Consider the following 51,765-nt stretch of genomic DNA (forward strand, 5'->3'; position numbering starts at 1 on the left):
ATCGTAAACCGAGGGTCAGGTGTTCGAGTCACCTATCCGGCATCGAATCTAGTCTCGTTTAACCACGTTTAGACGTGGTTTTTTATTAGTAAAATAGTCTCAGAAATCAAACGTCGATTTCTGAGACTATTTTTTTAGATATAAGCAATTTTATGAATTGCGAAAGCGTATTCTAAGACATCTGAACAGCTGCCACTTATAATGAAATTATAGATGTTTTAGATTGATGAACGAGTAACATCAATAAAATTTAGTGGAGGAACTAACTATGACTGAAGTTGTTGTTTTAGGTGCTGGTTACGCTGGTCTTCGTGCAATACGCGAGTTGCACGGAATGCCTAATGTACATTTAACGTTGATTAATCGTGATCCATATCATTATGAAGCGACCGCGTTGCATACCGTGGCGATTGGTACTAATGAACCAGATCACATTACCTTTGATATCAAACAAGCATTGCCTGAGGATGTCACGTTCACGGTAGCCACGGTAACTAAAATTGATGTGGAAGCCAAAACAATTACACTGGCAGATCAAAGTCAGCCACTTACTTACGACTATTTAATCACCGCACTTGGCTTTGAGTCAGAGGACTTTGGCATTAAAGGGGCAGATGAATATGCATTGCCCTTAGAAAATGTTAAGACGGCCGAAGCCATTCGTCGACACTTAGAAGATCGATTGGCTGGGTACCAGGAAACTCAAGATGAGAATGACTTGCATATTATCGTGTGCGGTGCCGGGTTCACTAGCGTTGAGTTACTGGGCGAATTGGTTCACAGAATTCCTTCACTGATTGAAGAATATCATTTGCCTGCTGAATTGATCCAAATCACTTGTTTAGAAGCGGCGCCAAAGGTATTACCAATGTTTGATCAAAAGTTAGTGGATTATGCGGTTCAATACTTGGCCGACCATGGTGCGGTTATCCACACGTCCACACCGATTGATGAAGTGACACCGACGGGCGTAAAGAGCGGTGATACAACATTCAATGCCAACACGATTATTTGGACGACGGGCGTGCGCGGCAGCCATGTAATTGCAGATTCAGGCTTTCAGCAAAAAAGAAATCGCGTGGCAGTTGATCCGACATTGACACTAAAGGATCATCCTGAGGTCTTTATTATCGGTGATGTTAGCGCTGTGCCTGATCCAGCAAGTGGGCGTTTCTATCCAACGACCGGGCAAATTTCTATCGCTCAGGCAACTCATGTAGCTAAAAATTTGCGTGCTCAGTTGGATGGTAACGCAATGACACCATTTACTTATAAATCACTCGGAACAGTATGTTCACTAGGACCGAGCGTCGGAATCGCCGAATTAGGTGATCGTGGCAGTATGAAATTGCGCGGCCGCAAAGTCTCACTATTGAAGAAGATGGTCAATGATCGTACCATCATGGAAGAATCGGGAGTTGGCAACATGCTCCGTCATTTGAGTTAACCATGCCTAAAACACCCTGATTTTCGAACTGATGACGGAATCAGGGTGTTTTTTTGTCTACAAAACGATATCTTTCGCTGTTACTTTATATAAACGTTGGTGAGTTAGATTAATATGCGGATGTTTTTTAAAATATTGTTCAATTAATTTTGGCATGCTAATCGGAATCTCTTTAATAATTTTGTTGGCGGAAAACATTGGAAAACCATCGCCACCCAGTGCTCGGTAGTGATTTAAAACGATGTGTAGGCGATCATCGGGATTAACTGGTTGATGATGATAATGGAGGGCGACGACCCGTTTGCCGATTGGTTTGCTGACATCAAAAATATAATCAATCCCTGTAAAAAGATCATATTGGTTCGGCCGACTCGCTGCGACCGGATTTAATTGACCGTTGTTCCACTGCCAATAGCCGGCACATCTTTCCAAAGCAGCATATAAATCGGCACCAGTGACTTCGAGCACTGCCAGTGAATTTGAAAACGGATAATTAGTCAAGACTTGGCGCATCGTCACCTGTTCCTCAAATCCTTGACCAGTCGCTGATAGAATAGCGGCACCGGAGATGTCTACTGCGGCGGCGTCTGATTGAACTTGATTAAAAAAATCAATGAGCGGATGACCGTGAACTTGTGCATCTGTAAGGTCAGATAGTTTAGCACCACCTGGAAAACAGCCAATTTCTTGATTTAACCACGAACGGGTTTCTAATTCAGCCGTTTGAATCGTTGGGGGAACTGGAATTAAGGAGGGCAACCGCGTATCTGTATGAATTAGACTCGCTTTTGTCTGTGTGATATGGTGCTGATCAACGGTTAAATCTAGCCGACCAATACTAGCTCCATGGCAACCAACCTGGGTGACTGGAATATTGTTCACTATGGTGGCGAGTGGTTGATGGTGGCTGGTGATCATCGCATTGACGCCAGGGAGCGCAGTTAGGGCGGTGGCTTCGTCTGATTCGTCAGATGACAGAGGCTTGTCATTAAAACCGCCATGGTAAGCGATGACAACCACATCCGCTTGATTTTGTAATTGCGGCAGATAGTTTTTGGCGGTCTGTACTGCTGAAACGAAGGATAGTCCGGTTAGATGACGGCGTGGTTCCCATTTTGTAACCGCAGTCGTGGTCAATCCAAGGATCGCGACGGTGACGTCATGCTTTCTAAAAATGTGATAAGGCGTGCCAAAATAGGGTTTGCCATCTTGATCTAAAATATTGGCACAAAGTACTGGGAATTGGCGTTTGGACATGACTAATTCCAGATAATCGCGACCGTAGTTAAATTCGTGATTGCCTAGTATTGCTGCATTATATTTCATTCGGTTCATAATTCGACTCAAATCAGGCGCAACAAATGGATCAAAGCGATGTAAATATTCGGTTAATGGTGATCCTTGAATAAAGTCACCGTTATCGATAGTTAAAATCATGTCATTGTAACCGGCCATGGTTTTGATTTCTTCAAGATAGGCCGCAACCCGCGTTAATCCGCCGGGACCAACTTGATTTTGTTCATGATAGTTAATTGGCGCAATATAACCATGAATATCACTGGTTGATAAAATTGTTAAGTTCATAAGCACCTCATGGGTAAGCATTCAAATTGGTAATGTTCTATATGTAAACGGTGCCCTGACACAAACACCATTTTGTAAGAAATTAAAACTAGCAAACGTCATCGAAAGACTGGTTAATCGTGATCTTAGAACAGTCGCGTGTCCGATTCAGATCGAGAACAAAAGTTGATTCGGCTTAGCATTCTTCTGATTGGCATTGGCCGGACTAACTTTTGTTCGGACGCACCTCCTTTCCAATCCACAGTTCGCGATGGCATCCCCCCTTTCAGTTGTTAATCGAGATGACGAGGGCCTTTAGCAGTTGTTAGTATACACGATCAAATATATAGTTCAAGGCGTTAAGCGTTCGTAATTGTGCCGTGTTCAAGCTGATATTAAAGAATTTATGTTCCGATTCACGATTAATTCACGTATTTCTTATTTTGTTTTAAAGTGTTCCTTGCTATAACAACATTTGTGCCATAAATATGTAAAAAAAACCTCAAATTAATTTTTTTAAACACTACTGGTTAATTATTGAGTTATTACAAATTTGATACGTGAATGTGTAAATTAAATTTTCCGGACAAGTCGTGAATCGGCTTGCAAGTCAGCAACGCTTAAAATTATAATTGAACCACGTTAAAGGAATATTGATGGGGCCTGGGAGGATTTTTATGAAGAAGTTCATTATGCTTGGAATGAGCGCGTTAATGGTATTAGGATTAGCTGGCTGCAGGTCTGGCGCTGAGCAATCGAAAACATCGACTTCAAGTCAGTCGCAAACGAGTCAATCATCTAAAAAGATGAACGCCACGTCGAGTTTCAGTTCCAGTTCACAATCAGCTACTTCAGCCAGCGGATCGACGAGCAGTACTGTGGCGAGTTCTACATCTGATTCCTCAAGTACAACAACGAGCGCCAAAACGCCAGCTGCAGCAACCTCAACGGCTAAAGTGGCGGTTAGCGACCAAACTACGGCGCTAAATGCGCTAATAGCTCAGTATGGAACGAACCAAGGGGATACCGTTTATCAATTTTTAGGTGCGTCAACAATTGATGGTCAAATGGCATATAATTTTGATGGCTTTTCTCAGGCTGCAATGCAACAAGGCCAACGTGGGCAAACTGGAGCCTTTTTTGTATTTGCTGACGGGCATATCGTGAATACGTTTGAAAATCCTAATGCGATTCAATGAATGTGCATAATAGCCAAAAACGCCCAGTCCGAAGTTTAGATAAAAACTTCGGACTGGGCGTTTTACGTACCGGTCATTGATTAAAGTCATCATGATCACGAATTAACAGTGCGGCAGCAATTGCACCGCCGATGGTAAAGACCATCGATAAGAGGAGGACATGTTTCATCCCAAGGTCGAATGCATTAATGACCGCGCCATGTACCGCTTTAAATGCTGGTAATCGTCGCAGCTGACTAGCTCGACTACTGGCTAGCACGGCTGGACCCGAAAATGGACCAGCCGACAGGAGACCGTGTTGGATGCCGGACAATGCAGTTTGGGGGAGCTTAATGCTAGGCAGCGAAGCGGTCAGAGATTGTTGATACGCATTGGTGAGTTGGATACCTAACGTCACGACCCCAAAGCTAATGCCAAACTGGCGAAAGACATTGGCAATTCCGCTGGCCATGCCGACATGCTCTGGTTTCACGCCACCAATGGCAGCCGATGACAGTGGTGGGTTCACAGTGGCATTACCTAAACCAAGAAAGACGAAACCGAGTGCAAAGTCGACATAGGTGACGGTCGGATTAATCGATCGATAGATAAGCCATAGTCCGAGACTGATTGAAACTAACCCACTGAAGGCTAGCCAGCGATTGGAGAAGCGATTAGTGAGCATTCCGACAATTGGACCTAAGAAAAGGCTAAAGACACTGATCGTTAGTTGCCGAATGCCAGTTTGCATTGCAGAATAACCAATATAGTTTTGCATCAACACGGTTAGGTAAGTATAAAAGGCGTACAAACCAGCACCTAGGCCAAAGGATGCCACAGCTGAACCGACGAATGAAGGGGACGCAAACATATGCATATCAATCATTGGATCACTAAGATGACGTTCGATCAGTACAAAACTAACTAATAAGATGAATCCACCGACTAATAGTCCGACAATATGCAGGTTACTCCATGCCCAACTAGGATGATTTTCCTTTTGTAGAAGACCTAAAATAATAGCAAAAATAGCTAATGTACTTAGGATCAGGCCAATTAAATCAATATGCCCATGCCGGTTACCATAAGAGTCATTGATGAACCATCTTCCTAAGACTAACGCGATGATACCAATTGGGATGTTAATGAGAAAAATTGCTCGCCAAGAAAATAACTGAACTAATATACCGCCAACTAACGGACCAATGGCAGTTGCGAGCCCAATCACTGAGCTCCAGATCCCCAGCGCGATCCCACGTTCTTGACCAGTAAAGGTCGCTGCCACGATCGCCATTGAAAGGCTCATCATCGCCGCACCACCCACACCTTGCACGCCGCGAGCCAAGTTGAGCTGCAGGCCACTTTGCGAAAGAGCTGATGCTAACGATCCCAGGGTAAAGATGACCATCCCTAGTTGGAAAAATCGCTTGCGTCCGAACAGATCACCAAGTTTGGCGAAGACGAGTAAGAATACGGCATACATCATTGTATAAGCATTGATAATCCATTGCAGATTATCGAATGATTCATTAAAGTCTTTTTGGACGGTAGGCAATGCCACATTAACGACGGTGACGTCCAGTAAGGCCATAAAAATGCCCAAACAAATGGCGGCTAGTGCAAGCCAGTGTTTAATTTCTGCACTAAAGTGAGTTTGTGTCTTCATTAATAGTTTGTCCTTTTATTTTGGTGGTAGCTAGTAAAGAGCTAAAAATGGATACTGGTCCCGTCTGGTATCGGTTAAAGTGATATTAGGCGGAGTCGCTAAATCATCACGCTTGGTTTCTTGAAAACCAAGCCGTTCATAAAAAGCGCGGGCAGAGAAATTAGTTGTGACGACTTTCAATTGCATTAAGCCGGTTGCGGATTGACGCATCGTTTCAATTAACCGATAACCGACATGTTGATGGCGATAGGCAGGATCAACAAATAATAAATGAATAAAGTTAGCTAGACGGTAAAATGATAGAAAACCGACAACTTTTTGATCAATAACGGCGACCAGAATGTATTCGTGTCGACTATCTCGTTCGAAATCGGTTAATTGGGGTTGATTGACCCATGGAAAGTCACGATAACGATCGATAAAATAAATGCGTTCCAAAGTTGGATAGTCAGTTTTTTTTGCCGTACGCACGATTATTTCGGACATGTGTAGTTCCTTTTCCTTCAGTAGTGAGTAAGCTAAAATAACCTCAGAGGATAACCATAATGAATTTACGACCACTATACAACATTTTAGAAACGAATATGGGACCACAAAATTGGATGACGATTGGCGCATTGTGGGCCCAATCACCTCTGCAAGTGATGTGGACGGCAATTTTAATTCAAAATGCTAGTTCAACGAATGCAGATGCAGCTGCTCGAGATTTGCTCGCGGCAACCAATAATGATCCGGCTCAAATTCGTGCCTATTCGGTTGAAGACTTAGCTGAAGTGATTAAACGAGCCGGATTATACCGGACCAAGGCGAGTTATCTTATCGAAGCCGCCAAGTGGGTCGGTCGACATCACGATGATTTAGCTGAAATTGAACAAATGGATCGGGCAACTTTGCAGGCTGAATTGTTAGCTGTTAAAGGAATCGGCAATGAGACGGCAGATGATATTATGTTATACGGCTTTCATAAGCCACTTTTTATCGCTGATACTTATGCTCGTCGCCAGTTTGGTTGGATGGGTGTGAAGGTTCCGGCGACTTACCGTGCCTTTCAAACGCTAGTCGAAATGAATGCGAGCTTGAACTGGGATGAATTTCAAGAGCTGCATGCCCTCATTGATGGCTTCGGTAAGCAGGTCAAAAACCAACAGCAATGGGTGACTAGCTTTATGGCTGACTTTACTTTGCCATGGACTGATGAAAGTGAGGGGTAATTGATGACCAAAGTGCTAACTGATGTAGCGGTGACGCGATCGCAGGCAAGACCGGTCAGACTAACCGCTGATCAATGGTTCAATCAACATTTGTTAATCGTGGGTCAGACGGGCAGTGGTAAATCGACCACCACGGTAACGCTGATCAATGCTTTAATGGAAAACGATCAAACCGCCATCGTGATTGATCCAACCGGCGAATATGCCCATTTGCCTCACGCGGTCGTGGGAAAGCTTGGGACCAATGCCTTTCTTGATTATCGGATGCTCACTGCATCGCAATTAGCTTCGTTGGCTGGAATTAAGGATCCAGCAGTGATTGTCTTGATTGATCAAGCCATAACGAGCTTACGGGTTGCTAATAATGTGTTGCATCAGAAAACCCCGTACCAAAAATTAGGTCGTCCCTGGTCAATTTATGAGCGGCAGGTCGCACAGCTGCATGATTTTCCACGACCCTATCATATTGAATTATTACCAACTCAATTATTAGAAGAATGTGTGATACCAGCAGTCGGCAAACAGGCTGATTTCGCTTTGATCGGTCAACAATATGACGGTAAACGGCAACGTGAACTGGGGCCAGCATTAATCGCTATCAGAAGATTATTAGCAACACGCGCCTTCCAACAGGTTTTTCGCTTGCCAATGAATGCTGAGGAAATGCGGCAGCGATCTGCTCATACGCAATTGGACGTAGTGTACTTAATGCGTTTGTTTGCTTCCGTTAAAGCGTCTGATCGTTGCTTGGTTGTGGATGTGTCAGCGTTAAGTCAAGATTTAGCTGCTGGGGCATTAGTTGTTTCAATTTTGGCCGCTCAGTTGTTAGCGATTAAGCAGCATCCATCTGCGCAACAACCAGTTGTTCTGGTGGTTGATGAGGCTCACCGTTACTTAACTGCAGCCGCAACTAAAATAGGCGCGTTTAGTGAAGATGGTCTTTCACGAATTGCTCGAGAAGGCCGCAAAGTGGGGCTATACTTGCTGCTGACAACGCAAAGTCCTCTTGATTTGCCAGTTCAATTACTGGGGGAGTTTGGTAACTTAATCGTTCACCGGTTAACGACTACATCTGAATTGCAAACGTTAGCGATGGTGCCCTCATTGCTGATTTCAACAATTGCTCATCAAGAGATCGGAGAGGCCACATTGGTGGGTCATGCTTTTGCGGAGCCAGTGCCCGTTTATTTCAAAAAAACAGTTATTCGTCATGAAACCGCCAGTCCACGGTTTGACTGAAGCAACAGAGCAACATTAATGGTGGGTGGGGCAGGCCTAGCTGAATGTTGCTTAATGAGATGCTGAAATTATTCAAAAATAAACTGGTTATGGTAGAGTTCCGCATAAAAGTCATGTTCGTCTTTAAAAGGCGCAATATGTGATCGAAAAAGCGCCATCGAAGCGCCTCACTTTCTTAAAATAGATTGATCCATTACTGCCGACGATGTAGATAGATGGCGATAATAATGACTAAAAATAGCAGTATGATCATTGCGCTGCGTGGATCTTGACTAAAGCCGCGATGCAACAACCGGAAAGTTCCTAGACCATGAAAGCCACCAATCGCAAAGATAGACATGCATTTTCCTCCACTTGTTGAATGTGATTTTTCCCATTATACGCATAACTTAACGGCTTAGACAGTTAAAAAGCCATTGAACAGTGTGTATTTATGATCAATAACTACTTAAACTGCGCAATTAGTAGCGAAAAGTGCTCGCGGGATAAGGAAAAGATGAGTAAGATGAACGTAGCTTATGATTGAGAGGACCTCACCATGGATTGGGTGCATTTAATTCTACAAATTATTATTTACGTGAACGCGGTGCTGGCGTTTATTACCGTCTTTCGCGAACCACGAGATATCGCTGCCACTTGGGCCTGGTTGCTAGTGTTGGTCTTTTTGCCGGTTGTTGGCTTTGTGGCGTACGCTTTTGTCGGGCGTCGGCTGCCGAAGAATCGGTTATTTCAAATTAGAGAGCAAGAACAACTTCAGCTGGATGAACGACTTGCGTTGCAACGTGATGAGTTATCATCTGAACGAAATGAAGCGGACAGTGTTACGGCGACGGCGTTAGGAACCGTTAACTTATTTATCGAGTCGGACCAAGCCTTTTTAACCCGGAACAATCGAATCCACATTATCAGTGACGGCAAGGATTTATTTCATGATCTTTTTGAAGACATCGAACGGGCCAAAAAAAGTATCCATATTGAATTTTATACGATTTACGACGATGAAATCGGCAATGAGTTGCTACAATTATTGATTCGTAAGGCGCAATCAGGGGTAGCCGTGCGTGTGCTTTACGATTCTTGGGGCTCCATGGGGGTTCGACCAAAATTTTATGACCCGTTGCGTGCCGTCGGTGGTGAAGCTTATCCATTCTTACAGACACATAGCGCTTGGGCTGATTTTCGTCTGAATTTTCGTGATCACCGTAAAATTGTGATCGTTGATGGCACGATTGGCTACACTGGTGGCTTTAATATTGGCGATCAATATCTTGGGCGCAAAGCTAAATTTGGTTACTGGCGTGACACTCATTTGCGCATTGTTGGCGCCGGTGTTTACGGTCTTCAATCACGATTTATTCGTGACTGGAACGCCACCAGTCGGCTAAATCCGTTGGCAGTTACCGAAGACTTTTTCAAAGTGACAAAGGTCAAAGGCGAGACTAATATGCAGATTGTCTCCTCTGGGCCAGATTCGGATAAACAGCAGATTAAAATGGGTTACTTACGCCTGATTAATTCCGCTCAGAAACGGCTATGGATTCAATCCCCCTACTTAATTCCTGATGATTCTGTGTTGGATGCCTTACGAGTCGCGGCTGGTAGTGGGGTGGACGTGCGCATTATGATTCCAGATAAGCCGGATCACCCGTTTGTTTATCGGGCGACGGAGTATTATGCTAAGCAGTTGGCCAACGAGGGCGTCAAAATCTTTAAGTACCAAAATGGCTTTCTCCATTCAAAAACCATGGTCGTCGATGACGGCGTTGCTTCAGTGGGATCAGCCAACTTGGACTTTCGCAGCTTTAAACTAAACTTTGAAGTCAATGCATTTTTATACGACCCGCTGATTACCACTGAGTTAGCGAGACTTTTCGAAGCAGATATGCATGATAGCCGACTGGTCACGTATGCCGATTTTAATCGGCAAAGTCACTGGATCCGGTTCAAACAAACATTTTCGCGATTATTATCACCAATTTTATAAATCAGGACTAAATAAAACCACAGTCCACCACACTGCTTGGTGGTGGACTGTGGTTTTATTTGTCGTGAGATTAAATTATGCGAGTCGAATGGAACCTGATTTGGCAGAAGCTGTGACGTAAATGTGCGGATCGTCACCGACTGCGCCATCCTTAAAGGACGTTTTATCATGATCATAGATTGCATTTGCTGGACCCTTAATACTGCCACCGTCTGCATCGAGATCAAAATTGTATTCGACACCAGGAGCAAAGGCGAGCTTGATTGAACCAGAATTGGCGGTCGTATCGAGGTTCCCGGTTAATTGGGCAAAGGCGAGGTTAATCGATCCAGACTGGGCTTTAAAAGTACCGCTACCAATTAAACGCATGCCCCGAATGGCACCAGAGTGGGCATTGATTTCAAACTGATCGGCTTTAACACCATCGAAGCGAACACTCCCACTTTGAGCATTAGCACGAAAAAGTCCGGTTATCGCTAAATGATTCGCTTTTAGTGAGCCGGAATGAAGATCAGCATCTAGATCCTTCATTTGCCCACCATTAATGTTCAACGATCCGCTGCGCACGATTAAACGGACTTGGTTTAAGGCCGCTAGCTCATCGAAGCGAACGCTGCCAGAATGGGCTTTTAAGAGCAGATCACCGGCAAACGATGCTGGAATCAGCAGTTGGGTCCGAATTCGTAGCGGTAACAAATGAGGATGGCGTCCCGAACGAATCGTCAAGGTGCCATCGGTCACTTGGCTACTGCCAAAATAACTTTGATTGCCACGACTCATGTATTCACGAAAGATAATTTCATTACTATCCGAATTTTTGACGACTCGTACAGCTGCGTCAGCGTAGTCGAAATCAATGCGCTCGACTTGACTTGCGCTGAAACGTTGCTCATTCACTAAGTTTAAGCGTTCCACGTAGATTTCCGTATCGGCGGGATTGGTTTGTCCAAACACAGTATCAAAATCGGCGAAGGGGTCATCCGTTTCATGATTGGGTTGAGCTTTTTGATGGTTATCTGTCCAAATGCCTTGATCATCCATCACGAGGTTGCCTAAACGAATGCCATCTTTATTCAAGCTGATCTTGCCATTTTTAATGTTCACGCCGTCTTCATCAATGCGCATGGTTTTACCACCATCCACTACGATCTTGCCATCTGTGATGTCAATATGATGACCACGAAAATGATGAGTCCCAGTAAATTGATGGGTGGTTGAGGTTGTGTCATCATATTTTTTATGTTCATCTTGGTCAGTCGAGTTCTCGCGATTTGTCATAATTTCGTCAACGAGGTCATCCAAGTTGCCCAAGCTGTCAAAAGCATGATTAACTGCATCGGTGATGGTTTCACCTTGGCCTTCATTTTCATGAGCAGCCTCACTTAAATCAGCTTGCAATTCTTCTTTTAATTCTGTCATTTCATCAATCGTCGGGTAGTCAGCGAAGTAGTCTGCTAAACGACGAGCGACCATGTGATCAATTGTGTCCATCTTCAGTGATCCTCCCGGTAATTAAGTCATCAATAATTTTTTTGGCAAAGGTCCAATCAGCAACGTTTTTAGCTAGGGTAGTTTGGCCTTGGGTTGTGAGTTGATAGTACTTGCGTCGCCCACCTTGAGTTTCATTCCCCCAGTAACTAGTGATATCACCGTTCTTTTCTAAGCGTCGAAAAGCGGTATACAAAGTTGCTTCGTTAAGTTCGTAGGCATTATTACTTAAAGCGCGCACGGCCTTCGCGATTTCATAACCGTAACTATCGCCTTGACTAAGGATATTCAAAATAATGGTTGAGGTATGGCCCCGGATAATATCCTTTGAAATTTCGGGCTTCATCAGGCACCTCCTTTTAAGGTTGTTCTTTGAAACGAGTACAATGTACCACGATGTACTGTGCGTGTCAAAGTAATGTGGTTAAAAAAACACTTTGTCGTTCAACAAAGTGTTGTCAAAGCGTATGATACTCAGATCTTAGCCGGGTAGACCGCGAGACTGACGATCCATATTCTCCACCACAACGTCAAAAACATCTCCTAGTGACGCGCAATATTCCAAGATTTCCCAAGGCTGATTGGTGTGAAAATGGATTTTAATCAGATTACTATCGCCCACGGCAATTAGACTGTCCCCGGCAAAAGTTGCTTTAATGTGTGCATCAATTTCATTCTCATCTAAATCATGTCCGTCGATTAGACATTGCGTATCGTATTTAAATTCAATCATGATTATGACTTCCTTTGGCGTGGTTTTTAAACTAGCTCTACCATAACGAAAAGTGGGTTAATTGGGTAGTGAAGTGTCTTTAGAAGTGAATGAATGTCGATCAATGCTTATCTTCGTCGACTGTTTTGAACATATCCTTCTGCTAGCAAATCCAAGGACCAGTGAAAAAAATCGGCGAGAATAAATAAACGATTCGGTGGAATGTCGGCACCCTTTTCATATCGTTGCAGGGCGCTCTTAGAGAATACTGTGGTGTAGCGTTCGTTTAGAATATCTGTTAATTGAGCGATAGATAAGCCCTGAGCATTGCGAGCGTTTCGCAGTAATTGACTAATCATGGCAACTCCTTTTTGTCTTTAGTTTAAGGCAAAAAGGACATTTTTTTGTAGTTTTCGTCAAATTGTTATTGCATTTGATTCGATTTCGGGTTATGATTCGAATGTGGGTCAATTCATCAAGCAAACCGAGGTGATCAGATGCCGCCAGTTAATGACCTTCGTATTTATTTATACGCTCACAGAATTAAAAGAGCCGAAGTGGCTAAAACATTAGGAGTATCAGTTGGAACAGCGGCCAATAAAATTCATGGCAGAACGCCAATTACAGTAGAAGAGGCACAAGAATTACACGACAAATTCAATGTACCAATTTCTTTATTTTTGCATGAATGACCCGATTTCGAGTCAAAAATATTTTTGGAGGTTTAGGTAATGGATAAACATCGAACACAAGCTCAATTAATCGAAGGACGTCGTTTTAAGTTATATAAGTCAGGCAAGGTTTGGATGGTTGCCGGTGCCACATTTTTGACACTTGGGGCACCTGGTTTAGTGGCCGTCCACGCTGATACCACTAATCAAACGACTCAACAAACAGCTCAACAAAGTCAATCAGCGTTAGAGCAAGCTCAAGCTAAACAGTCAGCCGCCAGTGATGGCGTTCAATCTGCGAGTTCTCTAGCTAGTCAAGCTTCAAGTTCTGCTGAAGCAACTAGCGAAGCTGCAAACTCAGCGAGTGAAGGCTTATCGCAAGCTAATTCAGTGACAAGTGAAGCGAATAATCAGCTAAATTCAGCGCAGAGTCAACAATCACAAGCCAGTCAACTAGCAAGTGAAGCAACGTCAGCCGGCATTGCTAGTCAAACAAGTGTTGTCAATTCAGCTACCAATCAAGTAGCCAGTGATAGTAACGCTATCACAAGCGCTCAATCAAATGAAACTTCTCAAGCTTCCTCACTAGCGGCAACTAGTGAAGTTGCTTCCCAAGCTCAAACAAAAGTTGATTCAGATAACGCCGATGTAGCCGCTAAACAAGCCGCTTTAGATGACGCTCAAGCAGGCACTGAAACAGCTACCGCTCAAAAGAATCTTGATTCAGCCAACGCTTCATTGACGACTGCCAATAATAATTTAACGAGTGCGACTAATGCATTGACTAGTGGTGTTGCTCAAACAAATACCGATCAAACAGCACTAAATTCAGCTAACGCCGCCTTGACTGATCACAATAGTCAAATTACCGGCGCTCAAACTGGCGTCAATAACGCGCAAACTCTCGTGAATACTGATCAAACTGCCGTCAATAATACACAAAGTCAGCTGACTTCAGTGGAAAATCAATTGAGTGACACGGATCAAAATCATCTCATCTTTCCTAGCGATTTTGCTCAAACGTTAAAGTCATGGGAAAGTGGCCAGATGAGTGATAGTGACTTTGATGCCTATATGGCTAAAGCATTTGCTGCAAGTAGTTTCAATTATGGACAGCCTAATCAATATCAACCAACTCAAGCTGACTTAAATGATTCAGTTTCTTCTACCACAGGGCTAACTCAATCACAATTACAAGACTTAGCTCAATTTGCTGCTAAACTAGTCAATGAATTGCGTGATGCTTTAGGCGAACCACATGTAAATGTTAGTTTAGTCTCTCAACAAATTGCGCAATCCGTTGCAAGCGCTTACAACGCTGATAATTGGAATTGGGCGAATGGACACGACATGAATGCTTTACATAATGTCGCAACTCAATATGGAATTACTAGTGATGGTTATCCATCTTTGACTGAAGCTGCTGGTGGTGGTTATCAGAATGCTACAAGTCAATTCTTCAACACTGAATATTCAAATGGAACATTGACTATGGCTTCAATGAAAGCTATGACAGCTATGAGTATCGAAGAAATGATTTTCAATGATTTCTCTAGCAATTGGGGTCACATGGAAACTTTAGCAAATTCTGGTTATGATCAGATGGGTATTGCTATCGATGATCAAAATTGGTCTCACTTGAACTTCTTTTCCTCTTCCAACAATACCAATAATCTCAATCTAACGCCTCTTCCCGCACTGTCTGATTCAACAGCTCTCGCTAATCAAAAACAGCAGTTGCAATCTCAACTAACGCAACAGCAAGCCACTCTCAAAAATGATCAACAAGTTCTCCAAAACGCTCAAGCTAAGCTAGCAAGTTTGCAGAATGACACGTCTTTCGCCAGTGCAGTCAGTCTAGCTCAACAGAAATTTTCCAGTGATCAAAGTCAAAATCTAGCTTTAAGCGTCAAGCAAAGTCAAGCTAAGCAATCAGTTCAAAACGCTCAAGCGAATGTCACAGCTTCTCAAGCAGCTTTAGCGCAAGCTCAAAAAGATGACAGTAATCAATCAGCAAACATTCAACAGAAAACCGCTGATTTGAATGCCGCCAAGAGTCAGTTAGCCGCAGACAGTCAAGCGTTGAATCAAGCCAATGCCAACTATCAAGCAGCTTTAGCCGCTGATAATCAAGCAAAAGCCGCCATTCAAGCCGCTCAAGTGACACTAAAGAGTGATCAAGCTAATCTCGCTGATCAACAGCAAAAATTAGCTGACATGAAGAATGCTCAAGCCAATTTAGCAGCCGCCAATCAAGCCGTTCAAGCCGCTCAATCAAAAGTTGATTCAGCAAATGCAGCTCTCACAAACGTTCAATCAAACTATGATTCAGCTAAGTCAGCTGACGATGCCGCTCAACAAGCCTATCAAACAGCGTTGACTAAACTAGCCGCCGCTAACAAAGCCCTTGATGAAGCTAATCAAGCAGTCGCTGATTTAGAGAATCAAACAAGCGACAATGATGGAAATAGTGGAACAACTGGAACGACTACAGGCGATAATGGAAGTTCAACTAGTGGAAATGATTCGACTGGAACTACTGGTGATGATGGAACGACGGGAGAAGGCAATTCGACTTCGACTAACGGTAATTCAACTGGGGAAACTAGTAATTCAAGTGAAACCGGCACAACTGGAAACTCAAGTGAAACTAGTGGAAATACGTCGAATAATGAAACTAGTAATGGTAAAACGAGTGAAAATGACGGCAAGTCTTCTGAAAGTAATGGCATGAGTTCAAATTCAATCAAGCCAACGCCAACCAGTGTTCAGAAGCGAACTGAGACGACGAGTTCAGCGATTCAGTTGGGGAACCGGACAGTTGTGATGCCAGAGAATGCGACAAAATCAGCTATGACGACGACATTACCGAAAACGGGTGAACAAGAAGTTCGGGCAACTGGCTTACTTGGTTTATTAATCGGGGCAATTTTGAGTTTCGGTGCATTCGGTTATCAACGGAAGCATTAAACGAAAAGTTGGCGTCATTTGCCTATAATTTGAGGTTGAGATGAGTAAAACATTACGGAATATTCTAATCGGAATTATTATTGTGCTCGCTGTCATTTGTTTATTTGTGATTGGACGATTAAGTGCCGGCGGTGAACATAGTAACGCTAGTTCGCATAGTCAACAGACAACGAAAACTAGCGAATCCAGTGATAAAAAGGTCGCAAATAAAGGCAATTTTTCGATTGCTGAATTAAAGAACAATCCGAAAGAGTCCGCTGTGGCCATTGTTTATTATGGGGTGAAGTACGTATCCAATAATCAGACCTGGCATAATATTTTTACTGACGGGGGCAATGGGTTCACGATTTCAGTTAAGACCGTGGATCAGAATACGGCAAAATATTATGTTGAAACGCGCACTGACACCAATAAAGATCCGAATGCGGTTTATTACAGCCTAGTCGGGAATGACCATAATGAAGTTGCTTTTTACGATAGCCAAGATAACGAGCTACTGAAAGTCTCACTAAAAGCGATTCAGACTTATGCCAATCAGAACTTTTCCGAGGCTGATATGGCGGGTCGCACGAAAAAAGTGGACATTATTCAGGCTTCAGGCAGTAACACGACTTCAACACCGGGGACTGATTTAGTTGCTGATGCGCAAAATGATCCCACTAAGTATGCCGAAGAGATTATGACTTATGCCGAACAAGTAAACATTGCAACGGAGTTTAATCAGCCATTGTGGTGGGATAAGTTAGATCAACTTAAGAGTCATTTCGGTGGTTATTATCATATTTATCAATCCAGTGATACTGGGGAATTCAGTTTGGATACGCAAGCAGGTGGTGGACTCGGATTTGATGCCCCTCAAAACGGCAACGTAAAATTCTTTGTTTCTGGTGGTCCCAGTGCGTCTGGTAATGGATCGCAAGAAGTGAGTGTTGATATTGCGCAGATTGAAGCTCAATTAGATAGTGGGAACACGTCTTTGGTCAGTGTTAAATTATCGCAGAATTAAGCTAGTTAACATAATCTCCATTAACAAAAGTAAGCCCGTCATCATTGAGATGGCGGGCTTTTATTTCGAAAACTTTGTGAAATTGAATTGGTCTAGTTGAACAAGCTTGATTTAGAGCGGTTTGTATCAGCTAAAAGTTAGTGAAATTGACGTGATTTATGTATAGAAAAAGGTGTGCCATCGCACACCCCAATCGATCGCACCCGCTACCAGACAGGTACTTGGCAACATGCTTACCACAACACATTCCCCAGATGAATCTTGTTCCAAACTATCACTATATATGATAAGACATTAAATCGCTTAGTCAACGTTAATAATGCGACTTTCTACACAATAAAAAAGCTGCCCGCCACCTAGCGAACAGCTTTCCGTAACTCGGTCTTCGCAAACGACCCATGGCAATTTCACCAAGTCATCATTCGCTCACAAGCTACTACCGGATGTCCCGGCTGTTTAATTGTGCAGCCCCGGGGACTGCTGAATAAATGACGGATTCTAGGTTGCCGTCAGCCTGTTGCCGATTGATGAACACTTCATCCAATCGACCTTGTCGGTGCATTAGGAAGGAATCTTTCTAAGGCCAACACGGATTAACGCAGTCATGATTCACGCTCTAGCAAATCAACTAAAACATCTGATTGAAATGGGACGTTCGCTCCCTGACGATGTTTTTGAAGGCTTTACCATTTCACGGAGCAGTGACTTCATGCCCTGAACCACGGCAATTGCTGCGGGGTTCTCACTTGATTAAAGGCCAACTTCCTTCCTCACCATGCAGTATAGCAGAGACTTTATGGAAGCGCTAACAAAATGCCTGAAATTGATTAACATTCAAAGCAAATCCTCCGATCTTTTTCAGGGCTCATGCTCGCGAAGTTCAGGCTGGTTGACGGGAACGACAATGTAAACAGTTTAACCTAGGTCCCAAGCCGCTAATCAACGATTCACCAAATGTTTACGCGGTCAATCAATTAGCTAGCGGTGTCACTGAAGCTGATTTCGAGTAAAATGTAATTAACAAGTCACTGTAATATTTTAGAAGGAGCTAGGCTGTGACATTAAACTTTATTTTGGGTGCCGCTAAGTACGACCATCGGCAAACGTTAATTGAACAAATACACGCCTCGATGGTCGAGCACCCAACCGATCAATATTTTGTGTTAGTGCCCAACCATATTAAATTTAATGCGGAAGTTGGCGTCTTAACCGCGCTGAAACAAGCTACTGGTCGAGCCGATGCACCACTGTTTGCTGATGGACAGGTGCAAGTATTTTCGTTTACCCGATTGGCCTGGTATTTCATGAAGAATACAGCGACCTATCAGTTACCGCGTCTATCTAACGCGGGTTTAAGCATGTTGCTATATCACATTATTGCTGATCATCAGACTGAATTGACGGTATTTGCAGGAGAACTTAATCAGACCGGATTTATTAATCAATTGGTGCGTCAGTTTGCGGAACTGAAGGTCGGCCGAGTGAGCGCTGAAGATTTGCAGCGTCTGGCGGGTCAACTAACGGTTTCACAGCAGAGTGATCTAGGTGGAAAATTACATGATTTGGCGATTGTGTATCAGGCTTATACGGAGACGTTGGCCGGAAAATACATCGACAACGCTGATTTAATTAACCAGTTAACTGATTACTTTGCCGCCGGGGATCACTTGAATCACGCGCATATTTATTTAGATGGCTTCACCGGATTTTCCGCGCAAGAGCAACAATTGCTAGCGACTTTGATGGTTAAGGCAGCATCGGTCACGGTCTCCTTAGTGATCGATCAGGCGCCAAAACAGGCACCGATGATGGGCGATTTGTTCTACCAACCGGCACTCGCGTATCAACGACTGGTGGCATTAGCCAAGGCCAATCAAGTGCCAGTTCAACTGGATACGATGGCTAAAACCAGGCGAGTTAGTGATTCGTTAGCAGCATTGGATGACTATTGGGTTGCCAGTCGACCGGCCAATCGGGTACCAGCCCAACCACTATCAGCTCAAGACCAGTTGCAAATTTTTACGGCAACGAGCCGGCTTGACGAGTTAAACCAAGTGGCGCGGCAGATTCGCACGCTGGTGGCCCAACAACCGGAACGCTATCATTACCGAGATTTTTTGGTCTTGAGTCGACATTTGGCGCCGTATGAGAATTTTCTTGGGCCTGTCTTTGATCAAATGGAAATTCCTTATTTTGACGATTCAGATAAGCCGATGGATCAGCATCCCTTAATTGAGTTGGTCGGGGCGTTATTTGACGTACGTAGCCATTTTTATCGTTATCAAGATGTGATGCGGTTACTTAAAACCGAATTGTTAATCCCGATGATTGATGGTCAACAGTTATCTATTGAAGCCTTTCGTCAGGCCTTAGCTTTGACGGAAAATTGGGTACTGAAGACCGGCATTGAAGGCGCTGCTTGGCTTGATTCTGCAGATTGGTCCTATTGGCGCCTATTTAATGCGGCTGATGAAACCCTAACGGAGAAAGATCAGCAGGTTCAACGACAAATCAATTTGATCCATCATTACATTCGGCAAACGTTACCACCATTGTTTAAAGCACTAGATCGGGCCACAAATGGTTTAGCAGCCGCGAAGATTTTATATGAATTCCTCGTTAACCATGGTGTCGTGGAGGTATTAAATTCATGGCGACAAACGGCCACTGAGCGTGGTGATTTGGCACGAGCATCCAGAACCGAACAGACTTGGCACACATTTACGAATATTTTGGATGAATACGTGAGTTCATTGGGAGAAACCACTGGTTTTGACGTGGATGAATTCGCTGCCTTGCTCTTAAACGGTTTTGACGGCGCGGCTTATACGCAAATTCCCGCCACGTTGGATCAAGTGACGGTGTCGGAGACCGGAATTGCTCAGCAAAATGATTATCAGGTCGTCTTTATGATTGGGGCCACAGATGATGTTATGCCTGATACGGTGAGTGAAAGCACCATTTTGACGGACAGTGATCGGGATCAATTATCACCGCAACTGGCGACGGACCAATTTTTAACGCTGGGTGCCGGTGAACAAATGACTACTGATCCATTTATCAACTATCTTGGTTTTTTAACGGGTTGTCAGCGATTAGTCTTATCATATCCGCAGGCTAGTAGTGATGAAATAGGATTGCAGCCGTCCCGATATGTGACGGAGATTGCTGACCACTTCAAGTTGCCAATCATTACTTATAACGCTGATCCAGAGGTGGAAAGCCAGCAAATTTCAGCGATCCAACCGTTTGTTGGTTCCCCCCGTTTTACGTTGGCAAACCTAGTCAAAGTGAGCTATCAAGCCAAAACGCAACAGAAATCACTACCAAAACTGTGGCTCTATTTATATCGATGGTTGCAGTTCTCGTCACTTCAGGCGCTGACCAATCAACTATTAGCTGGGTTAGACTATCGCAATGTTCCTGAACCATTGCGGCCGGAAATCGTCACTGGTTTATATGGTGATGAATTAAATACCTCGATTTCGCAGTTAGAAACCTTTTATCGAAATCAATACGAGTACTTTTTGAAATTCGGTTTACGTTTAACTCAACGGGATGAATTTGAACTGTCACCGGCCAGCACCGGTGAATACTTCCATCTGGCGTTAGATCAATTGATGAAACGCGTTGTCAGTGAACAACTGGACTTAAGCCGTTTATCCGATGATGCCATTAACCGGTTAATTAATGACGTGATGCCAGACATTAACGAACAACCACAATTTGCCATTTTAAATAGCTCTCATCGCATGGGCTATATTCGCGCTCAGTTAATTGAGACCGTCAAACGAATGGCGGTCATGATTGGGCGACAGCAGCACACTACTCAAATGCGACCGTTGGCAACGGAAGTTCTCTTTGGTCATGTGGGGGCTGAGCAAGGTTTACCAGCGCTGTCATTTAAACTCGGCGGTCGACATCAAATCAATGTTCGAGGGAAAATTGATCGGATTGATGGCGTGTTAACGGACCAACAGGCTTATCTGAGTGTGGTGGATTATAAGTCTGGGCGCCGAACTTTTGATTTTGAACAAGCTTATTATGGATTGTCGATGCAAATGTTAACGTACTTGGATGCCTTACAGCAGGACGCGACGCGGTTACCCAACTTAGCGAATGGTGTGACGCCGGAATTAGCGGGCGCTTTATATTTGCACATTCAAAATGCGTCACTACCGTTAAATGTGCTCGGAAAAGGCAAATTGCTTGATCTAGATGACTTAACGAAACTTGATGCGGCGTTGTTAAGCGCTTATAAGTATCAGGGCGTGTTGGTGGCTGATCCAATGCTGTTAGCGGCGTTAGACGATTCGGTCAGTACTGGGGGTACATCGAAGATTTATCCGTTTGCGATTAAAAAAGATGGTAGTCTCATGGCGAGTGCGAAAAATGTCATCACTCCAGCGCAACTGAAGAAATTGTTAAAGCATGAAGAGGATTTGATTAAAGCTGCGGGGACCGCGATTTTCAACGGCGAAACACGCTTGAATCCATTCCAGGATGCCCGTAAACGCACGGGTCTACAGTATTCACCGTATCCGGCGATTATGCGATTTGACGCGATGTTGCCGGAAAATCGGTATCATATGTTAGATAAATTAGGACCAGAAGATGTATTAGCTCGGCTTGAAGATGATGATAAATCCCCCAAGGACCAGCAAAAGGAGGCCGATGATGGCGAATAAATCACTGAATTTTACCCCAGCGCAAGACGCTGCCATCCATCATGGCGGCCATAATGTGTTGGTTTCTGCCTCGGCTGGTTCTGGTAAAACTCGCGTATTAGTTGAGCGGGTGATTACGAAATTATTGGATGAACAACGGCAAATTGATATTACTAATTTACTGATCGTGACCTTTACGAATGCGGCGGCCAAAGAAATGCGCGACCGAATTCAGACGACACTGCGCGATCAAATCAATGCTACCGTTGGCAGTGACGCTACTAGCAGTCAACAACGCCGGCGGTTATTGCATCAACTGACCCTTCTGAATAGTGCAGATATTAGTACACTGGATGCATTTTGTTTACGACTCGTTCAAAAATATTACTATGTCATTCACTTGGATCCTGTTTTCCGTCAATTAGCAGATGAGACTGAAGCCCAGTTACTCAAAGAATCTGTATGGAGTGAGCTACGTGAAACGCTATATGCCGAAGATGATGGTCAGTTTGCGACATTGACGCGAAATTTTTCAGGGGATCGCGATGATCAAGGCTTACAAGACCTAGTCTTTCGGTTGGCCACTTTTGCGACCGCTAAGGCAGATCCATCCGGTTGGTTACGTGGATTGCCGACTGCATATCAACTGGCAGAACAAGATTTGTGGCATAGTGATCTTGTGCAAAAGTACGTCGCGCCAGCGGTGCAGAATGCATTGACACAATGTCTGAATGATGTGCAAACGGCCCAAAATTTGACCGATGGCTTTTCAAGCATGGATTACATCGAAAAATGGACGCCGCTGTTAAAGGAACTATCCGAACGTTTCACCAACTTACAGACGGTGGTTGACGATACCGATTGGGATCAGCTGCGGCAGACAATTGCCGAGGTCGATACAGGGCGTGCGCCACGGTTGCTCAAGCTTGATTCGGATGACCAACGGATCCATGACCAATTGAAAGCACTACGTTTAGGCTTGAAACAGCGGCTAGATGGGTTGCTGAATCAGTATTTCGCGCTGAGTGAAGCTGACTTGCGCCTGGTTAATCAGCATGCCGGTCAGTTAGTTACCCAGTTAGCGGACATTGTTCAGCAATTTATGGATGCGTTCAGTGCCGAAAAACGCCGCCGTCACTTGGTGGATTTTGGTGATTTAGAACACTTTGCGTACGAAATTTTGCAAGATCCCGGTGTGCACGAGGCGGTCAGTCAAAAGTATCATGAAGTGTTGGTGGATGAGTATCAAGATATCAATGAACTACAAGAACAGATCTTACAGTCAGTCGCTCATCAAGACCCTGAACCCGGCAACATGTTCATGGTTGGCGATATGAAACAATCGATTTATCGCTTTCGACTGGCAGATCCCACCTTATTCCTGCATAAATACAATACTTTTAAAACGGCTGACGAAGCACTTTCTGATGTCGATGATGAGCGAATTGTGTTAGCGGATAATTTCCGCTCGATGAAAAACGTGGATGAATTTACGAACCTGATCTTTTCACAACTGATGGATGAACGACTAGGCGAAATGAACTATGCCGGTGATGCCGAACTCCAATACGGACCGAAAGATTATCCGTTGGATCAAGTTCCCCCAGCAGAGGTACTGATTTATGAAAGTGGCACACCGGCGCCTGCTGCGGATGCACCGGCAGATTTAGAAGACGTCGATGATGCGTTAGCGATCAATGATCGAGCAGAGGGCCAGATTGTGATGGTCGCTGCTAAAATCCGTGATATGGTTGCTAACCATGAACAACTTTACGATCGCAGTAGCGGTCAGTATCGCGATCTACAATATGGCGATGTGGCCTTGTTAGTGCCGACGCGCAATAATAATTTACTGTTACAAGAACAGTTTGCTAAGTTAGGCGTACCGTTAGCCGTGCGTGACACTGCCAATTACTTTCAAACGACCGAGATTCAAATTATGATGTCACTGCTACAGATTATTGATAATCCGTATCAGGACATTCCACTAGTGGCCGTGTTGCGCTCGCCAATTGTAGGATTAGGTGAAAATGAATTAGCTTATTTACGCATTCAAAATAAGACCAGTGATTACTTCCAGGCGCTCCTCGATTTTGAACAACGGGTTGTTGAGCTGCCAGAACAGGTCGGCGCGTTTGGGCAACAAATCCATGAACGCATTCAACGCTTTTTAAGCCAGTTAGATGAATTTCGTGACATTGCTCGCCAAAATCAGCTAGTGACCTTAATTTGGACCATTTATCAACGAACTGGCTTTCTCGACTATGTGGCAGGGATGCCAGGTGGTCAACAACGGGCCAATAATTTACACGCCTTGTATGCGCGCGCTGCGGACTATGAAAAGAGTAGTTTTAAAGGCGTCTTTCAATTCGTTCGTTTTATCAACGAGATGCAAAAACATAATAAGGATCTGGCCGAAGTCAATGTCGACAATGAAGAAAACGCGGTCTCTGTGATGACCATTCATGGTAGCAAAGGACTGGAATTTCCCGTTGTCTTCGTGATGGACGCTTCTCATGGCTTTAATCTGTCAGACCAACGTAGTGCGGTCGTACTTGATGACCACTTAGGGATTGGCATCAGCTGGTTAGATTCGCAGCGGCATTTGAAAATTGATACGCTCCAAAAGAAGATCGTGGCCAATCAGGCGACCAATAAATTATTATCTGAAGAGATGCGGGTGTTATATGTTGCGCTAACCCGGGCGCAGCAACGGTTGTTTGTCGTCGGCACTTACCAAGATCAAGCAGATTTATTGAGACACTGGCAGCGCGCGGCGACTAATCCAGAATTGACCCTTAACCCAACTGCGCGTAGCGAGACGAAGAACTTTATGGATTGGATCGGGATGGCGCTGTTGCGTGTGCCGAGGGTAGCAGATCAATTAGGTGTCGGGCAATTAGTGACGCCCTTACCATTAGATGAAGCTGGACAGCAGGATCGACTGACCAGTTTTAAACTGACGATGGTGACTAAGGCACAGTTGCAGCAAGCGGGGATCTTAGCCGTGGTAGATGATCAACCTTCCACGTACCTCACTGACTTGCAAGCTAAGGCACAGCAAACAGTGGTTAGCGACTTGAACGTTGATGCCTTGGAACAAGTATTAACCTTTACCTATGCCAATCAAGCAGCTACCCAAACAACGGCCTATCAATCGGTATCAGAATTAAAACGTTTGTTTGAAGAACCGGATCAAGCCGAATTAGGCACTTTGATGTTAGACGAAGAAGCCAAAGCACGTTCACGGGTGAATACTGAAATTTTGCAGACGCCTAGATTTATGCAAACAGTGACGGCACCATCCGCCACCGAAATTGGGACTGCGACTCACTTGGTGCTGCAAGAAGTCGATTTAACCAAGGGACAACCCTCACGTGAACAGCTACAACAAGTCATTAACCAGTTAACGGATGCTAATGTGTTAACAGCTGCTGTGGCTTTACAGATTAATGTTGACCAGTTAACGGCCTTTTTCACGCAACCACTAGGTCAAGCTGTTTTAGCCCATACCAATGATCTCCAACGTGAAGCTGCTTTTTCACTCTTGATTCCTGCCTATCAACTGTATCAAGGGATTCATCAACCGGCTGATGTCAGTCAGGCCGAACAGGTGCTGATTCACGGAATCATCGATGGCTACTTCATTGAAGACGGCGCCGTCACCGTATTTGATTACAAAACAGATTATGTCGATCAAGCGCATCGTGAGTCTGCATTAGCAACATTGGCGGATCGTTATCGCGGTCAATTGAACTTGTATGCGGCCGCCTTGACGAGCATGACCGGCTTGCCAGTGGCGCATAAATTCTTGTATTCATTGAATGCGGCCACGGCGATTGAAATTTAACATGATTAGAGCTACCTAAATAACCCCCGCAACGTTGGTAATACTGGCGTTGCAGGGGCTATTTGCGTTTGTGAAAATACAACATTTCAATTAGCTCATTGATGAGTTTGATACTGGCTTTTTAGGTAGCTGTATTTCATCCTTCAATTGAATTTAATCGAAGATATCGCCAAAGAAAAAAGACCAACAGCCAATCACTAAGATCACTGTGCAAATAACGATGAAGTAAATGAAATTGTGTCGGTTTGCCAACCTTTTTGCGAATACGTCGGGCCCAAATCTTCTAAAATATAATGCTTGGAGGTAAGAAACTCCGAATAAGACAACTAGAAAGATCAGTGCCCACATAACTTTGGTCGTAAACATAAGCTGCTCCCTTCATTTTTTATTAGGGTATTTTAGCGGAGGCACTAAAGGCAGTAAATCCAGACAATCACCATGATCAGTACTCATGAATCTGTGTTTAAATCATGCCACCAGTACGCTCAGTAGTGTTGTCGCGTCGGAAATCCAATGGACATAAATCCCGTTGCGCAAACTATTGGCTCCCCGCCACGACGCGGTGAGCGGATACCGAGAGACACCAACGATAAATACATACGCCCAATTCATCTGATAGTGAGGTAAGTGTAAAAACATAAAAATAATACAGCCGATTAGATTAACGATTGGCCAGGAATGATTTTTAAATTTAGTTTGAGATACTAAGCGAATTAGTGGTAATAAAAGCGAAGCCATCGCAACTTCTTCTCCGACTATGGATACCAATAATTTGAATGTTAGCCATAGTCGCATAATTACAGAAAGCGTTGTTAAATAGGCCCGGGTACCAGCTGGGTTAATCGCGACTAATTCAGCAGGTTTAGTTAAAACCACTAGCAGAATCGCAATGAGTTCAAAAACAAAAAGCTGCAAGACATATTTTAGGAGTACACGCCATTTAGGACTTGGCAGTGGGCGGAAAAAATCCGGGATGTGGTGAAAACCGTATAAAATCCCGAGGCTTAGCATTCCAGTAAGAAGCATTGATAGCCAACTGAGAAAGTGGCTCATGGACAGCTGATTTAGGTAGCCGATGATAAATAACAACACGGTAAGGGGATAATATTTATTTTTAAAATTAAAATTTTCCATTAAAGCGCTCGACTAGCAATGGGGTAAACTTTGCCAAATGCATACCTGATATTAGACTTGATTCGGTTAAGTTCACTAAGGCAATGCAACATACCGTTAATCAAGCTAGAAACTGTTTCTCCAAATGTGGACAAACTAATTAGTCGGTTTTCCATGATAATTGCTCCTCAATCGTGGTCATGTGACTCCATGTTTTAAGTTAGATGGAAATAATAAGAAACGAGCAGTACATTCCTAGTTACTTGGATGAATTGGTTAAGCTTGCACCACACCTAAATTGTAAAACACTTCACAAATTGATGCGCAATTTTTTGTTTTATACTTTAAATCGAATAAATTTGTTGATGTTATGCGATAAACAAAACTATGGATTGATAATCCTTATTGAACAGATTTGTTATGCTGATTTACTTATGCAATAAGCCATTTCCCAAAAACATTGAATCTTGGAAAACTTCAAACCCAGGTTCCAATGTTGAGTCCGACATCATGTCCAATGTTTGGTTTTTGCAAAGCAGTATAAAGCGCAAGCGCTTCTGCTGAAATGTTCTTTGATAATGCCAATTTTCCAAAGCTTTGTTGTAAATCTTTGATAACCCGTCCTTCATAGGCTCCTGAGTTAAGTTCATTAATGCCCGCATCAATGATTTTTTGCTCATTTTGTTTTTTAAAATGTAATTGTTTTAGTTGACTTAATAATTCTTTGTCCACGTTAACTCATTCCTTTTAAGAGATTTAGTATGGAAAATGTTGAACCCAACCATTCATTCGACATTCTTAGATGTCATGTTAATGGTTTTTAATTTTCATCTATAATTAACCTGGGAGGTTATTTTAAACAACTCAACAAATTTTTTATCAGAAATTAGTTTTCCAAGTGTGTTGTGCAGCCTGCTGCTGAACATACATTCCGCCTCCCACGGTGTCCCACCAAGTTTTTTACTAATTTTCAGGTACAGACCCACCGAAAATGACTTTTAAACTAAGTTGTTTAACCGACTTAAATGAATTTTGAGCGATGAGTAATTTAACTAAATTTGGTTTAGCTTTCATAGCCCTTACTCTTTGCCAGTTATGGCGCTTACCTAATCTTATTATATCTCTTCTGAATATCTTTAAGGTGTGTGACCATAGACCAAAGGCATACTCAAGGGCTTGCAATATTCCAGCCACTAAAACCACCAGAAATTTTGATTGAATCGACAGCATTTATCTTAGGGAAGTATCCAAACTACTTAAATTTGTTTTCATGATTATCCTTCCATACTTGCGATAAACGACTCAGTATTTCTGTCTGGCACCGAAAACGATTTTGCTTATAATATTCCGTTGTTATGTATAGGAGGGTAAAATAACTTCCCTCGTTTTTAGCAATTCCCCAATGAAGCGATGTAAATATAAGCACATGTTCTTTGTGTTTTAATGTAATTGTCGTTATCGTTTATTTAGATCAAGCTTTAAAAAGCAATGACTTTTTAAAGTTTACATGCGAATAGTCATGCGCTGGGTGTACTAATACGAGATGAGACGCAATTCGCTCCTTAATAAAATTTACTTTCATTGTCCATCTACTCTGTTTAGGAGGGCTAATATGAAATTCGATCGTAGGTTTTATAAGAATATCTCTTTTTGGGTTTATCTTATTTTAGCCGTATTTGCTGCCTCATCTTTAGGTATAAAAGTCTTCAGCATTGCTTGGTGGGGTTGGTTAATTCTATCTATAATTTTTACCCTTGCACTTTTGCGTACTCTGATTAAAAAACCCGGAAAATCCAATATCTCAAAAAATATCTCAAAAAAATGACTATTTTGATGATCTCTTTGTGATCATCAGACGAATAATCATAATTCATCTGACAAACATGAAGAGATTTTTATGCACCTAGTTCTGAATACTTAGTCCTAGAGAGGGTGGTATTTTTACAGGGATTTAATCGCACTGGCTTATCGTAACCGATTGTTGCGCGGTAACATAGACTTAACGAAAAATCTTGTTGGGTTGGTTTTAGTGCTGTTTAGAGGTTTATTAGGCGAGTACAGTAGAAAAGGTAAGGTCTCCATCAAGAAAAATATGAGGCCATTTTAAGAGGCTGGATAGATAATTAAAGTTCTGATTAAATGACCAGAAAAGCTAAATCTTTTTATACAAAGCTGGTAACTTGAACTGACAGAGAAATACAGGCTCAAGCCAGAAGTAACCTACTTTAGGTCTAAACAATGGTCAATGCTATGCCATTCGATTTCAAGTTTTTTGACAATGCTGATACTTGTGTGATTCTATGATGGTCAGCCAGCATATCTCCATGTAAATAGCAGTCTAGGATGTTTTATCCTAAACTGCTATTTATTGTGATTTATTTATATACTATGGGCTTGCTGAAGTTAGCGAACGGGGCTAGTGCCGTCCTTGCTCTTTTAGAACTAATTTTGTGTACGAGCTCCGGCAGAATGACATTAGCCTATGACTCAATCAGCATCCAGCTCACTTTGCGGTAGTGTTTGCTGTAACAATTGCCGAGCTGCCAACCAAAATAGGAGAGCTTCCATGGCATTGTATTGAATCACCGCGGCTACAGACATCGACGATAACTGCTCATCGCTAAGTTTGGAACGTTTGAACGTGCCATCGGCGGCTTCGTGGTTAAACATATTCGCGAATCGATCGTAACCAGTCTGGGGAGAATTCTCGACGAGGATGTACTGGAGGGCTAGCCGTAATTCTTCTAAAGTGAAGATGTTCTTTAATAGACCGACGACGATGGCGCCAGCGAGATGGATCTGGTGATAGTGTTTTTTATCCGGCGGCACCAACACGTTGGCCTTGAAATAATTATGCATCATCGTCTTAGTAATGGTGTCGTGAGTGATGGGCGCCAAATACTGATTGGTTAGGTCCAGTAATTGAGTTAAATGTAAGTCAAAGGTGGGTAGATCCTGCCATAGTGGCAAGCGCATTGGTGGCAGGCCACTGGCAGGATTGATTAGGGTGCTCATGAAACATTTCTCCTTTGATTGATGATCAGCTAGTCCGCCTGAACGGTAATACCCACTAAGCCAGGGCCAGTGTGGGCGCCGAGGGCAGCAGAAATCTCACCGGTTTCAATCGTCAGTTGGGGAAATTGGGTATGCAGTTGCTCGATGATGGTGTCCATTAGAGGTTCGTTATCGCCATTAGCGACTGCTACGCGCACTTGGTTATGCGACTTAATGTCGTCGACAGCTAAGGCGATCATTTTATCAATGGCTTTTTTTTCAGTGCGTGCCCGGGCGATGGTCGTGTAGACGCCTTCCTCATCACAGGTGATGACAGGTTTGATACTTAATGCTGAACCGACCAACCCGGCAACCCGGCCGATACGTCCGCCAGCTCGTAAATAAGTCAAAGTTGGAATGTAAAAATAGACGTGACTGTGTGGAATCGCGGCGTCTAATTTGGCGACGATACTGTTAAAAGAATCACCAGCTTCGATGAGGTCTTCGGCATAAACTGCAAATAAGCCACTGCCGATTCCGATACTTTGGGTGTTAATGACGGACATCGTCACATCCGTCTGTGAATCAGCTGCTTGTTGAAAGGCGTTGTTGGTCACAGACAAAGCAGCAGACATGGTGATCCCGATGACGTGAGTGTATCCCCCTGCCTTTAAATCATCAATTTGCGTCATAATGTCGCCCATCGTTGGACTCGCTGTTTTAGGTAATTCTGCAGCAGCAGCTTGGCGTTGATAAAATTCTGCTGGAGTAATCTTTTGCCCATCGGCGTACGTTTGTCCATCAATGGTAATTTGCAGGGGCACGATACGTAGATTATCTTTTTCGGCAATTAAACGGGGTGGCACATCGGAACCTGAGTCCACTAACAACGCAATCTTTTCAGTCATGGGAATCTCCTGTTTGTCGTTTAAAAAACTGTAAAAATAGATTCGAACATCCTTTATATAGTTTTAAATACTACATTTTTTGTCAGTGATTGTCTAGTATGAAGAGTGAATTTAGTATGCGACAAAAAAGATCGAAATAGACGCGAACTTGTTGATAGCAAAAAAGCGCAGCGAACGGTTCACTGCGCTGAAAAGTTAGATTGTTATTGTTAATTGGTGCGGGATAAAGCCAAAGTTGAACAGTCTTATATAGAGTATGGAATATATGATACCTACTCAACGTGGCGCATGTTGCTCACCCTTACGAAAGATTTGTTGGTCAACAACGTATAACACCAGGCCGATCACGATGCTGATGCCACCAAAGGCCCACGTTTTTAAAGGTGCGCCAGCTAGAATGTAGATCGAAAAGGCAATTGCTAGAATGGGGATGACCGGGCCGAGTGGTAATTGCCAGCCATCATCTCTGGCGTCTGTATCTCTTTGCGATTTAATCGTCGCTAGGGCAGTGGCCAGGTATTGAATGATCGCGATGATCACGACGCAAGAGGTCAGAAAAAGGTAATCGCCGCTGAACAATAAGGCAATGCTAGCCAAAGTTGTCAGCAGGATGGACATCCAAGGGGTGCCATTTTTCGTCTTTTTACCAATAATTGCGGGCAATAATTGTTCTTCGTTAGCCAATGAGGAAGCGACAAACGGCGTACTGAACGAAACGGAAATGGCGACCCCTAAAATTGAGACGAGCATGCCCAGCAAAATAACGAGTTGACCCGATTGCCCCAGTACTGTGGCGAAAGCAGCGGCGACCGGGGTTGTTCCATTAATGATGTTTGGTCCGAGAAGGCCAATGACAACTAGTTGGGCGGCACCGTAAATGACCGCCACCAGTACAGTCACCACAATCATCGCGATGGGGAGATTACGTTTGGCATTGGCCATATCACTAGCGGCAATCGGCAAAAAGGAAAAGCCGGCGAACATATAAAAGATGATATTAAAAGCCTGACTATAATTGCCAAAGTTATAATGGCTAGTTTGAACGAAGTTACTACCTTTCATGACCCAAATTCCAATCAGAATAAACGCGCCAAGGACTAGCAACTTAGCCACTGAGGAAATGTTGTCGGCCAAGCCAGACAGTTTATCGCCGGCAAGATTAATTACCGCCAACACGATGATTAGCACTGTACCGAGAAGATTGTATGGAAGCGTTTGTTTCAGCGAGGGCATAAAAAATTGCAAGGTATTCAATAACGCCGCAATTTCTGCCGCGATCGTAATGATGCCTTGAATCCACGCTAAAAAACCGATGATAAATCCGGGAAAGCGACCGAAAGCATGATAGGTGTATAGCCAAGCGGCTCCGTTACCTGAAACACGACTCGCCATATCCGCAAAACATAAGGCGATGGTTAAGGTCGCTAGTGCAGCCAGTAAAATGAGCACTAAACTAAAGTTACCAGATAATTTATACATTTTGCCCGGCAATAGAAAGATACCGGAGCCTAAAATGCCATTTAAACCAAGCAGGATCACCGCGCCAAGTCCTAATTGAGTTGCCTTTTTTGGATGAGTCATATCTTTCACTCCCATATGTGCGTCTAGTTACACCTAGAGTAGCGATAATGACTCAACTGAGGCAAATAATATTCCTCTGAATTAATGAGGGTCGCCGATGTTGGTGTGCCTTAATGTGTCACAATCGTAAACAGCCAGCTGCCGCCTAAACTGACTAGTATAAATGGGAAGCAGTCCAAGTTAACCTTGAACAAGGGGATGATGGTGAGCATGGTCTAGGCGTTGATCGTTTTGAATAGCGAAATGTTAATCAATAAAGGTGGTAAGGTATGGATCGCGTCTAAGAGTTCTAGGATAAAGGTAAGGCCGAGGGTGGTTTTATAAATCAATGGATTTTTGCCAATTAATGGCCGTAATAATCCGAGGAAAATAAGCAACGTTTCTAATGGATAGATGAAACTTAATAAAGGGGACGAATACAAGATGATGTGATCCAAGCCAAAGGTGGCTAGTCCCCAGTTATAATCACTAAGTTGGCTTGGTTGAATTGAGAAAATTAAGTTACCTAGCCCTAATGTTTACTCTGCTATGCATCGTTTTTATCTGTTATTTTGATGGTGTGAAGCTTACTCGGTTTAAAATGAGATGCCAATAATAAAGTAAGAATTAAGCTCATTTTTCGAATGTAATACACTTACTCAAAGAGGTGAATCGTTTTGATTTCACAATACTTGATCTGTTGCCAATCTCCAAATTGGCGCATCACTTCACCATGGGTGACACAGGCAAGACAATGATACTTTGAATAGGCCGACAGCACCTTTAGCGCTCGTGCTCTGACCTCTGTGGATGTTTCATAATCCCAATAGTTATCGTTTGTTCGTTGTCCATGATTTTTTTTATAAATTAACCAAGCATCGTAGGCTTGATTGCCGTTTTTTAAATAGCGGTCAGTTCGATCTGGACGCCATTCGTGTAAACCCAGTTCAATGTGTAGCGGGATATTATTGAAACGAACGATTTCGGCCGCAGTTGCTAGCGCCCTAGTATATGGTGAAGATAGAATTAATTCAACATTTTTAAAAATCGGTGATTGGGCGCATTGTTGAGCTAAGCTAATTCCGTTTGCAGATAAACTGCTTAAATCACGGCCAAATCCCGAAAATCCAGCTTCGGTTACCGCGGTATAGTCTGGCTCTGAATGGCGAATTAAAAAAACTTTCATCTAGTATTCCTCTTCTTTATGATTGTGTTTTTAATTGAAGTTAACATACTAAACAGAGATTGATCTTCAATTCAAACAAAAAAGCCGCGCAACTGCACGACTTTTCCCAAATCAATAAAATTATTGTTCTTTATACCAAGTGTAGTGGAAGTTACCAGGACGGTCAGTCCGTTCATAAGTGTGAGCGCCAAAGTAGTCACGTTGTGCTTGTAACAAGTTGGCAGGTAACACTTCAGCACGGAAGCTGTCATAGTAAGTGATCGCAGCAGAGAAGCTTGGTACAGGAACCCCAGCCTGAACGGCCATCGCAACTACATCACGAACGGATTCTTGATACTTCGTCGCGATGTCTTTGAAGTAGTCGTCGAACAGTAAGTTCGTCAGCTTAGGATCTTTGTCGTAAGCGTCCGTGATGTTTTGTAAGAAACGAGCGCGGATGATACAACCAGCACGCCAGATTTGTGCTAATTCGCCGAACTTCAAGTCCCAGTTGTAGGCTTCTGAAGCGACGCGTAGTTGTTCGAATCCTTGTGCGTAACTCATTAACTTACTGAAATAGAGGGCTTGACGAATCTTTTCGACAAACTCTTTCTTGTCGCCGATGTTAGCTTTGCCTTGGTTAGCAGCAGCTGGCAAGGACTTAGAAGCTTTAACCCGTTCGTCTTTCATCATAGAAATGTAACGTGCGTAGACAGATTCAGTGATCACGGATTGTGGTACTTGGATGTTCAAAGCATCTTCTGAACTCCACTTACCAGTTCCTTTGTTGTTCCCACGGTCAAGGATCATGTCAACAATTGGCTTGTTCTTGTCATCACCGAGGTCATCTTTACGCGTCAGAATGTCAGCGGTGATTTCGATCAGGTAACTGTCGAGTTCGCCTTCATTCCATTCTTTGAAGATGTCAGCCATTTCGTCAACGGAGATACCAGCAACGTTGCGCATGATGTTGTAACTTTCGTCGATTAGTTCTTCATCACCATATTCGATTCCGTTGTGGACCATCTTAACGTAGTGACCAGCACCATTAGGGCCGATGTAAGTGACACAAGGCTTGCCATCTTGGGGTGCTTTAGCGGAGATTTGTTCCAAGATAGGTGCAACCAAATCATAAGCTTCTTTTTGACCACCGGGCATCAAGGAAGGTCCTTGTAAGGCACCTAATTCACCACCAGAAACACCCATGCCGATAAAGTTAATACCAGACTTATCAAGTTCAGCATTACGGGCCATGGTGTCATGGAAGTTCGTGTTTCCACCATCGATCAACACGTCACCCTTATCGAGTAATGGTAATAATTCTTGGATAACGGCGTCCGTTGGGGCACCAGCTTTAACCATCATCAGAATCCGCCGTGGCGTTTCCAAGGAGTTCACGAAGTCTTCAATCGTGTAGCTTGGGATTAATTTCTTCTCACTGTGATCTTTCATCATATCGTCAGTTTTTGCCCGTGACCGGTTGTAAACGCCCACAGTGTAACCGCGACTCTCAATATTTAGGGCAAGGTTCTTACCCATAACTGCTAAACCAACAACACCAATTTGTGCTTTTTGATCTGCCATGATTAACCTTCCTCGTTATGTTTTTTGTGAAAATCATTATCATTATGAATCCGATGCTAAGCACAACGACAATGTTTCACAAGTGTGTGAAATTAAACACTAATACAGCTATCATGTTAGTTGATTCGCTGATTATTTTCAACCGGAATCACTTTTCAAAAGCAGTTAACGGTGAAATAAATTTACGAATTGATTTGCTAAGACTCAATTACATTATGGCAAGCAGCCAGCAAAATAATTGCTCGACTAAAGAAACTCGGGTACACTTGGTTTTTATTGCGAGATGGATAGAAAGAGGGCTCATCATGGACGACGTTGTGATTGTCAGTGCTGTGCGGACACCGATTGGAAAAATAGGTGGTCAGCTGGCTAGTTTCAGCGCGGTTGAATTGGGGATTTTGGTGGCTAAGGCAGCAATTGAACGGGCACAAATTGACCCGGCTGTTATCGACCAAACAATTTTTGGGAATGTCTTACAAGCAGGTTCTGGTCAAAATGTCAGTCGGCAGATTGGAATTCGGGCAGGCGTGCCCGAGCATAGCCCGGCGATGACGATCAATGAAGTTTGCGGATCAGGGCTTAAAGCGATCCGTTTAGGGCAAGCAGCCATTGCGATGGGGGACGCCGACACTGTCTTAGTTGGTGGCACCGAAAGTATGAGTCAGGCGCCCTATTTGGCGACCAACATGCGGTTTGGGACTAAATTTGGTGATACGACGTTAATCGATAGCATGGAACATGATGGTTTGACGGATGCCTTTTCCGGCGTTCCAATGGGTATGACAGCGGAAAATGTTGCCGAAGTTTACCATGTATCTCGTAAGCAGCAAGACGAATTTGCATTAGCGTCCCACCGTAAAGCGGCGGCAGCTAGTGACAACCACCGATTCACGGCTGAAATATTACCGATAACCGTCGAGTCTCGCCATGGGGAAAAGACCCTAACGCGTGATGAAACGATTCGTGAGGACACGAGTTTGGCGCAATTGGCGAAGTTGAAAACGATCTTTAAAGTGGATGGTACGGTCACAGCCGGTAATGCTGCTCCATTGAATGATGGTGCATCTGCGTTGATTCTGATGCGGCGCAGTAAAGCGACATCATTGGGATTATCCCCATTGGCAACCATTACGGGTTATCAAGAAGTCGGTGTTGATCCACAGTTGATGGGCTACTCACCAGTAACAGCGATTACAAAGTTATTTGCCAAAACAGGCCAACAAATCGCAGATATTGATTTATTCGAGATTAATGAAGCTTTCGCAGCGCCCAGTGTGGCCGTGGCGCGCGACTTGCAGATCCCGATAGATAAGTTAAATCCCAATGGTGGTTCGATTGCCATTGGTCATCCAATTGGTGCAACTGGTGCACGGTTGATCACGAGTCTGATTTACGCGTTAAAACAAACGCAACAGCAGACCGGACTTGCAAGCATGTGTATTGGTGGCGGATTAGGAATGGCGATGACGCTCAAAGTTGAATCGTAAGAATTAAGCAGATGGAGAGCTCGGCGCAAAATGCGCTCGAGCTTTTTTGTTGTGCAAAAAAACCTCATCGCCAAGATGGTCCTGCTAGCGTTACGTTTTCGAAACAAAAACGTATTGTTGCATAAGCTTAAGCTTGGGTAATGATTTAACCATCTAATTGCACTAACATACTGTCGCCAAGTAGAATTTAATCAGAGTGAGTTGACATTGATGGGTTAGCGATATGAGTTAATTTGAGCAAAAGTCACGGTTTAGGTTAGGAGGCAAATGTGAGACAGAGACATTTACAGGCATCATGCAGCCAGTCATTACAAGGACAAGATGATCAATTGGGGGCTTATGAAATTGATGTCACTGAATTAGGGAGTGGTTTTTATCAATTTGATGTACACAGTCCAGAATTCACAGGTTCAATTGTTGAGGCTCGCCGACACGACGGTTTATTCGCAACCGTCATTGATGGGAAACAACGAACAATCAAATTAGTTGATTAAGCGAAAAGAAGGCTAAAGTTAACCAATAGGATCGCTCGGGTTGCAAATCGAGGTGGCTAAGTGATTGATCATTATTGCGACAGATTCTTCAATTTGTTGCTCGTCAAGACAAGTGTTGGATGGTAGAGTGGATGCCAGACAGAGAGATGAAGATTGGAGAATCTACCGATGGTCATGTCACAACAAAACATGCGTATGCAACGACACTTAGCCTTGACCTTGATTAACTTACTTCAAAAAAAGCCGTTGGAAAAAATTACAGCAGCTGATTTAGCTGAAGCTGGTCAGGTCAATCGGAGCACATTTTATCGTTATTTTCATAATAAATTTGATTTGCTTAGTGACGCACTTAGTGAGTCATTATGGCAATCATTTGAGACCACGGAAAATATGACGGCCGATGACTTGATTGACGGACTAGTGGAGTGGGTCAATAATAATCGCCGGGTCATTAAGAACATCTTGATGAATAATACCAGCTTTAATTTTTACCAAGAAATTATCCATGAATTAACCGCAATGCTAGACAAACAGGACGACTGTGATTTTGTCCTTGATTTTGTGGCCATCCCCCTTGAGTCGGCGCCTAATCCGGCCTTTGCTAAAGAAGCGTTTGCCTCTTCGATTGTGGGAATGTTGATGACTTGGTTAAATCATCCCGAAATTGATGAAACTGATTTTAAGGCCTTTTTAAAAGCTGGACTGGCGGTTAAGGGTCCCATAATATCGAATTGGTAAGAGACGGATTGGCGAATCCGTCTTTTTTTGCGGCAATCGAGCTATTTTGATGCTGTCTATTTTAAGGCCAACTTTCTATACTGGTTCAGGATTCATTGCAACATTAGGAGGGAAAGCTAGATGACAGATTTGTTTAATCGTATTGGGCACTTCATTCATGATCATGCGGGACTAATGATGATTGTGACAGTTGTGTTGACAATATTGGTGGGGTTAGGGTTGCCACGGGTAACCATGAACACAGATAACAGTATTTTTGTGTCCAAATCCGCTAAACTAAGTCGTGATTCAACAAAATATGAGCGGCACTTTGGTGGTAGTACCTATTTAATTGATGTTTCAAATCAGGGTAAACGTGTCACGACACCCGCCACTTTAAAAAAGGTGGCCCGTTTCACGTCGGCCATTGATAAAGAACACGGCGTACATGCGACCACCAGTGTTGTCGATGTCTTGAATGCGTCACTGAAAGTGCAGCAGGCGAATCAGGGTCAACAGCAGGCTAATCCACAGTTGCAAAAAGCGATGATGGCACAATTGTCAGCCAAGCAACACGCTAAGTTGCAACGCCAATTAGGTCAGGCACTGTCGGCGACGCAACAACAGCAAATCGCTGCCTATACGAAAACGCTATTAACACCGGATCAGCAACAGACCTTAGCTACCAATCCAAGCGCAATCGCTGATCCGACAAGCATTACGGCAGTATTGACCACCGTCCAGCAGCAACAAGTACAGGCTTATACGCTCCAACAACTTTCACCCTTACAGCGAAGTCAATTTGCCAAGCAGATGTTAACCATGTTGCCCCCAGTGCAGTCGATGTCTCAGGCGCTGATCAATCAACTTGTGTATCGTGACCAGGGTAAAGTGCCACAACAAATGCGTCAATTATTACCTAAAAATGGCAAACATCTGCTGATTACGGTGACATTAAACGGGGATGTTAATCAAAATTCCTTTGCGCGGTACACCCGTAAAATCAACCAGCAATTAACGAAAGCTGGTCTTAAGCAGGGTTCGATGAATAGCGAGATTGACGGAATGCCAGCGATTTCCGCTTCGATTATGTCCTTAATGTCACAGAGCATGGCGATTATGTTAGTTGTCGGCGTGCTGTTGATGATTGGTATCTTACTGTTAGTCTTCCAGGTTCGCCGGCGTTTATTGCCGCTACTATTTGTTTTATTCGGTTTGATTTGGACATTTGGGCTAATGGGTTGGTTCGGGATCGAATTAACCATGGCGACGATGGCAACTTTACCAATTATTATTGGGTTAGGCACAGATTTTGGGGTTCAATTCTTGAATCGCTATGAAGAAGAGTTTGCTCATGATCACGATGGTATGCAGGCGACTACTGCAACCATTACGCATACTGGGCCGGCCGTTGGGACCGCTGTTATTGTGATGGCGCTGAGTTTTCTGACGATGCTGATCTCACGGGCGCCGATGATGCGCAATTTTGGGATCACGTTGGCAATGGGAGTCGTTATTTGTTACGTTGTTGAATTGGTCTTGATGTTCGCAACGCTAACGGTGTTAGATCGACGACAACTTGCCCGCGGACGCGTAGCTAAAGTGGCTGCCACAAATGATTCTTGGTTGTCACGTGGGTTAGTCCGTTATGGTGCATGGGTGACCGAACACAGTTTAATTATTATCACGCTGGGAGTTATTCTCGGCGGAATTGGTTTCTTTTTTGAAAGTCGTATTAACGTTGAGACTGATATGATGAAGATGGTTCCACAAGACATTCCAGCCTTGAAACGGACCAATCGATTAAGCGATATGGTTGGTTCAACGACTAACTTGACTTACTTAGTTTCATCCCCAGATACTCGTGACAAAGCGGTCTTAGCAAAAGCGAATACCTTTGGTCAGCAAGAGCTTCATAAATATGGTCATGGAAAGCTGCAAGCGGTGACCTCATTAGGCACGACCATGCATCAAAATGGCAGTGGTCAATTGAAGCAAACGCAAGTCAATGCCACGATTAAAGACATGCCCCAAGTCATGAAATCTACCTTAATTAGTAACAATCATAAATTTGCGACAATTTCATTTAAAGTGAATCCGCACTTAGATTCCGACGAAATGCTGCATTTGATGAACCGCATCTCCAATGATGCCAAACAGATAAATAAGCCAAGTGGCATGACAATTGTTGCCGCTGGCAGTCAGGCGATGATGCTGCAGGGGATTGATAATATGACGGCTAATCACGAACTAATTATTGTCGTTGGTTTGGTGATTATCGCATTAGTGTTATTGCTCGTTTATCGCAATTTACGATACGCACTATATCCATTAGTGCCGATCATCATTGTCTTAGGACTGTCACCCATGACCCTGGCAATTTTGGGCATCAGTTACAATCCAGTCACGATTGCCTTGAGTTCATTAGTCCTAGGTATCGGAACGGAATTTACGATTTTGATTTTGGAACGGTACATTGAAGAACTACGAACCGGACAGTCCACTATTCAAGCGATCGAAACGGCGATGGGTTCTGTCGGCAGGGCGATTACCGTTTCTGGTTTGACCGTAATTGGAGGTTTTTCGACACTGCTGTTTGTTCATTTTCCAGTTTTAAATTCATTTGGGTTAATTACTGTTTTAGATACGACCTATTCACTGATCAGCGCACTCACGATTTTGCCAGCAATGATGTATGCGTTTAGAAATCGCTCATTAGATTAGATTCAAAACAGTAAGCTGCGAGGAAACCAAGGCTGATCGTGAATGAACTGTGACAATTGAAGTCTAAATAATGAACAAAAAAATCTCTCCTAATCGTTTAGGAGAGATTTTTTACTGGTATTAAATTCTTATTTCTGAGTGCTTTAAAGCGAGTTATTATCGATTCAAACGGTAGATCCATGAACGGTGATCCCGTTGTAACAGTTCATCTGAAGCGGCAGGCCCCATTGAACCAGAGACATAGTTCGGGAAGTCAGGCGTTTCTGAATCCCACAACTTCTGAATCACATCGACAAATTTCCAGGCGTAAGAAACTTCGTCCCATGAAGCAAAGTTCGTTTGGTCGCCTTTTAAGGTGTCGTGCAATAAACGTTCATATGGTTCTGGTGTTTCTTCTTTTTGCGCAACATCTTGCTGGAAGTCCAAATGAATGGGTTCCGTTTCAAAGCCTTGACCAGCTGTTTTAGCGTTTAATTGTAAGGAGAAGCCTGAATTTGGTTCGACATAAATCGTTAAGACATTTGGTGCTAATGAGTTGTCTCGGTTCTGAGGGAAAGCAAAGATGTCGATCAATGGCTTTTTAAAGACCACGTCGATACGTGTAAACTTATCGGCTAGTCGTTTCCCGGTACGAACGTAGAATGGTACACCAGACCAGCGATAGTTGTCGAATAATAATTTACCGGCAACAAATGTGTCATTAGCGGAATCCTTAGGCACATTTGGTTCATCACGGTAAGCAGGTTCTGTATCATTAGCGCCATACTGACCACGGATGAAATTCTTGGCTGCTTCTGCGGGGCTGTACACCCGCAGTGAACGGAGCGCTTTGATCTTTTCAACACGGACATCAGAATCAGTAAACGATACGGGTTGTTCCATTGCCAATTGAGAGACAATTTGCATGATGTGGTTTTGGACCATATCACGTAAAGCACCTGCCGTGTCATAATAACCGGCGCGATCTTCAACCCCTAGCTTTTCACTTAAGGTAACCTGCACGTTGTCGATATAACGGTTGTTCCACAAGGATTCAACTAGCGTATTGCCAAAGCGTAAGGCTTGAATGTTTTGAACCATTTCCTTGCCGAGGTAGTGGTCGATGCGGTAGATTTGTTTTTCTTCAAATGCACCGGACAACTGCTCGTTCAACGTCTCAGCAGTGGTAAAGTCGGTCCCAAATGGTTTTTCAATGACTAAACGGTTTGAGCCGTCTTCTGACAATAGACCTTCGGACTTCAAGTTCAGGGCAACTTCACCAAAGAAACGTGGTGCCATTGACAGATAGAAAATTCGGTTGCCTTTTAAGCTATATTGTTCATCTAGCTTTTCAACTAGATCTTTCATAACAGCATAGTGGGCTTTATCAGTGACATCGTGGGCGAGATAGTAGAAGTGCGTGACAAAGACACTTGCGGCGTGCATATCTGCATCTGGTTGATCCTCGCGAATCGATTGAGTAACGACCTCACGAAATTGGTCATCACTCCAGCTATCACGGGCAGTCCCGATGACAGCAAAGTGTTCACCAAGATTTCCGCGAACATAAAGTTTAAATAATGATGGGTAAAGTTTACGTTTGGCCAAGTCACCAGTGCCGCCAAAGAACGTAAACAATGAGCTATATTCTGTTGCCACGTTTTTCACTCCTTAAATGCCTTAAGATGTAGGTTAAACGCAGTGTTACAAAGGCGAATTCCTTTATAACGTTGCCGAGGTTCATTATATAACAATATGAAAGCTGTTGCACCGCCTTACGCAACCGTTTACATTCATTTTACAAGTACGATTTTCAGTGAAAACGTATTAAATCAAGCTTTGCCATTGGTCTGGTCCATTAAAAAGAAAATTAAATTTTTTTCATGAATTAGATTTGTACCTGAAAAAAGTTTCCATTGCTTAGTTAGCCGTTGTTGTCTGGTGGTAGCTTAAATAAAGTCGTCGCTTTAACGGCCAGTTGCCAGCCTTGGTACAAACGTTGTCGTTGAGATTGTCCCATAGTGGGTGAAAAGGTTTTGCCGGCCTGATAAATTTTGGCTAAATCATCGATGTTATCCCAGAAGCCGACCGCAAGTCCTGCCAGATAAGCGGCCCCTAGCGCCGTTGTCTCTTCATCGGCAGAACGGTCAATTTCCATATTTAAAATATCGGCTTGAAATTGCATCAGGTAAGTATTGCGTGAGGAGGCACCATCTGCCTTAAGTCGCGGAATGGCAAGTTGGGTATCTTTTCGCATGGTTTCAATGACATCACGTGTTTGGTAAGCAATCGACTGCAAGGTGGCTTTGACAAAGTCATTTTGTGTGGTGCCCCGCGTGATGCCATAAACGGCGCCCCGAGCGTCCGGATCCCAGTAAGGGGCTCCTAAACCAGAAAAGGCAGGAACGACATAAACTTCATCATCGTCTGTAGAAGCTAGTGCAGCCCGTTTAGCAGCTGGCTCGTCAGGAATCATTTTCATTTCATCATGAAGCCAACCAATCGCCGAACCAGCGACGAAGATGGATCCTTCTAAGGCGTACTTAATCGTTCCGTTGGCACCGTAAGCAATCGTTGTGAGCAGGCCATTGTTTGAAATTAAGGGCTCTGTTCCGGTGTTCATTACGATAAAGGCACCTGCACCATATGTGTTCTTGATGACCCCTTTTTCAAAGCCCATTTGGCCGAACAGGGCGGCCTGTTGGTCTCCAGCTAAGGCAGCAATGGGAACTTCAGCACCAAAAAACTGATAGTTTTGGGTATGCCCATAGACTTCGGCCGAAGATTTAACGGCTGGCAACATCACACGGGGGATGTTCATCAGTTTGAGAATCTCGTCATCCCAATCTAACGTATGGATATTAAAGAGCATGGTCCGGCTTGCATTGGAATAATCGGTCACATGCAGAGCTGACCCTGACAATTTCCAGGCCAACCAAGAATCAACCGTGCCAAAACACAGTTCACCACGTTCGGCTCGTGTTTGAGCACCATCGACATGGTCTAGTAACCAGCGAATCTTGGCAGCTGAAAAATATGAATTTATAAATAGACCTGTTTTTTCATGAATCATGTCGCCATAGCCATCTGCGATAAGCTTTGGCGTGGTACTGTCAATTTGCTTGGACTGCCAACCGATAGCCGGGGCAATTGGTTCCCCAGTTTGGCGATCCCAGATAATGGTTGTTTCCCGTTGCGTAACGATGCCCACGCCATCAATTTGATCAGGATGAATACCGGCGTTGATCAGCACAGTGGAAATGACCGATTGGACCGAGTTCCATAGCAAATTGGGATCATGCTCAATCCAGCCAGGATGTCGGTTGATTTGTGGTAGTGGTTGTGAAGCCGCGGTAACACGCCGACCATGTTGGTTAATGACAACTGCCCGTGAGGCGGTGGTCCCTTGATCGACGGCTAGAATGTAGTGTTCAGTGACAAAAGCCATGTAAATAACCCCTTTAAGTAGTGAATGAAAACGGTTACTAATGCCGCTAGTATACCGAATTAGTGGGTGGACAACAAGCAGAGAGTGCGAGCAAGACCGGGTGATCTTGAGCACCAACGGACAGGCACGAGTGGGTGGATTTGGCCCAATTGTGCTTGTTGGTTGGGCACAGGGATCAGGTCTTGTGAGCACGTTTAAGAAAGAGATGAGCAAGACCGACATCTACTCTTTAGGTTTAGATTGGCTCGTTACAGTGTTATGCACTGCCGGCCAACCTGAACTCCACGGACATTCGGCTGGAACGCCGTGAGCCTGCTCTGAACCCGGAAGTGCACCGGTTTCACAGTCAGGCCTTATCGTAAGCGAAGCCCGCTAACGATAACGACACAGGCTGAGCCGATGCCCGTTACGTCCAGGTGGGCCTACTTTTCGGTTCACTCATTTTATATTTTAAAGTTGTGTGTGATCCCTTCTTGCCATAATTGAAGACGTCCTTGATCCCGTGAAACAAGCTGAGCACTGGGGCGAAAGTGAACCCCAACTGGCAATCGTAATTGGACGGTTTTAGCCCGTTTACGATCCTAGGGTGGGCAGTTTAGATTAGCATTAGTGTACTTAGATTGGCTGGTTACACGCTTGTTCACTGCCGGCCAACCTGAACTCCACGGGCATTCGGCTGGAACGCCGTGGGCCTGCTCTGAACCCGGAGGTGCACCGGTTTCACAGTCAGGCCTTATCGTAAGCGAAGTCCGCTAACGATAACGACACAGGCTGAACCGATGCCCGTTACGTCCAGGTTGACCTAATTAGCCTGCTAGTGACTACTAGCAAGCGACTCTTAAAATCCTTGCGTCTTCATACCATGTTATGGTGCTCGACTCTGGATTGAACAATCTATCGTAGACTGGATTTGGGACCGTGTTTATGTCCCTTCCTAAAATTGCGCCCGCAATGGCTGATTAATTAATCGGGTACTTCGGGTTCAACTGTACCAAGCATGCTATCAGGTTATAAATAAAAATTTCACAATCTTTTGCGATGCCATCGGGTGACGGATGATCGTCTAGTGAAGGCATTGAAGAGGTATGACAATAGCATTGACAGCGGTTTCTAAATCGATAAACTGTGGTTGTACACAACTTGATTTTACACAACCGTTTTTGTGAAGGAGTAGACTTATGAAAGTAATCATCGTTGGTGCCACGCATGCTGGAACTTTTGCCGCGCAACAAATTTTAACAGATCACCCAGGCACACAGGTGACTGTCTACGAAAAAAATGACACGGTGTCGTTTCTTTCTTGTGGGATTGCATTGTGGGTTGGTGATCATGTCTCTGATCCTGAAAAAATGTTTTATTCAAGCCCTGAGGCCTTAACTGGGCTTGGTGCCAACATGAAGATGAAACACGAGGTTACAGCGATTAATCCGGAAACTAAGACTGTTACGGTGACTGACTTAACCACGAATCAGGTGGCCACCGATTCTTATGATAAATTAGTGGTTACTACTGGTTCAGCACCGATTATTCCACCAATTGAAGGTATCGATAATCAAAACGTTTATCTGTGTAAGAACTGGGATGACGCAAAGAAGTTACAAGCGTCAGCGAAACAGATTAAAAGTGCAATCGTGATCGGTTCAGGTTATATTGGGGCCGAATTGGCAGAGCAATATAGCCTGACAGATAAAGAGGTCACCTTAATCGATGCGCTACCACGAGTATTGGCTAAGAATTTTGACCGCGACATTACTGACCAAGTTGAACAGGAATATCGTGATCATGATGTTAAATTAGCGCTTGGCGAAAAGGTCGTCAGCTTTAGCGGTGAGGATCAGATTACCGTCACTACTGACAAGGGTTCGTACACAGCTGATATTGCTGTATTGTGTACTGGTTTTCGGCCACGGACGGAATTGATGAAGGGCAAAGTGGACATGTTGCCAAATGGTGCTATTATCACGGACGATTACATGCGCTCTAGTAACCTAGACATTTTTGCGGCAGGGGATTCTGCAGCTGTTCATTACAATCCAACTGGTAAAAATGATTACATTCCATTGGCAACTAACGCAGTGCGTCAGGGGATTCTTGTGGGCCACAATTTGGTTGCACCGACCGAAAAATATCTCGGGACCCAAGCAACTTCTGCTGTTGAATTATACGGGCAAACGATTGCAGCATCAGGCTTAACTGCTGAAGGAGCGAAGGTTCGTAACGTTGATTATGAAACCGTCACGATTAAGCAAGATTACCGACCAGACTTCATGTTATCGACGACTAGTATTTTGTGTACGTTAACGTGGGATCCAAAGACTCATCAAGTCTTAGGTGGCGCGTTCTACAGTGCGCATGATGTTTCTGTTTCCGCTAACGTGATTTCTTTGGCAATTCAAACCAAGATGACAATCGAGACGTTGTCGATGGTCGACATGTTCTTCCAACCTAACTTTGATCAGCCATTGAACTGGATCAATGCATTGGCGATGGCGGCAGTTGCTAAGGAAGCTGAAAAGGTGACGAACTAAATCCTAAAAATCATCTTATAAGTTAGTAAAGCAAACGAAAAGATAGCTCCTCGATTAGGATTAAAACGCTAATCGTGGGGCTATCTTGTTTAATAAGTTGTTAACCCAATTTCACCAGCAATCAAGCTTCAACTTCTTTTTTGATTTCCTCAAATACGGAGTCGATGCCAATACCAGTTAACAAAGGCACACCTGAAATCACCTTGTCTTTGATGTTGCTTGGCACCATGGTGGTTGAAACGACAATATCGTAGTCACCATTGTCAATATTAGCGACTTCATCGGCAATCTTGGATTGGTGGAAGACAACTTGATCAATCAGTCCTTGATCTTCCAAATAGTCTTTGATTTTGCCAGTTGCGACCGTTGACGTTGCAATCCCAGTTCCACAGACAACCATTAAATCTTTCTTTGCCATAATTTGGTTCTCCTTTTATTTTAAAAACTAATCTACATTTGTTTGTTTATGAAATTTGTTGAGCCAGATCATTAGGGCCAAAGCAATTATACCCAGTCCGATAATTCCAAGCCACAAGAAACTCTTACCGAGGCCAACAATCATCCAAGTCGTCCACGCACCACCATCGGACAGGATTGAAATGCTGGAATTGCCTTTCATATTGAAGTGCGCTGTTTTTGCCACAGCGGTTAATAGTGGGGCGGCCCATGAAGCGATGAGTAACGAGATAACCATGTCAACGATGCCACCGATGACGATTCGGAAAACATTTCCGTTAAAGACGGCAGCCATAACCGCGATCATGAACGGAATGGTGGCCAAGTCACCAAATGGTAACACGGTGTTACCAGGTAGAATAACGGCGATAAGCAAGGTCAATGGAACTAAGATCAGTGATGCAGATAAGACAGCTTCTTGACCAACAGCTAAGGCTGAATCCATCCCAATATATAGGTTCCGTTCTGGAAAATGCTTTTGAACCATTTTGTTAGCTGCTTCAGAGATCGGTGTTAATCCTTCCATTAGCAGCGACACCATGCGCGGCATCAAGATTAGCACGGCCGCAGTTGAAACACCTAAGTTCAAGATCTTGGCAACTGGATATTCAGCTAAAGCACCAATGATAATCCCAATGATTAAACCCATCACCGCCGAATCGCCAAAGATCCCAAGTCGTTTTTGAATTCGTTCAGGGGTCCATTCGATGTTTTTGACCCCAGGAATGCGGTCTAATAACCAGTTAATTGGCAAAGCCAAGACAAATCCAGGTGCAGAAGCCCCTTGAGGAAATGAAATGCCAGCTAAGCCATAGTGACGTTGAATGGTTGGCGCAGCTAGATCGGCCAAGAAGTAGATCCACATGAGGTGAACGACCATCGTGACTAAACCAAGTGCAAAGTTTTGCGTAGCAGCGTAGACGAGTGAACCGGTAAAAGCAATGTGCCAGTAGTTCCACAGGTCAACATCCAGTGTCTTGGTTAAACCAACGACTAACAAGATGACGTTAGCCGCCACTCCAATTGGAATCGCCAAGCTCCCCAAAACCGTGCCGTATGAAATTGCCGAAGCAGCTGGCCAACCGACGTCAATCGTAGAGAGATGTAAGCCAAAGTTCTTGACCATCGCTTGAGCAGCTGGTCCTAAGTTAGATGTTAGTAATCCGATGACTAAGTTCAAACCAGTGAAACCAATCCCGACGGTTAAGCCCGCTTTGAAGGCCTTACCTGGCTTTAAGCCTAAGAGTAATCCGAAGATCAATAATAAAATTGGGAGCATTACCGTGGGTCCGGCGCTCAGTAACCATTTAATAACTGCCATTTTTTTGAAATACCCCTTTTAAATTAGTTAATGTTGTTCTCGTTTAAGATTGCTAAAACCGCGGCGGAAGTTTTTGCGTGGATCAGTTGACTCATAACCTCCGTGTTTTGAAACATGGTCATCAAATTTTGGAGCATAGTTAACTGGGCGTGTGGTTCCTTTAGCGCCAGCATAAAGATCATTTCAACTGCAACGGGTTGCCCATCACCCATTTGTTGAAACGTCACCGGCTGTTGTAGTCGGGCAACCGCGATTTTAGCAGTATTGACGTGTTCAGCGTCAGTATGCGGAATTGCCACTCCGATTGTCGCAGTTTGCAGGCCAGTGGAAAAATTTGCCTCACGGTTAATAATGGCATCGCGATAACTAGCTTTGACGAAACCATCTTTGTGCAAATGTTCAGCAATCTGACTGAGGGCGTCATTGCGATCAGTTGCTTGTATATCTAGTAGAATCAAATTCTCTTCAATCAATGCCATGGTAAACCATCCTCATTATCGAAATCATCACGGTTAAATTAAGCGCTTTCATTTAACTATGAGTTTATTATCAGGCCTGTGGTAGAATTATGCCATATACAGATAGACGGAGTTTATTGTGCATATGCACAATTTAAACAGGGGAGCGCGATTATGCTAAAACTAGCAGGTGATAGCCTGACTCGACTGATTAAGACCATCCAGATTGATTTACCGTATGAGTTGCAACTTTTTGATCATGATGGGAAAAATCTTCGGACACGAAAGCGCAATTCGGCTGCAGTGGAGGCGATCACAACCAAGACAACGACCGTTGATGATTGGGATGCTGCCAAAATGGGTGTCATTGCTCCCGTGCGAGTCAACATTAACGTGGGTGCCGTAGAAGTTATGGGTGAACCGACAGTCGTGGCACCATTCGTGCGAATCATTGTGGATAGTTTTGAATTTTTAGTTCAATCAGAAATTGAACATCGGCAGCAACAAATTGACTCCGAGGAACGTTCGATCTTCTATCATCAGTGGTTATTACTGAGTTCCTTGGATGATGCAGATCAACATTTTTTAGACACTGCGCGTAAATTAAAAATTGATTTATCACGAAAATATCAAGTGGCCTTGATTCGGATTCCCAATGATGAACATCAACGCCAAGAGCTAGCGGCGGTGTTGGCTCATTCAACCCTCTCGTATTTAACGTTTACTCATTTGGAATACATTATCTTTACGGATGATTTACGGGAGTTAGACGAAATCTTGAAGCAAGTACGACATCATGAGCAATGGCAAATGGGAGTCGGCAATGTTCGACAATCATTACATGACTCACTTCATGAAGCGATGCGAACCATTTTGATTGCCAAATATTTGCATTATACGGATATGTATTTTTATCAACAACTGGTCGAAGTCGACGAGTTGATGCAAAGCAATGTTGATGTTAGCGAAATTACGGACGCTATGATCGCTTTAGCGGCTGTGAATAATGGTCAGGTACTTTTACAAACCTTTTGGACATTTACGCAACTGAATGGTGATAATTCGTTAACGGCTAAGACACTACACATTCATCGCAATACGTTACGTTATCGCCTAGATAAATTTAGCGATGCGATTAACGTTGATCCACGTAACCTGTCAGAATATCCGCGCGTTTACATTGCCTACTTAAAATATATTCGACAGAGTTTTATTGGCAATCTGATTTAAAAGTCGGTCAATTCTGTCTCGTCACTAAAGTGGTCCTATGGTACGATACGTTCGTTATTTAAAATTAGGAAAATGGGTGAAACACGGTGGATTATCGAGCTTCTTTGGCACAACAGCAGCAGGCCTATGTTAAAACGGCCGGCTTTTATGGTTGGCTTCGCCAACATCGGCGGTTGTGGCTGTGGCTGACATTTATTAGCGTTGCCTTAGTGATTGAATTGCCTTTTTTATTAAACAATCAATTATTCGGTGGCTGGGATCAACAATTTCATGTAAATCGAATTGAGGAATTGTATCGGGCCGCACAACAGGGTGCGTGGCATAACGCGATTAGCACGTTTACTTTTCGGCAAGCGGGATTAGGTATTCAGATTTTTTACCCTTATCTTTTCTTGTATCCCTATGCGCTACTACGTCTGCTCGGGGTCCCAGGAATTTCGGCTTTATATTTGGGCAATTTACTTTACATTATTTTAGGGTGCTGGATCGCTTATTGGTGCATGTTGAAATTTTTGCAAGTTCGTCAGGCGCGCCGGCCGATTATGGGCGCTTATCTATTTGCCGTCTTGTACAACTTGTCGGGTTATCTCGTCTTTAATGAGATGGTGCGCTTTGATTTGCCAGAAGCTCAATCGATGATGTGGTATCCTTTATTGTTTCTAGGACTGTATTTGACGTTGAAACGGCATCGTTACGCCTGGTTGCTAACCACTTTGGGCGCTGTGATGTTAGTTTATACCCATGTACTTTCGGCTGCATTAGCCGCGGGGATGGTGATCGTTGTATTGGCCTTAGGCTGGCGTGATTTGCGTGATGGTCGAACGTGGGTCGATCTCACTCTAACTGGCCTAGCAACGCTGGTCGTTAGTCTGCCGGAATTGTTACCGATGCTAAAAACGAGTCAAGCGGTCACGATTGCCTCACCAAAATTAGGTTCCATGGCTGGTCAAGCGATCTCGCCGTTAGTCGCAGTTGGCTATGGTTTTGGCAATGTCACGAAAACTGGCCTGCTGACTCATGGCGTGACCTTAGGGACGATTGTGCTTGTTGCTTTAGTCGCAACGTGGGTTGGTTTTCGCCATTTAGATCGTTTTGGTAGAACGATGACAACCCTGAACACGTTGCTATTTTGGGCGACGACGAAGCTATTTCCGTGGCAGCTATTTGAACACACACCTGTCCGAATTTTGCAGCACCCATGGCGGTTCTACACGTTTATTAGTTTTTTCACACTGGTGGTTTTTGTTTTGATGGTTGATCAGGTCCAACTACGGCAATCTTGGCGCCGCGTTATTGTTGGCGGTGCGATGTTGTTAACGTTAGTAACGAGTATTGCCACCGTAGCCGTGTCTAAGCCAGTTGTGACGGCCAGCGGTTACCACCATTTTGCGACTTCTGCACGATACTTTGACTATGCGCCTAAACGAAGCTTGCCTTATCTGACAGAGATTTATCAGCATCAAGCCGTTATTTCACAGGGAAAACAGGTTATCACCAAAAAGACGGTAACGCTAATGCCACGGCCAGATGGAACCAAAATGGTCATACCAACCATTGCCCAAGGCCACCAAATTGACTTACCATTTTTTAACTATGGTACCGGTTATCGTGTGACAACTGATCAAGGCATTCGGCTTCGGCCGCAGATCTCAAAGCGGGGCACAATTCAAGTTACGCTGCCTCGACAAACTCGTTTCGTAACCATTCAATATTGATCACCATTGATCATCGCAATTGCGACGCTGTTAATGTCTCCAATCACTCAATTTATAAGTAAAAGCGCTTGGTCTAGGTAATATTAAAGCATTACCTAGACCAAGCGCTTTTTTAATGGATTTGGCCAAATTCTTGTTTGATAGTCAATAATTCTGAGCAGCTAGTGCTCAGGTTCAAAGCGGCTGACTGCACTCTGAGTCATTGTCGAGTTCCGTAAGCCTGATCCTTGCG

39 protein-coding genes and 1 tRNA gene (1 of these 40 only partly in view) are annotated in these 51,765 nt (G+C 43.8%); 19 read left to right on the forward strand and 21 right to left on the reverse strand.

Annotated elements, in window-relative coordinates; all coding sequences use genetic code 11:
* Together ACKTR2_RS08240 and ACKTR2_RS08245 are read left to right on the forward strand one after the other, a co-directional pair.
* Positions 1 to 42, forward strand: a tRNA-OTHER gene (locus tag ACKTR2_RS08240); it begins 36 nt to the left of the window's first position.
* Positions 43 to 268: 226 nt separating this feature from the next.
* The gene (locus tag ACKTR2_RS08245; protein ID WP_407884360.1) at positions 269 to 1,447 is read left to right on the forward strand and encodes an NAD(P)/FAD-dependent oxidoreductase; all 1,179 of its coding nucleotides are present in this window, start codon (positions 269 to 271) and stop codon (positions 1,445 to 1,447) included.
* A gap of 57 nt (positions 1,448 to 1,504) precedes the next feature.
* On the opposite strand, the gene ACKTR2_RS08250 is transcribed toward ACKTR2_RS08245, so the two are convergent.
* The gene (locus tag ACKTR2_RS08250) at positions 1,505 to 3,031 is read right to left on the reverse strand and encodes a bifunctional metallophosphatase/5'-nucleotidase (protein WP_407884362.1); all 1,527 of its coding nucleotides are present in this window, start codon (positions 3,029 to 3,031) and stop codon (positions 1,505 to 1,507) included.
* A gap of 656 nt (positions 3,032 to 3,687) precedes the next feature.
* Here ACKTR2_RS08250 and ACKTR2_RS08255 point away from each other — a divergent pair.
* Positions 3,688 to 4,209, forward strand: a complete 522-nt coding sequence (locus ACKTR2_RS08255) for a hypothetical protein (RefSeq protein ID WP_407884364.1) — start codon at positions 3,688 to 3,690, stop codon at positions 4,207 to 4,209.
* A gap of 73 nt (positions 4,210 to 4,282) precedes the next feature.
* Here ACKTR2_RS08255 and ACKTR2_RS08260 read toward each other — a convergent pair whose 3' ends face one another.
* Positions 4,283 to 5,854: an MFS transporter gene (locus ACKTR2_RS08260; protein WP_407884366.1), complete on the reverse strand. Its 1,572-nt coding sequence runs from the start codon at positions 5,852 to 5,854 to the stop codon at positions 4,283 to 4,285.
* Positions 5,855 to 5,884: 30 nt separating this feature from the next.
* Entirely contained in the window at positions 5,885 to 6,340 is a 456-nt protein-coding gene (locus ACKTR2_RS08265) for a GNAT family N-acetyltransferase (protein ID WP_407884368.1), read from the reverse strand.
* Positions 6,341 to 6,399: 59 nt separating this feature from the next.
* On the opposite strand from ACKTR2_RS08265, the gene ACKTR2_RS08270 reads away from it, so the two are divergent.
* Positions 6,400 to 7,065, forward strand: coding sequence for an endonuclease III domain-containing protein (locus ACKTR2_RS08270; RefSeq protein ID WP_407884370.1), 666 nt, complete (start codon positions 6,400 to 6,402; stop codon positions 7,063 to 7,065).
* 3 nt (positions 7,066 to 7,068) lie between these two features.
* Positions 7,069 to 8,304, forward strand: coding sequence for an ATP-binding protein (locus ACKTR2_RS08275; protein ID WP_407884372.1), 1,236 nt, complete (start codon positions 7,069 to 7,071; stop codon positions 8,302 to 8,304).
* A 193-nt stretch (positions 8,305 to 8,497) separates the two neighbouring features.
* Here the strand turns inward: ACKTR2_RS08275 and ACKTR2_RS08280 are convergent, their stop codons facing one another.
* Positions 8,498 to 8,644, reverse strand: coding sequence for a hypothetical protein (locus ACKTR2_RS08280; protein ID WP_407884374.1), 147 nt, complete (start codon positions 8,642 to 8,644; stop codon positions 8,498 to 8,500).
* 198 nt (positions 8,645 to 8,842) lie between these two features.
* Here ACKTR2_RS08280 and cls point away from each other — a divergent pair, with 198 nt between their 5' ends.
* Complete coding sequence (gene cls, locus ACKTR2_RS08285; RefSeq protein ID WP_407884376.1) at positions 8,843 to 10,288, forward strand: cardiolipin synthase; 1,446 nt, start codon at positions 8,843 to 8,845, stop codon at positions 10,286 to 10,288.
* A gap of 75 nt (positions 10,289 to 10,363) precedes the next feature.
* Here the strand turns inward: cls and ACKTR2_RS08290 are convergent, their stop codons facing one another.
* The 4 genes from ACKTR2_RS08290 to ACKTR2_RS08305 all read right to left on the reverse strand — a co-directional run bounded on the left by ACKTR2_RS08290 (position 10,364) and on the right by ACKTR2_RS08305 (position 12,847).
* Positions 10,364 to 11,779 carry a DUF4097 family beta strand repeat-containing protein gene (locus ACKTR2_RS08290; protein ID WP_407884378.1) on the reverse strand — a complete coding sequence of 472 codons (1,416 nt, stop codon included), beginning with the start codon at positions 11,777 to 11,779 and terminating at the stop codon, positions 10,364 to 10,366.
* Positions 11,766 to 12,122: a PadR family transcriptional regulator gene (locus ACKTR2_RS08295; RefSeq protein ID WP_407884380.1), complete on the reverse strand. Its 357-nt coding sequence runs from the start codon at positions 12,120 to 12,122 to the stop codon at positions 11,766 to 11,768. Before ACKTR2_RS08295 ends, ACKTR2_RS08290 begins: the two co-directional genes overlap by 14 nt.
* A 135-nt stretch (positions 12,123 to 12,257) precedes the next feature.
* On the reverse strand, positions 12,258 to 12,509 hold the full coding sequence (locus tag ACKTR2_RS08300) for a kinase to dihydroxyacetone kinase (protein ID WP_407884382.1): 252 nt from the start codon (positions 12,507 to 12,509) through the stop codon (positions 12,258 to 12,260).
* Between the two features lie 107 nt (positions 12,510 to 12,616).
* Positions 12,617 to 12,847 carry a helix-turn-helix domain-containing protein gene (locus ACKTR2_RS08305; RefSeq protein WP_407884384.1) on the reverse strand — a complete coding sequence of 77 codons (231 nt, stop codon included), beginning with the start codon at positions 12,845 to 12,847 and terminating at the stop codon, positions 12,617 to 12,619.
* Positions 12,848 to 12,985: 138 nt separating this feature from the next.
* Here ACKTR2_RS08305 and ACKTR2_RS08310 point away from each other — a divergent pair, with 138 nt between their 5' ends.
* The 5 genes from ACKTR2_RS08310 to addA all read left to right on the forward strand — a co-directional run bounded on the left by ACKTR2_RS08310 (position 12,986) and on the right by addA (position 25,652).
* A complete protein-coding gene (locus tag ACKTR2_RS08310; RefSeq protein WP_407884386.1) occupies positions 12,986 to 13,180 on the forward strand; it encodes a helix-turn-helix domain-containing protein in 195 nt (64 codons plus the stop codon).
* 39 nt (positions 13,181 to 13,219) lie between these two features.
* Positions 13,220 to 16,129, forward strand: coding sequence for an SEC10/PgrA surface exclusion domain-containing protein (locus tag ACKTR2_RS08315; protein WP_407884388.1), 2,910 nt, complete (start codon positions 13,220 to 13,222; stop codon positions 16,127 to 16,129).
* A gap of 40 nt (positions 16,130 to 16,169) precedes the next feature.
* Positions 16,170 to 17,135, forward strand: a complete 966-nt coding sequence (locus ACKTR2_RS08320) for a hypothetical protein (protein ID WP_407884390.1) — start codon at positions 16,170 to 16,172, stop codon at positions 17,133 to 17,135.
* Positions 17,136 to 18,190: 1,055 nt separating this feature from the next.
* On the forward strand, positions 18,191 to 21,823 hold the full coding sequence (locus ACKTR2_RS08325) for a PD-(D/E)XK nuclease family protein (protein WP_407884392.1): 3,633 nt from the start codon (positions 18,191 to 18,193) through the stop codon (positions 21,821 to 21,823).
* Positions 21,813 to 25,652 (forward strand): helicase-exonuclease AddAB subunit AddA, encoded by a 3,840-nt coding sequence (gene addA / locus ACKTR2_RS08330; RefSeq protein ID WP_407884394.1) that lies wholly within the window; start codon positions 21,813 to 21,815, stop codon positions 25,650 to 25,652. The genes ACKTR2_RS08325 and addA overlap by 11 nt, the downstream gene beginning before the upstream one ends.
* A 468-nt stretch (positions 25,653 to 26,120) precedes the next feature.
* Here addA and ACKTR2_RS08335 read toward each other — a convergent pair whose 3' ends face one another.
* Positions 26,121 to 26,786: a CPBP family glutamic-type intramembrane protease gene (locus ACKTR2_RS08335; protein WP_407884396.1), complete on the reverse strand. Its 666-nt coding sequence runs from the start codon at positions 26,784 to 26,786 to the stop codon at positions 26,121 to 26,123.
* A 456-nt stretch (positions 26,787 to 27,242) separates the two neighbouring features.
* Positions 27,243 to 27,497 (reverse strand): hypothetical protein, encoded by a 255-nt coding sequence (locus ACKTR2_RS08340; protein WP_407884398.1) that lies wholly within the window; start codon positions 27,495 to 27,497, stop codon positions 27,243 to 27,245.
* An 880-nt stretch (positions 27,498 to 28,377) separates the two neighbouring features.
* Between ACKTR2_RS08340 and ACKTR2_RS08345 the strand changes: the two genes are divergently transcribed.
* Positions 28,378 to 28,590, forward strand: a complete 213-nt coding sequence (locus tag ACKTR2_RS08345; protein ID WP_407884400.1) for a hypothetical protein — start codon at positions 28,378 to 28,380, stop codon at positions 28,588 to 28,590.
* Positions 28,591 to 29,252: 662 nt separating this feature from the next.
* On the opposite strand, the gene ACKTR2_RS08350 is transcribed toward ACKTR2_RS08345, so the two are convergent.
* The 6 genes from ACKTR2_RS08350 to gndA form a co-directional block, all read right to left on the reverse strand.
* Complete coding sequence (locus ACKTR2_RS08350; protein ID WP_407884402.1) at positions 29,253 to 29,780, reverse strand: DUF1836 domain-containing protein; 528 nt, start codon at positions 29,778 to 29,780, stop codon at positions 29,253 to 29,255.
* 29 nt (positions 29,781 to 29,809) lie between these two features.
* Positions 29,810 to 30,667 carry a DegV family protein gene (locus tag ACKTR2_RS08355; RefSeq protein ID WP_407884404.1) on the reverse strand — a complete coding sequence of 286 codons (858 nt, stop codon included), beginning with the start codon at positions 30,665 to 30,667 and terminating at the stop codon, positions 29,810 to 29,812.
* Positions 30,668 to 30,943: 276 nt separating this feature from the next.
* A complete protein-coding gene (locus ACKTR2_RS08360; protein WP_407884406.1) occupies positions 30,944 to 32,248 on the reverse strand; it encodes an APC family permease in 1,305 nt (434 codons plus the stop codon).
* Between the two features lie 215 nt (positions 32,249 to 32,463).
* Positions 32,464 to 32,745 (reverse strand): branched-chain amino acid transport system II carrier protein, encoded by a 282-nt coding sequence (locus tag ACKTR2_RS08365; protein WP_407884546.1) that lies wholly within the window; start codon positions 32,743 to 32,745, stop codon positions 32,464 to 32,466.
* Between the two features lie 137 nt (positions 32,746 to 32,882).
* Complete coding sequence (locus tag ACKTR2_RS08370; RefSeq protein WP_407884408.1) at positions 32,883 to 33,413, reverse strand: histidine phosphatase family protein; 531 nt, start codon at positions 33,411 to 33,413, stop codon at positions 32,883 to 32,885.
* Between the two features lie 120 nt (positions 33,414 to 33,533).
* Entirely contained in the window at positions 33,534 to 34,976 is a 1,443-nt protein-coding gene (gene gndA / locus ACKTR2_RS08375; protein ID WP_407884410.1) for an NADP-dependent phosphogluconate dehydrogenase, read from the reverse strand.
* Positions 34,977 to 35,281: 305 nt separating this feature from the next.
* On the opposite strand from gndA, the gene ACKTR2_RS08380 reads away from it, so the two are divergent.
* From ACKTR2_RS08380 to ACKTR2_RS08395, 4 genes are all read left to right on the forward strand, one after another.
* Entirely contained in the window at positions 35,282 to 36,463 is a 1,182-nt protein-coding gene (locus ACKTR2_RS08380; RefSeq protein ID WP_407884412.1) for a thiolase family protein, read from the forward strand.
* A gap of 269 nt (positions 36,464 to 36,732) precedes the next feature.
* The gene (locus ACKTR2_RS08385) at positions 36,733 to 36,957 is read left to right on the forward strand and encodes a hypothetical protein (RefSeq protein WP_407884414.1); all 225 of its coding nucleotides are present in this window, start codon (positions 36,733 to 36,735) and stop codon (positions 36,955 to 36,957) included.
* A gap of 168 nt (positions 36,958 to 37,125) precedes the next feature.
* Positions 37,126 to 37,695 (forward strand): TetR/AcrR family transcriptional regulator, encoded by a 570-nt coding sequence (locus ACKTR2_RS08390; protein WP_407884416.1) that lies wholly within the window; start codon positions 37,126 to 37,128, stop codon positions 37,693 to 37,695.
* A gap of 120 nt (positions 37,696 to 37,815) precedes the next feature.
* Positions 37,816 to 40,398 carry an efflux RND transporter permease subunit gene (locus tag ACKTR2_RS08395; protein ID WP_407884418.1) on the forward strand — a complete coding sequence of 861 codons (2,583 nt, stop codon included), beginning with the start codon at positions 37,816 to 37,818 and terminating at the stop codon, positions 40,396 to 40,398.
* Between the two features lie 156 nt (positions 40,399 to 40,554).
* On the opposite strand, the gene zwf is transcribed toward ACKTR2_RS08395, so the two are convergent.
* Together zwf and glpK are read right to left on the reverse strand one after the other, a co-directional pair.
* The gene (gene zwf, locus ACKTR2_RS08400) at positions 40,555 to 42,036 is read right to left on the reverse strand and encodes a glucose-6-phosphate dehydrogenase (protein ID WP_407884420.1); all 1,482 of its coding nucleotides are present in this window, start codon (positions 42,034 to 42,036) and stop codon (positions 40,555 to 40,557) included.
* A gap of 265 nt (positions 42,037 to 42,301) precedes the next feature.
* Positions 42,302 to 43,825 carry a glycerol kinase GlpK gene (gene glpK, locus ACKTR2_RS08405; RefSeq protein WP_407884422.1) on the reverse strand — a complete coding sequence of 508 codons (1,524 nt, stop codon included), beginning with the start codon at positions 43,823 to 43,825 and terminating at the stop codon, positions 42,302 to 42,304.
* A 1,178-nt stretch (positions 43,826 to 45,003) separates the two neighbouring features.
* Here glpK and ACKTR2_RS08410 point away from each other — a divergent pair.
* Positions 45,004 to 46,353, forward strand: coding sequence for an FAD-dependent oxidoreductase (locus ACKTR2_RS08410; RefSeq protein WP_407884424.1), 1,350 nt, complete (start codon positions 45,004 to 45,006; stop codon positions 46,351 to 46,353).
* 121 nt (positions 46,354 to 46,474) lie between these two features.
* Here the strand turns inward: ACKTR2_RS08410 and ACKTR2_RS08415 are convergent, their stop codons facing one another.
* Genes ACKTR2_RS08415 through ACKTR2_RS08425 form a run of 3 tightly spaced genes read right to left on the reverse strand, consistent with a single transcriptional unit; the run spans position 46,475 to position 48,609 of the window.
* Positions 46,475 to 46,771, reverse strand: coding sequence for a PTS sugar transporter subunit IIB (locus tag ACKTR2_RS08415; protein WP_407884426.1), 297 nt, complete (start codon positions 46,769 to 46,771; stop codon positions 46,475 to 46,477).
* Positions 46,772 to 46,798: 27 nt separating this feature from the next.
* On the reverse strand, positions 46,799 to 48,130 hold the full coding sequence (locus ACKTR2_RS08420) for a PTS galactitol transporter subunit IIC (RefSeq protein WP_407884428.1): 1,332 nt from the start codon (positions 48,128 to 48,130) through the stop codon (positions 46,799 to 46,801).
* Between the two features lie 23 nt (positions 48,131 to 48,153).
* Positions 48,154 to 48,609 (reverse strand): PTS sugar transporter subunit IIA, encoded by a 456-nt coding sequence (locus tag ACKTR2_RS08425; protein ID WP_407884430.1) that lies wholly within the window; start codon positions 48,607 to 48,609, stop codon positions 48,154 to 48,156.
* Between the two features lie 153 nt (positions 48,610 to 48,762).
* Between ACKTR2_RS08425 and ACKTR2_RS08430 the strand changes: the two genes are divergently transcribed.
* Together ACKTR2_RS08430 and ACKTR2_RS08435 are read left to right on the forward strand one after the other, a co-directional pair.
* Positions 48,763 to 49,818: a PucR family transcriptional regulator gene (locus ACKTR2_RS08430; RefSeq protein ID WP_407884432.1), complete on the forward strand. Its 1,056-nt coding sequence runs from the start codon at positions 48,763 to 48,765 to the stop codon at positions 49,816 to 49,818.
* 86 nt (positions 49,819 to 49,904) lie between these two features.
* A complete protein-coding gene (locus ACKTR2_RS08435) occupies positions 49,905 to 51,533 on the forward strand; it encodes a hypothetical protein (protein WP_407884434.1) in 1,629 nt (542 codons plus the stop codon).
* The last annotated feature ends 232 nt before the right edge of the window (positions 51,534 to 51,765 follow it).

The sequence above is a fragment of the Furfurilactobacillus curtus genome (genome assembly GCF_045862785.1).
Lineage (GTDB): Bacteria > Bacillota > Bacilli > Lactobacillales > Lactobacillaceae > Furfurilactobacillus > Furfurilactobacillus curtus.

Excerpts from the sequence above, each read along its gene's own strand:
- gndA (WP_407884410.1), bottom strand. The coding sequence starts at position 34,976 with ATGGCAGATCAAAAAGCACAAATTGGTGTTGTTGGTTTAGCAGTTATG.
- ACKTR2_RS08270 (WP_407884370.1), top strand. The coding sequence starts at position 6,400 with ATGAATTTACGACCACTATACAACATTTTAGAAACGAATATGGGACCA.
- ACKTR2_RS08320 (WP_407884390.1), top strand. The coding sequence starts at position 16,170 with ATGAGTAAAACATTACGGAATATTCTAATCGGAATTATTATTGTGCTC.
- ACKTR2_RS08290 (WP_407884378.1), bottom strand. The coding sequence starts at position 11,779 with ATGGACACAATTGATCACATGGTCGCTCGTCGTTTAGCAGACTACTTC.
- ACKTR2_RS08315 (WP_407884388.1), top strand. The coding sequence starts at position 13,220 with ATGGATAAACATCGAACACAAGCTCAATTAATCGAAGGACGTCGTTTT.
- ACKTR2_RS08265 (WP_407884368.1), bottom strand. The coding sequence starts at position 6,340 with ATGTCCGAAATAATCGTGCGTACGGCAAAAAAAACTGACTATCCAACT.
- ACKTR2_RS08425 (WP_407884430.1), bottom strand. The coding sequence starts at position 48,609 with ATGGCATTGATTGAAGAGAATTTGATTCTACTAGATATACAAGCAACT.
- ACKTR2_RS08245 (WP_407884360.1), top strand. The coding sequence starts at position 269 with ATGACTGAAGTTGTTGTTTTAGGTGCTGGTTACGCTGGTCTTCGTGCA.
- ACKTR2_RS08250 (WP_407884362.1), bottom strand. The coding sequence starts at position 3,031 with ATGAACTTAACAATTTTATCAACCAGTGATATTCATGGTTATATTGCG.
- ACKTR2_RS08310 (WP_407884386.1), top strand. The coding sequence starts at position 12,986 with ATGCCGCCAGTTAATGACCTTCGTATTTATTTATACGCTCACAGAATT.
- ACKTR2_RS08255 (WP_407884364.1), top strand. The coding sequence starts at position 3,688 with ATGAAGAAGTTCATTATGCTTGGAATGAGCGCGTTAATGGTATTAGGA.
- ACKTR2_RS08275 (WP_407884372.1), top strand. The coding sequence starts at position 7,069 with ATGACCAAAGTGCTAACTGATGTAGCGGTGACGCGATCGCAGGCAAGA.
- ACKTR2_RS08295 (WP_407884380.1), bottom strand. The coding sequence starts at position 12,122 with ATGAAGCCCGAAATTTCAAAGGATATTATCCGGGGCCATACCTCAACC.
- ACKTR2_RS08410 (WP_407884424.1), top strand. The coding sequence starts at position 45,004 with ATGAAAGTAATCATCGTTGGTGCCACGCATGCTGGAACTTTTGCCGCG.
- ACKTR2_RS08260 (WP_407884366.1), bottom strand. The coding sequence starts at position 5,854 with ATGAAGACACAAACTCACTTTAGTGCAGAAATTAAACACTGGCTTGCA.
- ACKTR2_RS08380 (WP_407884412.1), top strand. The coding sequence starts at position 35,282 with ATGGACGACGTTGTGATTGTCAGTGCTGTGCGGACACCGATTGGAAAA.
- addA (WP_407884394.1), top strand. The coding sequence starts at position 21,813 with ATGGCGAATAAATCACTGAATTTTACCCCAGCGCAAGACGCTGCCATC.
- ACKTR2_RS08390 (WP_407884416.1), top strand. The coding sequence starts at position 37,126 with ATGGTCATGTCACAACAAAACATGCGTATGCAACGACACTTAGCCTTG.
- ACKTR2_RS08355 (WP_407884404.1), bottom strand. The coding sequence starts at position 30,667 with ATGACTGAAAAGATTGCGTTGTTAGTGGACTCAGGTTCCGATGTGCCA.
- cls (WP_407884376.1), top strand. The coding sequence starts at position 8,843 with ATGGATTGGGTGCATTTAATTCTACAAATTATTATTTACGTGAACGCG.
- ACKTR2_RS08415 (WP_407884426.1), bottom strand. The coding sequence starts at position 46,771 with ATGGCAAAGAAAGATTTAATGGTTGTCTGTGGAACTGGGATTGCAACG.
- ACKTR2_RS08420 (WP_407884428.1), bottom strand. The coding sequence starts at position 48,130 with ATGGCAGTTATTAAATGGTTACTGAGCGCCGGACCCACGGTAATGCTC.
- ACKTR2_RS08430 (WP_407884432.1), top strand. The coding sequence starts at position 48,763 with ATGCTAAAACTAGCAGGTGATAGCCTGACTCGACTGATTAAGACCATC.
- ACKTR2_RS08350 (WP_407884402.1), bottom strand. The coding sequence starts at position 29,780 with ATGAGCACCCTAATCAATCCTGCCAGTGGCCTGCCACCAATGCGCTTG.
- ACKTR2_RS08345 (WP_407884400.1), top strand. The coding sequence starts at position 28,378 with ATGAAATTCGATCGTAGGTTTTATAAGAATATCTCTTTTTGGGTTTAT.
- ACKTR2_RS08360 (WP_407884406.1), bottom strand. The coding sequence starts at position 32,248 with ATGACTCATCCAAAAAAGGCAACTCAATTAGGACTTGGCGCGGTGATC.
- ACKTR2_RS08335 (WP_407884396.1), bottom strand. The coding sequence starts at position 26,786 with ATGGAAAATTTTAATTTTAAAAATAAATATTATCCCCTTACCGTGTTG.
- ACKTR2_RS08280 (WP_407884374.1), bottom strand. The coding sequence starts at position 8,644 with ATGTCTATCTTTGCGATTGGTGGCTTTCATGGTCTAGGAACTTTCCGG.
- ACKTR2_RS08305 (WP_407884384.1), bottom strand. The coding sequence starts at position 12,847 with ATGATTAGTCAATTACTGCGAAACGCTCGCAATGCTCAGGGCTTATCT.
- ACKTR2_RS08300 (WP_407884382.1), bottom strand. The coding sequence starts at position 12,509 with ATGATTGAATTTAAATACGATACGCAATGTCTAATCGACGGACATGAT.
- ACKTR2_RS08370 (WP_407884408.1), bottom strand. The coding sequence starts at position 33,413 with ATGAAAGTTTTTTTAATTCGCCATTCAGAGCCAGACTATACCGCGGTA.
- ACKTR2_RS08395 (WP_407884418.1), top strand. The coding sequence starts at position 37,816 with ATGACAGATTTGTTTAATCGTATTGGGCACTTCATTCATGATCATGCG.
- glpK (WP_407884422.1), bottom strand. The coding sequence starts at position 43,825 with ATGGCTTTTGTCACTGAACACTACATTCTAGCCGTCGATCAAGGGACC.